The 49,012-nt window shown below is 72.1% G+C and carries 26 protein-coding genes and 2 pseudogenes; 12 read left to right on the plus strand and 16 right to left on the minus strand.

Translation table 11 applies throughout. The features are described 5' to 3' along the window. Positions 1–18: 18 nt before the first annotated feature. The 3 genes and pseudogenes from ACFXB5_RS24745 to ACFXB5_RS24755 form a co-directional block, all read left to right on the plus strand. Positions 19–13,902 (plus strand): annotated as a pseudogene (locus ACFXB5_RS24745) (SDR family NAD(P)-dependent oxidoreductase); the annotation flags it as partial. A 123-nt stretch (positions 13,903–14,025) separates the two neighbouring features. Then, positions 14,026–14,871, plus strand: a complete 846-nt coding sequence (locus tag ACFXB5_RS24750) for an SAM-dependent methyltransferase (protein WP_385211574.1) — start codon at positions 14,026–14,028, stop codon at positions 14,869–14,871. Between the two features lie 225 nt (positions 14,872–15,096). Continuing rightward, positions 15,097–15,939, plus strand: a complete 843-nt coding sequence (locus ACFXB5_RS24755) for an aldo/keto reductase (protein ID WP_385211576.1) — start codon at positions 15,097–15,099, stop codon at positions 15,937–15,939. An 86-nt stretch (positions 15,940–16,025) separates the two neighbouring features. Here the strand turns inward: ACFXB5_RS24755 and ACFXB5_RS24760 are convergent, their stop codons facing one another. Then, positions 16,026–17,129, minus strand: a complete 1,104-nt coding sequence (locus ACFXB5_RS24760; protein WP_385211578.1) for a hypothetical protein — start codon at positions 17,127–17,129, stop codon at positions 16,026–16,028. Positions 17,130–17,599: 470 nt separating this feature from the next. On the opposite strand from ACFXB5_RS24760, the gene ACFXB5_RS24765 reads away from it, so the two are divergent. Further along, positions 17,600–18,301, plus strand: coding sequence for an alpha/beta fold hydrolase (locus ACFXB5_RS24765; RefSeq protein WP_385211580.1), 702 nt, complete (start codon positions 17,600–17,602; stop codon positions 18,299–18,301). A 75-nt stretch (positions 18,302–18,376) separates the two neighbouring features. Here ACFXB5_RS24765 and ACFXB5_RS24770 read toward each other — a convergent pair whose 3' ends face one another. After that, positions 18,377–19,066 carry a hypothetical protein gene (locus ACFXB5_RS24770; RefSeq protein ID WP_385211581.1) on the minus strand — a complete coding sequence of 230 codons (690 nt, stop codon included), beginning with the start codon at positions 19,064–19,066 and terminating at the stop codon, positions 18,377–18,379. 455 nt (positions 19,067–19,521) lie between these two features. Here ACFXB5_RS24770 and ACFXB5_RS24775 point away from each other — a divergent pair. From ACFXB5_RS24775 to ACFXB5_RS24810, 8 genes and pseudogenes are all read left to right on the plus strand, one after another. Further along, a pseudogene (locus ACFXB5_RS24775) lies at positions 19,522–20,133 on the plus strand (ATP-binding cassette domain-containing protein); the annotation flags it as partial. A 219-nt stretch (positions 20,134–20,352) separates the two neighbouring features. After that, on the plus strand, positions 20,353–21,204 hold the full coding sequence (locus ACFXB5_RS24780; protein WP_385211620.1) for an ATP-binding cassette domain-containing protein: 852 nt from the start codon (positions 20,353–20,355) through the stop codon (positions 21,202–21,204). 453 nt (positions 21,205–21,657) lie between these two features. Next, positions 21,658–28,827 carry an SDR family NAD(P)-dependent oxidoreductase gene (locus ACFXB5_RS24785; RefSeq protein ID WP_385211583.1) on the plus strand — a complete coding sequence of 2,390 codons (7,170 nt, stop codon included), beginning with the start codon at positions 21,658–21,660 and terminating at the stop codon, positions 28,825–28,827. Beyond that, the gene (locus ACFXB5_RS24790) at positions 28,824–33,455 is read left to right on the plus strand and encodes a beta-ketoacyl synthase N-terminal-like domain-containing protein (protein WP_385211585.1); all 4,632 of its coding nucleotides are present in this window, start codon (positions 28,824–28,826) and stop codon (positions 33,453–33,455) included. Before ACFXB5_RS24785 ends, ACFXB5_RS24790 begins: the two co-directional genes overlap by 4 nt. Beyond that, positions 33,452–33,814, plus strand: coding sequence for an acyl carrier protein (locus ACFXB5_RS24795; RefSeq protein WP_385211587.1), 363 nt, complete (start codon positions 33,452–33,454; stop codon positions 33,812–33,814). The genes ACFXB5_RS24790 and ACFXB5_RS24795 overlap by 4 nt, the downstream gene beginning before the upstream one ends. Positions 33,815–33,817: 3 nt before the next feature. Then, complete coding sequence (locus tag ACFXB5_RS24800; protein ID WP_385211589.1) at positions 33,818–34,714, plus strand: alpha/beta fold hydrolase; 897 nt, start codon at positions 33,818–33,820, stop codon at positions 34,712–34,714. Next, entirely contained in the window at positions 34,711–36,102 is a 1,392-nt protein-coding gene (locus ACFXB5_RS24805; RefSeq protein ID WP_385211591.1) for a glycosyltransferase, read from the plus strand. The genes ACFXB5_RS24800 and ACFXB5_RS24805 overlap by 4 nt, the downstream gene beginning before the upstream one ends. Next, entirely contained in the window at positions 36,099–37,238 is a 1,140-nt protein-coding gene (locus ACFXB5_RS24810) for a methyltransferase domain-containing protein (RefSeq protein WP_385211593.1), read from the plus strand. Before ACFXB5_RS24805 ends, ACFXB5_RS24810 begins: the two co-directional genes overlap by 4 nt. 22 nt (positions 37,239–37,260) lie before the next feature. Here ACFXB5_RS24810 and ACFXB5_RS24815 read toward each other — a convergent pair whose 3' ends face one another. The 14 genes from ACFXB5_RS24815 to ACFXB5_RS24880 form a co-directional block, all read right to left on the minus strand. Continuing rightward, positions 37,261–37,458, minus strand: a complete 198-nt coding sequence (locus tag ACFXB5_RS24815) for a hypothetical protein (RefSeq protein ID WP_385211595.1) — start codon at positions 37,456–37,458, stop codon at positions 37,261–37,263. After that, on the minus strand, positions 37,458–38,546 hold the full coding sequence (locus ACFXB5_RS24820; protein WP_385211597.1) for a hypothetical protein: 1,089 nt from the start codon (positions 38,544–38,546) through the stop codon (positions 37,458–37,460). Before ACFXB5_RS24820 ends, ACFXB5_RS24815 begins: the two co-directional genes overlap by 1 nt. A gap of 6 nt (positions 38,547–38,552) precedes the next feature. Continuing rightward, positions 38,553–39,593, minus strand: coding sequence for a hypothetical protein (locus ACFXB5_RS24825; RefSeq protein WP_385211599.1), 1,041 nt, complete (start codon positions 39,591–39,593; stop codon positions 38,553–38,555). A gap of 85 nt (positions 39,594–39,678) precedes the next feature. Next, on the minus strand, positions 39,679–40,587 hold the full coding sequence (locus ACFXB5_RS24830; protein WP_385211601.1) for a phage distal tail protein: 909 nt from the start codon (positions 40,585–40,587) through the stop codon (positions 39,679–39,681). A gap of 1 nt (position 40,588) precedes the next feature. Beyond that, positions 40,589–41,746, minus strand: coding sequence for a hypothetical protein (locus ACFXB5_RS24835; protein ID WP_385211603.1), 1,158 nt, complete (start codon positions 41,744–41,746; stop codon positions 40,589–40,591). A 20-nt stretch (positions 41,747–41,766) separates the two neighbouring features. Next, positions 41,767–42,477, minus strand: a complete 711-nt coding sequence (locus ACFXB5_RS24840) for a hypothetical protein (RefSeq protein WP_385211605.1) — start codon at positions 42,475–42,477, stop codon at positions 41,767–41,769. Positions 42,478–42,495: 18 nt separating this feature from the next. Beyond that, positions 42,496–42,885, minus strand: coding sequence for a hypothetical protein (locus tag ACFXB5_RS24845; protein WP_385211606.1), 390 nt, complete (start codon positions 42,883–42,885; stop codon positions 42,496–42,498). A 14-nt stretch (positions 42,886–42,899) separates the two neighbouring features. Further along, positions 42,900–43,190, minus strand: a complete 291-nt coding sequence (locus ACFXB5_RS24850; RefSeq protein WP_385211608.1) for a hypothetical protein — start codon at positions 43,188–43,190, stop codon at positions 42,900–42,902. Between the two features lie 49 nt (positions 43,191–43,239). Then, complete coding sequence (locus ACFXB5_RS24855; protein ID WP_385211610.1) at positions 43,240–43,815, minus strand: phage tail protein; 576 nt, start codon at positions 43,813–43,815, stop codon at positions 43,240–43,242. A gap of 54 nt (positions 43,816–43,869) precedes the next feature. After that, complete coding sequence (locus ACFXB5_RS24860; protein ID WP_385211612.1) at positions 43,870–44,277, minus strand: hypothetical protein; 408 nt, start codon at positions 44,275–44,277, stop codon at positions 43,870–43,872. 164 nt (positions 44,278–44,441) lie between these two features. Further along, entirely contained in the window at positions 44,442–44,639 is a 198-nt protein-coding gene (locus tag ACFXB5_RS24865) for a helix-turn-helix domain-containing protein (protein WP_385211613.1), read from the minus strand. Then, positions 44,636–45,304: a hypothetical protein gene (locus ACFXB5_RS24870; protein ID WP_385211615.1), complete on the minus strand. Its 669-nt coding sequence runs from the start codon at positions 45,302–45,304 to the stop codon at positions 44,636–44,638. The genes ACFXB5_RS24865 and ACFXB5_RS24870 overlap by 4 nt, the downstream gene beginning before the upstream one ends. A gap of 160 nt (positions 45,305–45,464) precedes the next feature. Further along, entirely contained in the window at positions 45,465–46,259 is a 795-nt protein-coding gene (locus tag ACFXB5_RS24875) for an SDR family NAD(P)-dependent oxidoreductase (RefSeq protein WP_385211617.1), read from the minus strand. Positions 46,260–46,353: 94 nt separating this feature from the next. Continuing rightward, positions 46,354–48,879, minus strand: coding sequence for a beta-glucosidase (locus ACFXB5_RS24880; protein ID WP_385211619.1), 2,526 nt, complete (start codon positions 48,877–48,879; stop codon positions 46,354–46,356). Positions 48,880–49,012: the final 133 nt, after the last annotated feature.

Here is a 49,012-nt window from a genome sequence, read left to right on the forward strand (position 1 = left end):
GATGAGGTGTTCGCTGAGGTGGCGCTTGGGGAGGAGCAGCGGGCGGAGGCGGGCCGTTTCGGTCTGCACCCGGCACTCCTCGACGCCGCCCTGCACACCGCGGCATTGGGAGGGGACGACTCGGCACAGGACTCTTCCCGCCCGGGCCCCGGACTACCGTTCGTCTGGAGCGGTGTGTCCCTGTACGCGACGGGCGCGGACACCCTGCGCGTACGGCTCGCTCCCGCCGGACCGGACGCGGTTTCGCTCCTCCTCGCTGACACCACCGGGGCGCCGGTGGCCTCGGTGGCGTCGCTGGTGACCCGTACGGTGACCCCTGAGCAGCTCCGCGCCGCGCGGAATGTGACGCATGACGCGCTGTTCCACACCATATGGCGTGAGGTTCCCGCCCAGCATGGAGCCCCCGCGGCCACCGGCCGGTGGGCGTCGCTCGGGAGCGTGGCACCGCACCTTGACGCCTTGAGCGGCGCGGATGACACCACGTATCCGGAACTGACGGATCTGATCCAGGCCATGAACGACGGTATGGCTGCCCCCGACACCGTTCTGGTCTCCTTCACGGCCGATTCCGGAGCCCGCGCCGGCGACCCGGCCGAGGCACGGGGGATGGCCCATCGTGCTCTGGGCGTGGTGCAGGGGTGGTTGGGGGAGGAGCGGTTTGCCGGTTCGCGGTTGGTGGTGGTGACGCGGGGTGCGGTGGCGGCCGTGGCGGGTGAGGATGTGCCGGGTGTGGCGGCTGCCGCGGTGTGGGGTTTGGTGCGGTCGGCTCAGGCTGAGCATCCGGATCGGTTCGTTCTGGTGGATGTGGATGACGTGCCGGTGTCGGCCGGTGTGCTTCAGGAGGTGCTGTCGTGTGCGGAACCTCAGGTGGCGGTCCGTTCCGGGAAGGTCCTGGCGCCTCGGTTGTCGCGTGCCGTTGTTCCTGCGGTTTCTGCTGAGGGAGCTGGGCCGGGCTTTGGGTGGGATCCCGAGGGCACGGTTCTGTTGACCGGTGCCACGGGAACGTTGGGTGGTTTGGTGGCGCGGCATTTGGTGGCTGAGCGTGGGGTGCGGCATCTGGTGCTGGTCTCTCGGCGGGGCCGGGAGGCGGCTGGTGCGGTGGAGTTGGAGGCCGAGCTGGCCGGGCTTGGCGCCTCGGTGACCACGGCGGCCTGCGATGTCGCCGACCGTGAGGCGTTGGCGGGTGTGCTGGCGCGTATTCCGGTGGATCGTCCGTTGCGTGGTGTGGTGCACGCGGCCGGTGTGCTGGACGACGGTGTCATCGAGACGCTGACTCCCGAGCGTGTCGACACGGTGCTGCGCCCCAAGGTCGATGCCGCCTTCCACCTGCACGAGCTGACCCGGGAAATGGACCTGGCAGCGTTCGTGATGTTCTCCTCCGCGGCCGGCACGTTCGGCGGTGCCGGACAGGGCAACTACGCCGCGGCGAACGCTTACGTCGACGCCCTGGCGGCACACCGACGCGCGCTCGGCCTGCCCGCCGTCTCGCTGGCCTGGGGGTTCTGGGCCGAGCGCAGCGGAATGACGGGCCACCTGGCCGACGAGGACGTACGGCGCATGCGACGCGGCGGCATCGCCCCGCTGACGTCGGAAGAGGGCCTTGAACTGTTCGACGCTTCCGGGACCATGGCGCAGCCCGTCCTGCTGCCTGTACGCCTGGACCTCCCGGCCCTCCGCGCCCAGGCGGCGTCCGGCGCGGTGCCCACCCTGCTCGGCGATCTGCTGTCCGTTCCCACGCGTCGTACCGTGCGGCCGGCCGGCGGTGGCGCGGGCGAGTCGGAACTGTGGCGGCGGCTTGCGCCCCTGTCGGCGGACGAACAGGACGAAGTCCTGCTGAACCTGGTGTGCACCCACGTCGCTGAGGTGCTTGGCTACGCGGGGGCCGACTCCATCGAGGTGGGGCGTGCGTTCAAGGAGCTCGGGTTCGACTCGCTGACGGCCGTCGAACTGCGCAACCGGCTGAACACGGCCACTGGGCTGCGGCTGCCCGCCACCCTCGTCTTCGACTACCCCACGCCCGTGGTGATCGCGCGCCATCTGCGCTCCGAGCTGGTCGAGGCGTACCAGGGCGCCACCCAGTCGGTCTCTCCGTCCGGCGCCGCCGGTACGGGCACGCTCGCCGCCCATGACGAGCCCATCGCGATCGTGGCGATGAGCTGCCGCTTCCCCGGTGGGGTACGGACGCCGGAGCAGCTGTGGCAGCTCCTGGAGCGCGGCACGGATGCCGTCTCCGCCTTCCCGGAAGACCGTGGCTGGGATGTGGAGGGGCTGTACGATCCGGACCCGGACGCCGCGGGGAAGAGCTATGCCCGCGAGGGTGGCTTCCTGTACGACGCGGGTGATTTCGATCCTGCGTTCTTCGGGATCTCGCCGCGTGAGGCGTTGGCGATGGATCCGCAGCAGCGGCTACTGCTGGAGACGTCGTGGGAGGCGCTGGAGCGGGCCGGTATCGACCCGGCGACCCTGCGTGGCAGCCAGACCGGGGTCTTCGCCGGTGTGATGCATCACGACTACGGGCTGTTGCAGGGCCCGGGCGGTGGCCCTGGCGCCCCCAGCGCGGGCAGCATCGTCACGGGGCGGGTCTCCTACACCTTCGGCTTCGAGGGCCCGGCGGTCACGGTGGACACCGCGTGTTCCTCGTCGCTCGTGGCGTTGCACCTGGCGACGCAGGCGCTGCGGCGGGGCGAGTGCTCGCTCGCGCTCGCGGGTGGTGTGACGGTGATGTCGACACCGGGTCTGTTCGTGGAGTTCAGCTGGCAGCGCGGGCTGTCGGCGGACGGGCGGTGCAGGGCCTTCGCGGGCGCGGCGGACGGCACCGGGTTCGCCGAGGGCGCGGGGGTGCTGCTGCTGGAGCGGCTGTCGGACGCACGGCGTCATGGCCATCGGGTGCTGGCGGTGGTGCGTGGTTCCGCGGTGAATCAGGACGGTGCGAGCAATGGGCTGTCGGCGCCGAATGGTCCGTCGCAGCAGCGGGTGATCCGGGCGGCGTTGGAGAGCGCTCGGCTGTCGGCCGCTGAGGTGGACGCGGTAGAGGCACACGGTACGGGTACGAGGCTTGGTGACCCGATCGAGGCGCAGGCGTTGCTGGCGACGTACGGCCAGGAGCGGGCGGCCGGGGAGCGGCCGCTGTGGCTGGGTGCGATCAAGTCGAACATCGGCCATACGCAGGCGGCGGCCGGTGTGGTGGGTGTGATGAAGATGGTGCTGGCGATGCGGCACGGCGTGCTGCCGAAGACGTTGCATGTCGATGAGCCGTCGCCGCATGTGGATTGGTCGGCGGGTGCGGTGGAGTTGTTGACGGATGCGGTGGAGTGGCCGGAGACCGGCCGTCCCCGGCGTGCGGGTGTGTCGTCGTTCGGTATCAGTGGCACCAACGCACACGTCATCCTGGAGCAGGCGCCGACGGCGCCGTCCGACGCCGAATCCTCTGACGAGCCAAGGCCGTTGGCGCCTTCTGTGGTGCCGTGGGTGGTCTCGGGACGGTCCGAACCCGCGCTGCGAGCGCAGACGAGTCGGCTGGCGTCGTTCGCGGGGGAACGGTCGGAGCTGCCCATCGTGGATGTGGCGCTGTCGTTGGCGACGACGCGTAGCGCGTTTGAGCATCGGGCTGTGGTGCTGGCCGCTGATCGGGCTGGTCTTGTCGATGGCCTGGAGGCGCTGTCGATCGGTGATCCGGCGCCGGGTGTGGTTCAGGGTTCGGCGGTGCCGGGCAAGTTGGCGGTGTTGTTCTCGGGTCAGGGCAGTCAGCGGGTCGGGATGGGCCAGGGGTTGTACGAGGCGTTCCCGGTGTTCGCGGAGGCGTTCGATGAGGTGTGTGGGCACTTTGAGGGCGCGCTGGAGCGTTCGCTGCGGGAGGTGATCCGTGGGGACGCGGCGGGGCTGGATGAGACCACGTTCACGCAGTGTGGGTTGTTTGCGGTGGAGGTGGCGCTGTTCCGGTTGGTGGAGTCGTGGGGTGTGCGACCCGACTTCGTAGCAGGGCATTCGATCGGTGAGCTGGTGGCGGCGCATGTGGCGGGGGTGTTGTCACTGGAGGACGCGTGTGCCTTGGTGGTGGCACGTGGGCGGTTGATGCAGGCGCTGCCGTCGGGTGGGGTGATGGTGTCGGTGCGGGCGGCTGAGGCCGACGTACTGCCGCTCCTGGCCGGTCGTGAGGCTGAGGTGAGTGTGGCGGCGGTCAACGGTCCGCTCTCGACCGTGATCTCCGGTGCGGAAGAAGCGGTGATGGAGGTTGCCGGGCAGTTTGCGGCTCAGGGCGTCAAGACCAAGCGGCTGCGGGTCTCCCACGCCTTCCACTCGCCCCTGATGGAGCCGATGCTGGCCGAGTTCCGGCAGGTGGCCGAGGGGTTGTCGTACGCGCCTCCGCGTATCCCCGTCGTGTCGAACGTGACGGGCCTGGTGGCTGTCGTCGATGCGCTGTGCTCCGCCGAGTACTGGGTACGACACGTCCGTGAGACCGTGCGCTTCGCCGACGGCATGGCGGCTCTCGCGGAGGCGGGTGTGACGACCTCACTGGAGCTGGGCCCGGACGGGGTGCTCTCCGGCATGGGCCAGGAGTGCGCTCCCGACGCCATCTTCGCCCCGACCCTTCGCACCGGTCGTGACGAGGCCGCCTCGCTGCTCGAAGCGCTGGCTCACATCCATGTCCGGGGTCGCTTCGTGGACTGGGCGGCCTTGCTCGCACCGGCGCACCCCCGGACCGTCGAGCTGCCCACGTATGCCTTCCAGCGGGAGCGGTACTGGCTGGAGTCGGCCGCGGCCGCGGCGGATATGGCCTCGGCGGGGCTCGGTTCCGCGGAGCATCCGCTGCTTGGCGCCGCGGTGACGCTGCCCGACTCCGACGGATGCCTGTTCACCGGTCGGCTGTCCGCGCGTACCCACGCCTGGCTGGCCGACCATGAGGTGCTGGGGGCGGTGATGCTGCCTGGGACGGCGTTCGTCGAGCTGGCGCTGCACGCGGGCGACCGCGTCGGATGCCCCCGGCTGGAGGAGCTGACGCTCGAGGCACCGCTGGTCCTGCCCGAGCACGGTGGCGTACAGGTGCGGGTGACGGTCTCCGACGCCGATGACTCGGGGCGCCGGGTGCTGACCGTGCACTCACGCGAGGACGGCGGGGAAGGGCCGTGGCTTCGGCACGCGACGGGCGGTCTCGTGCCCGAGCCGTCCGCCTCCGATCGCGCCGCCCTCTCCGCCCTCTCCGTCTCCGTATGGCCGCCGCGGGACGCCGAACCCGTGGCGCTGGACGGGCACTACGAGCGGCTTGCCGAATCGGGGTTGCGGTACGGGCCGGCGTTCCAGGGGCTGCGTGGCGTGTGGCGGCGCGGGACCGAGGTGTTCGCCGAGGTCGCGCTGCCCGACGAGGCGGAGCAGGACCCGCGCCGCTTCGGCCTCCACCCGGCCTTGCTGGACGCCGCCCTGCACGCCGTGGGCGCCGCGGCCACCGGTACGTCGGAGGAGATCCGGCTGCCGTTCTCATGGAGCGGGGTGTCGGTGTACGCGGCGGGCGCTGCCATGCTGCGCGTACGCCTCACCCCCACCGGCCCCGATGGCATGGCGCTGTCGATGGAGGTGACGGACGGGACCGGTGCGCCGGTGGCCACAGTGGACTCGCTGGCGACGCGCCCCGTCTCCCCCGAGCAGGTCAACGCTGCGCGCGGTGCGGTGCACCAGTCCCTCTTCCAGCTGAACTGGAGCGTTCTGCCGGGCGCCGATACGCCGGTGGAGAGCGCCGTGGCCGAGGTGGCGCCGCTGGACGGCGTCGACTGGCACGACATAGCGGCATTCGGGGAGGCGATCGGCGCCGAAGGGGCAGTGCCTCCCGCGGTGGTGTGTGTGGTCCCGCCGGTGCGCGCCGCCGAGGCCGACGCGATACGGGACGTGATCCATCGGACGCTGGAGCTGGTGCGGGGATGGCTGGCCGAGGAACGGTTCGCCGGATCGCGCCTGGTGATCGCCACGCATGGCGCGGTGACCGTCGAGGACGATGAGAGCAGCCAGAACGACAACGCCGTGGTGGATCTCGCGGCCGCCGCCGCATGGGGCCTGGTACGGACCGCGCAGACCGAGCACCCGGATCGGTTCGTCCTGGTCGACCTGGACGGTGGGGATCGGGAACCGGAGCACGAGGCCGGGCGTCGGCCACTGACTCCCGGGGCCCTCTCCCTGCTGTCCGCCGCGGTGGCGAGTGGCGAACCCCAGGTGGCCGTGCGCGGCGGGCGGCTGCTAGCGCCCCGCCTGGGCCGAGTGCGGACCACCGGGACCGCCCCGGCTGCCGAGACCACCGGGGCCACCCCGACCGCCGAAGCCGTGACGCACTCGGCGGTGTCCTCGGCGGCGTGGGACGCGGAAGGCACGGTCCTGGTGACCGGCGCCACCGGCACACTGGGCAGGCTGGTCGCCCGCCACCTCGTGGCCGAGCGCGGCGTACGCCATCTGCTGCTGGTGAGCCGTCGCGGCGTGGACGCCCCCGGCGCCCGCGCGCTGGAGGCCGAGCTGGTGGCGGCGGGCGCCTCGGTCGGCTGGGCCGCCTGCGACGTGGCCGACCGGGACGCCCTGACCGCCGTCGTGAAGGGCGTCTCCGTAACGCATCCGCTGCGCGGAGTGGTCCACACGGCCGGGGTGCTCGACGACGGCGTCATCGCATCGCTGACATCGGAGCGCGTGGACGCGGTGCTGCGCCCGAAGATGGACGCGGCTCTGGCCCTGCATGAGCTGACCGAGGCGATGGACCTGTCGGCGTTCGTCGTGTTCTCCTCGGCCGCCGGGACCTTCGGCACGGCCGGACAGGCCAACTACGCGGCTGCCAACGCCTTCCTCGACGCGCTGATACGGCGCCGCCGGGCCTCGGGGCTGCCGGGCGTGTCCCTCGCCTGGGGTTTGTGGGACGAGCGCGACGGAATGGCCGGCGGGCTGGCCGAGGCGGATCTGCGTCGTATGGGCCGGGCCGGAGTGGACGGTCTGTCGCCGGAGGAGGGCCTGGCCCTGTTCGACGCGGGATGTGCCGGGGAACTGCCCGTGGTCATCCCGATGCGGCTGGACCCGGCCAAGGCACGTGGCGCCGACGGCGAAGTGCCCAACATCATGCGGGAGTTGGTACGGCCTATGGCGCGCCGGGCCGCGGCGGAGGGCACCGGTGCCGCGGGTGACCTTCGGGAACGGCTCGCCGCCGCGGCGTCGTCGGAGGACGGCGAACGCCTGGTGCTCGACCTGGTGCGGCGCTGCGTGGCTACGGTGCTCGGCCACGGTGGGGCGGCCGCCGTGGAGCCGGGCCGTGCCTTCAAGGACTTCGGCTTCGACTCGCTGACGGCGGTGGAGCTGCGCAACCGCCTGGGCACGGCCACCGGACTGCGCCTCACGGCCACGCTGGTGTTCGACTATCCGAACCCGATCGCCCTGGCCCGCCATCTCCACCAGGAGCTGACCGGCGGAGGTGACGGCGTACGTCCCGCTCACCCCTCCCTGCCCACCGGCAAGGCGGACACCGGCGAGGACCTCGTGGCGATCGTCGGCATGGCCTGCCGATTCCCCGGTGGCGCCCGGTCCCCGGAAGAGCTGTGGCGACTGCTCGCGGCGGGCGACGAGGCCATTTCCGGCTTCCCCGTCAACCGCGGCTGGGATGTGGCGGGGCTGTACGACCCCGACCCGGAGGCGGACGGCAAGAGCTATGCGCGGGAGGGCGGCTTCCTGCACACCGCCGGCGAGTTCGACCCGGCGTTCTTCGGCATCTCGCCACGTGAGGCCCTGGCGATGGACCCGCAGCAGCGGCTGCTGCTGGAGACGTCATGGGAAGCGTTCGAGCGGGCCGGAATCGACGCGACGACCCTTCGGGGCAGCGCGACCGGTGTCTTCGCGGGCCTGATGTACCACGACTACGGGTCCCAGCTCCGGAGCGTCCCCGAGGGCGCCGAGGGCTACCTCGCCACGGGTGGGTCCGGAAGCATCGCATCGGGGCGGGTCGCCTACACCTTCGGTCTCGAGGGTCCTGCCGTCACCATCGACACCGCATGTTCGTCGTCGCTGGTGGCGCTGCATTTGGCCGCGCAGGCACTGCGGCAGGGCGAGTGCTCGCTGGCGCTGGCGGGTGGTGTGGCGGTGATGTCCACCCCCGCCACCTTCGTGGAGTTCAGCCGTCAGCGCGGGCTGGCGCCGGATGGCCGGTGCAAGCCGTTCGCCGCGGCCGCGGACGGCACAGGCTGGGGCGAGGGCGTGGGCATGCTGCTGCTGGAGCGGCTGTCGGACGCGCGCCGCAACGGTCACCAGGTGCTGGCGGTCGTACGCGGCTCCGCCGTCAACCAGGACGGCGCGAGCAACGGCCTCACCGCGCCCAACGGACCGTCCCAGCAGCGGGTGATCCGGGCGGCGCTGGCGAACGCGCGGCTGTCGGCGGCCGAGGTGGACGCGGTGGAGGCGCACGGCACGGGTACGACGCTGGGCGATCCGATCGAGGCGCAGGCGCTGTTGGCCACATACGGCCGTGAACGCGCCGACGGGCAGCCCCTGTGGCTCGGCTCGATCAAGTCCAACATCGGGCACACCCAGGCCGCGGCCGGGGTCGCGGGCATCATGAAGATGGTGCTCGCGATGCGGCATGGTCTGCTGCCGCAGACGCTGGGCGTGGACGAACCGTCGTCGCACATCGACTGGACGGCGGGAGCCGTCGAACTGCTCACCGAGGCCAGGCCCTGGCCCGAGACCGGCCGCCCACGCCGGGCGGGGGTTTCCTCCTTCGGCCTGAGCGGCACCAACGCGCACATCATCCTCGAGCAGGCGACGGCTGCCGAGGGTCAAAGCTCCGAGGAGCCAGGGGAGTTGGCGCCCACCGTGGTGCCGTGGGTGCTGTCGGCGAAGTCCGATGCCGGTGTGCGTGAGCAGGGCGGGCGACTGCTCTCGCTCGTGGCCGGGGAGACCGGCCCGGCGGTGATGGACATCGGGCTGTCGCTGGTCACCACGCGCTCGGCGTTCGAGCGTCGGGCGGTGGTGCTGGGCGGTGACCGTACCGCGCTCGTCAGCGGCCTGACCGCACTGGCCGAGGGCCGTGAGGCGACAGGTGTGGTGCGGGGAGCCGTGGTCGGCTCCGACACCCGTGCGGCCTTTGTCTTCCCTGGTCAGGGGTCTCAGTGGGTGGGGATGGCGGCGGGGTTGTTGGAGTCTTCGCCGGTGTTCGCGGAGCGGTTGGGTGAGTGTGCCGCGGCGTTGGCGCCGTTCGTGGACTGGTCGCTGGGCGATGTGCTGGGTGATGCGGCGGCGCTGGAGCGGGTGGATGTCGTGCAGCCCGTGTTGTGGGCGGTGATGGTGTCGCTGGCTGAGCTGTGGCGTTCGTATGGTGTGGAGCCCGCGGCGGTCATCGGCCACTCGCAGGGTGAGATCGCGGCGGCGTGTGTGGCGGGTGCGTTGTCGTTGGAGGATGCGGCGCGGGTGGTGGCGTTGCGGAGCAAGGCGCTGCGGGCGTTGTCGGGGCTCGGTGGGATGGTGTCGGTGTCGCTGCCTGTGGAGGCCGTGCGGGAGCGGCTGGGCCGGTGGGGTGAGCGGTTGTCGGTGGCGGCGGTGAACGGGCCCTCGGCGGTCGTGGTGTCCGGTGACACGGACGCGTTGGACGAGCTGCTGGCGGCATGCGAGGCGGACGAGATCCGGGCGCGTCGCATCCCGGTGGATTACGCCTCGCACTGCGCCCATGTGGAGGAAATCGAGGGCGAGTTGCTGCGGGAGCTGGCGGGGATCGCTCCTCGCTCGTCGTCGGTGCCGTTCTACTCCACGGTCACCGCGGGTGTGCTGGACACCACGGGGCTGGACGCCGGGTACTGGTACCGGAATCTGCGCCAGACGGTCCGTTTCGATGAGACCGTACGCGCCCTGTTCGCCGACGGTTTCCAGGTGTTCATCGAGGCCAGCGCCCACCCGGTCCTCACCATGGGGGTGGAGCAGACGGCGGAGGACCATGGCACCCGCGTCACCTCCGTCGGTTCGCTGCGCCGCGACGAAGGCGGCCTGGAGCGTTTCATGACCTCTCTGGCCGAGGCTTACGTGGGCGGCGCGTCCGTCGACTGGGCGGGGACGTTCGCGGGGACGGGCGCGCGGCGCGTCGCTCTGCCGACGTATGCCTTCCAGCGCACCCACTTCTGGCTGGAGTCCGAGGCCATCGACGTCACTGGCGATGTTGCATCGGTGGGGCTGGATTCGGCGGGGCATCCGTTGTTGGGGGCCGCCGTGCCACTGCCCGACTCGGACGGTTTCCTGCTCACCGGTCGGCTCTCGCTCCGTACCCACCCTTGGCTCGCCGACCACGCGGTGGCGGATGTCACGCTGCTGCCTGGCACGGCCTTCGTGGAGTTGCTGATGCGGGCCGGTGACGCGGTCGGCTGCGAACGGGTGGACGAACTGACCCTGGGAGCACCGCTGGTGCTGCCAGAGCGGGGTACGGTCCGGCTACAGGTCGCCGTCGGCGGTCCTGACGAAGCGGGGCGGCGCTCGGTCGGTGTGTACGCACAGACGGAGGACGGCCCCTGGACACAGCACGCCACCGGTGTGCTCGGCAGCGGCGGCACCTCGGCGGCGGCTGCCGACCGCGCCACTGAGCCGGAGGCATGGCCCCCGGCCGGTGCTGAGGCGGTGGATGTCGGCGGGCTCTACGAACGGTTCGCACGGACCGGGCTGGGCTACGGGCCGTCGTTCCAGGGGCTGCGCGCCGTCTGGCGCAAGGGCGACGAGGTCTTCGCCGAGGTCCGTCTGGCGGAGGAGGCACGGCAGGACGCCGAGCGCTTCGGCCTCCACCCGGCCCTGCTGGACGCCGCGTTGCACGCGATGGCTTTCGGCGGCTTCGTCCGCCTCCCCGAGCCCGATGGCAACGTCCGCCGGGACGAGGGGTCCGGTACCGGACGGGTCCGGCTTCCGTTCGCGTGGAGCGGAGTGGCGTTGCATGCCACCGGCGCGTCCGCGTTGCGGGTGCGGCTGGCCCCGGCCGGGGCGGACGCGGTATCGCTGACCGCGCTCGACGAGTCGGGGCAGCCGGTGGCCTCGGTGGCTTCGCTCGTCACCCGTGCGGTCGCCCGCGACCAGCTCGGTGCGGCGCATGGTGCCTTCCACGAGTCGCTCTTCAGCCTGGAGTGGACGGCGCCCGCGGCCGTGTCCCCGTCGTCCGGCGCTCCCGGCCGTTGGGCCGTGCTCGCCGAAGGCGACCCGGAGCTGTCGGCGGCGCTCAAGTCGGCGGGCACGACCGGTGCCCTGGCCGAGACGCATGCGGATCTGTCCGCTCTGGGAGAGGCCATCGAGGCGGGGCGAACGGCGCCGGATCTGGTGTTCGCCTCCGTGTCCTCCCTCTCTCCGACCGCCGAGGCGGTGCGTGCCGTGGCACCGTCCGTGGAAGCGGTGCGTGCCGCGGCGCACCGGGCGCTCGCGCTGGTGCAGTCGTGGCCGGCCGATGAGCGGTTCGGACGGTCCCGGCTGGTGCTGGTCACCCGTGGGGCGGTCGGTGTCCGGCCCGGGGAGCCGCTCGCCGATCCGGCCTGCGCGGCGGTGTGGGGACTCGTGAGGTCGGCGCAGTCGGAGAATCCCGACCGGTTCCTGCTGCTCGACCTGGACGACCAGGAGGCGTCGTTCGCCGCCCTGCCGCAGGCCCTGTCGGGCGACGAGCCGCAGCTGGCGGTGCGTGGCGGCGCGGTGCTGGTGCCACGGCTCGCCCGGGTCCCGGCGGCCCGCGCGGCCACGTCCACGTCGGGCGGGGAGCGGGACGACGAGCCCGCGGCCACCCCGCTGTGGGACCCGGAGGGAACGGTCCTCATCACCGGCGCCACGGGGGTGCTGGGCTCCTTGGTGGCGCGTCACCTGGTGGCCGAGCATGGCGTACGCCATCTCCTGCTGACCAGCCGCCGGGGCCGCGAGGCCACGAGCGCCGCCGAGCTGGTGGACGAGCTGACCGCGTCGGGGGCTTCGGTGTCCCTGACCGCCTGCGACACGGCCGACCGCGCCGCGCTGGCGCGGCTGCTGGCCACCGTACCGGCCGAGCATCCGCTGACCGGGGTGGTGCACGCGGCCGGTGTGCTCGACGACGGGGTGATCGGGTCGCTGACCCCCGAGCGCGTCGACACGGTGCTGCGGCCCAAGGCCGATGCCGCCATCAACCTTCATGAGCTGACGGAAGACCTGCCGCTGTCCGCGTTCGTGTTGTTCTCCTCGGCGGCGGGTGTGTTCGGTGGCAGTGGCCAGGCCAACTACGCCGCGGCAAACGCGTTCCTGGACGCGCTCGCGCAGCGGCGCAGGGCGCGGGGGCTGCCGGCGGTCTCCCTGGCCTGGGGGCTGTGGGCCGAACGCAGCGCCATGACGGGGCACATGGACGACAGCGACGTTGAACGGCTCAACCGGGCGGGAGTGACCGCACTGTCGTCGGAGGAGGGCCTGGCGCTCTTCGACGCGGCGACGGCGCAGGTGCATGCCCGGGTCGCCCGGGCCGGGGACCCCGGCTCGGGCGAGGGCACCGATGCGAGCGGTGGCGGCCGGCCGGAAAGCGTCACCGACGTGCACCCGGGAAGCACCACCGATGCGAACCCGCTCCTGATACCCATGCGGCTCGACATCGCCGCCCTGCGCGTGCAGGCCGCCTCTCTCGGCGTCCCGCATCTGCTGCGCGGGCTGGTCCGGGTCCCGGCCCGGCGCGCCGCCCACAGCGCCGCCTCCGGCTCCGCCACCGGCGCCGGGGGAGTGGAGCCGATCGGGCAGCGCCTGCACGGGCTGTCGGCCAGGGAGCAGACCCGGGTCCTGACCGAGCTGGTGCGCACCCATGCCGCCACCGTGCTCGGCCATGACTCACCGGACCTGGTGGAGGACGACCACGCCTTCCTCGAGCTGGGCATCACCTCGCTCACCGCGGTGGAGATCCGCAACCGGCTCAACCTCACCACCGGTCTCAACCTGCCCGCCACACTGCTCTTCGACCACACCACACCCGCGGCGCTCGCCGCCCATCTGCGCATCCAACTGGCCCCCGGCGCTCCGGACTCCGCATCCCAGGGCGAAGCGTCGGCCACGGGAACCGCACACCGGGCCACCACCGCCGCTGTGGCCACGCCCCCCGGCGCGGCCAAGGCCGCCACCGGCTCGACGATCGAGGAGCTGTACCGGCAGGCCTGCGCCGATGAACAGTACGTGGCGGGCACCCAGTTGCTCATGGCGGCGGCCCGGCTGCGCCCGTCGTTCCGTACGGCGGCGGAGCTGACCACCCCGCCCAAGCTGGTGCGGCTCTCCAAGGGCAGTACGGCGCCGGGACTGGTGTGCTTCCCGTCGCTGGTCGCCATCTCCGGGCCGCGTGAGTACGCCCGCTTCGCGGCCGGGTTCCGGGGCCGCCGCGATGTCTCCGTGCTGCCCGAGCCCGGCTTCGGCAAGGGGGAGTTGCTTCCGGCGAGCGTCGACGCCGTCGTGGAGATGCAGGCGGAGGCGGCGCTGCGCTGTGCCGGGGAGAAGCCGTTCGTGCTCGTCGGACGCTCGTCCGGCGGCTGGATCGCCCAGGCGGTCGCCGGGCGGCTGGAGGCGCGTGGCAGCGCGCCCTCGGCGGTCGTTCTGCTGGACACCTATCTGCCGCGCAGTGAGGCGTTGCCGTGGATCCAGACGAATCTGTCCGGCAAGATGTTCGACCGGGAAAAGATGTTCGGTGTGGTGGACGAGGGCAGGCTGACCGCGATGGGCGGGTATCTGCGTCTCTTCTCCGACTGGGCGCCGACACCGATCGACGCGCCGATTCTCACGGTGAAAGCGGAAGAATCCTTTCCGGGATCCGGGGAGGGGAACGACGAGGAATCGGCTTGGGGCGCCACGCTCACCCGTATCGACGTTCCCGGCGACCACTTCACCATGATGGAGGATTTCGCCGGTGTGGCCGCCGAAGCGGTCCTCAACTGGCTTGCGGAGAACGTGTGATTCGCATTGCCTGACATCCTGATAGGCTCGCGCTCATTCGAAGCGCGGAAGAAAAAACGGGGAAGGCGCTCGCGGATTCCTGATGTCGCCGAAACCTTTTCCATTACTGCGGGAGGAAACATCATGACGTCCAATGTCAGCGCGGTCGGCGAGCGGGTCGGCGAGTTCTACGACCAGCTGGTGGGCATGTTCGACGCCTCGCTGTACGGCCCGAACATCCATGTCGGCTACTGGAACAGCCAGGAGGACAGCACCACCCTGGAGGACGCCGCCGACCGGCTCACCGACATGATGATCGCGCGGCTGCGCATCGGCGCCGGCTCCCGGGTCCTGGACATCGGCTGCGGCTTCGGCGGGCCCGCGATCAGGCTCGCGCAGAAGACGGGTGCCGAGGTGGTGGGCGTCAGCGTCAGCCGTAAGCAGGTCGAGAAGGCCAATGAGCTGGCCGAGGCCGCCGGGGTGAGCGGCAAGGTCACCTTCCAGTACGGCGACGCGATGGACCTGGCCTTCGATGACGGCTCCTTCGACGCCATCTGGATGCTGGAATCCGTGATGCAGATGCCCGACCGGGCGGCGGCGCTCGCGGAGGCCGCCCGCGTGCTGCGCCCCGGCGGGCGGCTCGCGCTCACCGACAACTACGAGCGCGAGGAGATATCCGAGGAGCGGCGGCCGATCATCGAGAACATTCTCCAGCGGTACCTCACCCAGCCGCCCGCGTCTTTCGAGACATACCCGGCGATGCTGCGCCAGGCCGGGCTGCGCTGTACGGAGCTGCTCGACGTCAGCGAAAGCACCACCAAGCAGTCGGTCCGGCGGCTCGGTGAGGCCATGGCCCAGAACATGGAGCAGCTGGCGTCCAAGGTCGACCCGGAGGTCTTCAACAAGTTGAAGCCCGCCGAGGGCGAGAACATGGAAATGCCCGAGCTGGGTTATCTGATCGCCACCGCGCGGCGCCCCGAAAGCGCGTAAGTTCTCGGCGCCGGAAATCCAGGTTCTCGGCGCCGGAATTTCCCGGTTCTCGTCAGGGAGCCATTCAGGGGCGGGTCGCCACATTACGGCCCGCCCCTCGGCGCGGAGGGGACCGCGACCGACCCCCGGGGCCACGCGGTGCGGGCGTCGCATGGCGCGTGGCGTCGCCTACCGTGGGAGGCAGCCGGACAACCAGGCAGCCGGACGACCAGGGAGGCGGGCAAGATGACCAGCGCACCGGACACCGTCCCGCTGCCCTCGGGGGAGCGGATCCCGCTGCTCGGCCAGGGCACCTGGCACATCGGTGACCACCCCCGGCGCCGCGCCGATGAGATCGCGGCGCTGCGGCGTGGACTCGACCTCGGCATGACCGTCGTGGACACGGCCGAGATGTACGGCAGCGGCGCCTCCGAGGAACTCGTCGGAGAGGCGATCGCCGGCCGCCGCGACGAGGTGTTCCTGGTCAGCAAGGTGCTGCCCGGCCATGCCGACCGCAGTGGCACCATCGCGGCCTGCGAGGACAGCCTGCGGCGGCTCGGCACGGACCGGCTGGATCTGTATCTGCTGCACTGGCGGGGGCGGATCCCGCTGGAGGAGACCCTCGAAGCCTTCACCGAACTCACCGAGAGCGGCAAGATCCGCCACTGGGGTGTGAGCAACTTCGATGCCTCTGACATGACGGATCTCGTCGCCATCCCCGGTGGCGACGGTGTCGCCGTCAACCAGGTGCTCTACAACCTCACCCGGCGCGGTGTGGAGTACGACCTCATGCCCTGGTGCCACCGGCGCGGCATCCCCCTGATGGCCTATTCGCCCATCGAGAAGGGACGCCTGCCGCGCACCGGCGCGCTGCGGGAGGTCGCACGGGCCCATGACGCGACGCCCGCGCAGGTGATGCTGGCATGGGTGCTCCGGCAGGGAGTGATGGCGATCCCCAAGGCCGGGCGGGTCGACCACGTCGAGGAGAACCGCGCCGCGCTGGATCTCGAGCTGACGTCGGAGGACCTGGCCGCGCTGGACCGTGCCTTCCCACCGCCCACGGAGCCCGTGCCCCTCGAGGTCCTTTGAGCCCGAGATCCTCGGATGCTTTGGGCGCACCGGCTTTACGTACGCGGGTCTCACGCGTCTGAGCCGTGATGCGGGCGCGGCGGACCTCACGTATACGGGTCGTGGTAGCGCAGCAGCACCCCGACCCCGCCCTGCAGCGACAGCTCCTCACGCGGCACCGTGATCAGCTCGGCGCCGGTGCCCACCAGGGCCCGTACCACCACGGCCCCGGCGGGCTCCTGCCGTCCGGTGTGCACGCCGAAGGTGTGGAGGTCCGGCTCCGTCAGTGTGACGTGGGTGGGCTCGGGCCCCGCCCACAGCGACTCCGGAAAGTTCACAGGGCGGGTGAGCAGCAGACAGTGGGCCTGGCCACGCTGTAGGGCGGTGATGGCGGCGGACAGCCCTTCGGAGGTGTCCGGGTGCCGGGCGCGCTGCGCCATGTAGCGGTGCGTCAAGGTCCGGTCCTGTTCGTTCACCGTGGCACGTAGCGTGTCGTTCAGTTCCGCCTCCAACAGGGCTCGGCCGGGTCCGGCCACCGGTCGTCCGCTGTCGGGCACGGTGACGACGCGCTGTTGGGTGGACTCGGGCAAATGGTTGACCAGCACGCCGCGCAACCACACGTCCTCCGCCGCGCACCGCAACACGATCGTCTCGGCATCGGTCCAGCGGCGCAGATTCTCCAGCTCGTGGGCGACCGCGAACGCGTTCGCCGGCCAGTCCCGGGCCGCGCCGATGTGGTTGTAGCGGGGCTCCGGTGCCACCCGGCTCATGGGCCACCGCCCGGCTTGGTAGTGCACCACCACATCCTCTTCCAGGTCGGTCTCCGCGAAGGCCCGGGAGAGGGCCACGGCCACATAGGGGATGTCCGGGGCGTGTCGCAGCACCAGGGGCAGCACATCGGGGATCGAGGTGAAGCGGGCCGAATCGGCCGTCGGCGGCTCGGGGAGCTCCTCGGCCAGTCCGAGCCGTCCATGGGCGGCGAACAGGGCCTGTCCGTGCCGTCCGGACACCTCCCGGTCGCTGCCCACGGCGGTGTGCAGGGCGGAGAGGGAGGCGTTGTCCACGCCCTGGCCGGACAGCGCGTCGCGCAGGTGCCGCCAGCGCAGCTCGATCGCTTTCTCCGGATCCTCGATGTCGCGGGAGGTGTCCAGGTAGACGGCGGCCCATGGGCCGGGCCGTGCGTAGAGCGGGTCGAGAAACGACAGCTTCATATGCGCTCCGTACCTTGTGGGGCGACCTGGCGGGGCGGCCCGACACGAGCGGGTTTCCCTCTCAGGTCGGATGAAACCGCTCGAATCGCTGGTTCCGGTCAGTGGCGGGGCGGGGGGCGATCTGCCCCGCGACGGGCGACTGGGCGACGCACGCGTCCGGCAGGTCCCTCCCCTGCGGCCACGCCATTCCCCTCCGCTATCGCCGCGGGCCTGCTCATCGGCGCGGCACCGCTGCGCGCTCCGCGTGCCAGACGAACGGTGGCCGCCCTGATCGGATGTCGGGCGCGCGGCAGTGGGCCTGACCCGCGTCCACCTCGGTGTACACCTGTTCAGCGACGTCATCGGCGGATGGCTCTTCGCGCCCGGCTCGTCCTGTGCCACTGTCTGTACCGGTGGCTGAGGCCGGGCACACCGCCGGGAGAAGAGTGATCCGGCGGTCCATTGTCGGACCTCCGCGCTACCTTGCCGCCATGACGGAATTCGTACTGGTGGCGGGTGCGTGGCTGGGGTCGTGGGCATGGGACGGGGTGGTGCCGGAGCTACGGGCGGCCGGACACGGCGCCCATGCCCTCACGCTGTCCGGACTCGCCGATAAGCAGGGTGTGCCGGCCGGACAGCAGGCCCACGTCCAGGACATCGTCGGCGAGGTCGAGCGCCTCCAGCCGCGCGATGTGGTCCTGGTGGGGCACAGCTATGCGGGCATCCCGGTCGGTCAGGCCGCCGAGCGCATCGGCGACCGGCTGGCCCATGTGGTGTTCGTGGACTCCAACGTCCCGGTGGACGGCGAGTCGTTCCTGTCGGCCTGGCCGAGCGGCCGGGCCATGGTGGAGGCGTCGATGGCCGCGAACGACGGCTTCTGGGCGCCCCTGACCGAGACCGACTACGAGGGCCAGGGGCTCACCGACGAGCAGATCGCGCGGATCGTCGCCGGTTCCACACCGCATCCGGGCGCCACACTGTCCGAGCCTGCCGTGCTGGCGCGCCCGCTCGACGGGCTTCCGGCCACGTACATCAAGTGTCTGCTCGACGGCGATGAGCCGATGGGCGATGTGGCCCAGCTGCTGAAGAGCGAGCACTGGCGGCTGGTCGAGATGGACACCGGCCACTGGCCGATGTTCTCCCAGCCGCGTGAGCTGGCCCGGATACTGCTCGGGTGCGCTGGGGCATCGTGACGCCGCACCTGACGGGCGGGGGGGGGGGGCGCGCGGGGCGGGGCCGGGGGCCCCCCCCCCCCCTCGCCGGTGCGGTCACTCGCAGCCGTACCGCCAGTTCCACCCCACGAAGGTGTGCCGCAGCTCCACATCGAAGCGGCAGCTCGCCGTCCCGTCCGCCTTCAACTGGACGTACGAGTGGTGGGTGTTGTCGTACCAGTCGCCGGTCGGGTCGAAGACCCCCTGGTACGCGAAGTCGGCGTGCGCCTCGGAGTTGACCTCGGCGCAGTCCGTGACGCAGTCGTCCTTCGCGTTCTGCGAGGTGAGCGACCAACCGGCGTCCCACGGCTCGCGGTTCCACTCCTGGGTGGCCGTGCTGCCGCCCGTGGTGATGCGGCCGTTCGCCGTGTCCCATGAGGAGGCGGAGTACAGGCCCGTCATCCGGATGTTGCAGCAGTCGTACATCTCGTTCCAGCCACGCAACTGATGGCCGACGGCGGTGGCGGCCGTGGTGGCGCTCCCGGCAGCGGTCGCGGTGCGGGCCGAGCGGGCCGACGCCGGGCCGTGCTGGACGGAGACCCGCTCCGGCCGGCAGTCGGCGCCAATGGTGATCTGCCCCGAAACGGCCTGGCCGGGCGCGGGAGCGGGGAGCTCGCCGGTCAGCCGGACACCGTCACAGGACTTCGGCGCCGGGTCGGACTCCCGCGCCGTCGCCACCGTCGTACCGCCCAGGAGCGCCACCAGGGAGACGGCCGACACGGCCGCGATGCTTAACCGGCTGTTCACTTCTCACGCCCCTTGATCCGATGATCCATGCGATCCGAAACGGGCGGCGCGCCTCGGTGCGGATGCGCCGCCAGGTCACGCGGATCGTAACGGCGGCCGTAGGCGACAGCGGGGGAGCGGGAAAGGTTGGCAGGAAGGTGGCAGCGCGGCCCCCGCCCGGCCGCGTCCACGACACGACACACCACGGCTGGGGTAAGCTGCCCGGGTCCTGTTGTCTCCGATAGAGGTGGACGTTGCGTATCTGAGGTTCGCGATCATCGCGCGGTACGGCACAAGCCGTAGCCCGTCACGCCGTAGTCGGCCTTCTTGCCGCCCGTGACCCGCGTGGATGCGACCTCGGTGCATACGCCGTCCCTCACCCTTCGGAGGACCGCACCCCATTCCCCGGCTTGGTCGCCGCGTGGTGCTCGCATACGTAGCCCCTTGTTCACAGCGCTTACGAATGCGAGAACACCATGGCAGCATCCCCCACCCCCAGCGCCTCTGTGACCTGCTCGGCCGTGTCCTTCCAGTGGGCGGACGGCACGTCCGTCTTCGACGGGCTCTCGCTCGGCATCGGACGGGGCCGCACCGGCCTCGTGGGCACCAACGGCAGTGGCAAGTCCACCCTGCTGCGGCTGATCGCCGGTCGGTTGCGTCCCACCGAGGGGTCGGTGACCGTCGGCGGCGGCCTCGCCTACCTTCCGCAGAACATCACCCTCGACACCACCCTCCGCGTGGACCAGGCCCTGGGCATCGCCGAGCGGCGCGCCGCGCTACGGGCCATCGAGGCCGGAGACGTCGACGAGGCCCACTTCGAGACGATCGGCGACGACTGGGACGTCGAGGAGCGGGCTCTGGCGACACTAGGCTCGCTCGGGCTCGGCGATGTCGAACTGGACCGCACCGTCGGCCATCTGTCCGGCGGGGAGACCGTACTGCTGCGCCTGGCCGCCCTGCTCCTGGAGCGCCCCGACGTCCTGCTGCTCGACGAACCCACCAACAACCTCGACCTGTTCGCGCGGCGTCGGCTCTACGACGCCGTCGACTCCTGGCGCTCCGGTGTGCTGGTCGTGGTCAGCCACGACCGTGAGCTGCTGGAGCGGGTGGACCGCATCGCCGAACTGCGGGCCGGGTCGGTGACCTGGTACGGCGGCGGCTGGTCCGCCTACCAGGAGGCGCTGGCCGCTCAGCAGGAGGCGGCAGCGCGCATGCTGCGGGCCGCCGATGCGGATGTGCGGCGGCAAAAGCGCGAACTGGAGGAGACCCACATCAAACTGGCACGCCGTCAGCGACACAGCAAGAAGATGGACATCGAGCGGCGGGCCCCGAGGATCGTCGCCGGTGGCCGCAAGCGGGCCGCGCAGGAGTCGGCGGGCAAGCTCCGCGATCTGCACGAGGACCGCCTCCACGAGGCGCGCGAGCGGCGCGAGGAGGCCGCGGACGCGGTCCGCGACGACGCCGAGATCCGGGTGAGCCTGCCGCACACCGCCGTGCCCGCCGGGCGTACCGTGCTCAGCCTGAGTGAACTGCGCCCCCAGTACGGCGCGTTGCGCGATGCCGGCCTCCATGTGCACGGGCCCGAACGCATCGCGCTGGTCGGGCGCAACGGAGCCGGTAAGACGACACTGCTGCGCACCCTCACCGGCGAACTCGCCCCGGTGTCCGGGGAGGCCAGGACGTACGTACCGCTGCGGTTCCTCCCCCAGCGGCTGGATGTCCTGGACGACGAGCTGAGCGTGGCGGCCAACGTGGCGAGCCGGGCGCCCGGCGTCACCGACAACCACATCCGCGCCCAGCTCGCGCGCTTCCTCTTCAAGGGCGCGCGTGCGGAGCAGCCGGCGGGCACCCTCTCCGGTGGCGAACGCTTCCGGGCCGCACTCGCGGCCACCATGCTCGCCGCGCCGGCCCCGCAGCTGCTGATGCTCGACGAGCCGACCAACAACCTCGACCTGGCCAGTGTGCGACAGCTGACGAGCGCGCTCGACTCCTACCAGGGCGCGCTCGTGGTCGCCAGCCACGATCTGCCGTTCCTGGAGTCGATCGGCATCACCCGGTGGCTGCTGGTCGGCGAGGAGTTGCGGGACATCGCCGCCGATGAGGTCCGGGAGGTGCTCGAGACGACATCCGCGGCAGGGGGAGTGACGGAAGCGGGCTGAGGCCGGGCTCCGCTGGGACCGGCTGAGACCGAGCTCCTCGGCCTTCTCCACGAGGGCGGGGCGCACCCGCTTGGCCCCCGGGCCGGGCCGCCCCGCCGCTCCGTTCCGCATCCGAAATTCGCGACAGCGAAATGAGGATCCGGTGTCCGCGCAGGTTAAGGCGCATTCAAGGTTGACTTATGCGCCTCGGCCTACCTTCGAAAACGATCTCGTTCACACGAGATATATGAATATTTAACAGGGGGAGAGAAGGTGGCGGCGCGGCCGATGTGCTCGCGTCTGGCGAGATTCAGCCCGTTGTGGCGAGAGCGAGAACGACTGCTTGTTGACTCTTCAGTAATAACGTGGCTAATTTCAGTCGGCGCCGTTTCGCGGGATTGCCATGCCATACGTTCGACATGCCTTGCCCGAATTATCTCCATTTCCTGCCGCGCTAGCGATTTTGGAGAAAACATGTCAGCCGCCGTGGACGCAGGCGATCTTGTCATCGGCATCACTCCGTTCGGGGAACCGGACGCCAGACTCGCCGCGGCGGTCAGCCGCGCGGGCGGACTCGGAATCCTCGACCTGGGAACAACGGGCCGTGCGGCCCTCCGGGCATGGGAGGACATCGGCGAGTGGGCGGCCGACGGCCGGTACGGCATACGGGTCGCGGCGGGCTGCCGCCTCACCCCCGTGGACCTCCTGGACGCCGCTCCCGCCGGCGGCTCACACGGCGGTGCGTTCGGCCCTCATACGGTGGTGCTCGGCGTGGACTCGCCCTGGCCGGTGGAGGCCGTTGCCGGCCACTGCCGTGTGCTGGCCGAGGTCACCGACCTGGACGAGGCCCTCGAGGCTATCCGCGCCGGTGCGCATGGGCTGATCGCCCGGGGGAGCGAGAGCGGCGGCCGGATCGGTCCGCTGGGCACCTTCGTCCTGCTCCAGCGGCTCCTCGCCGACCCCCGGGTGTCCTTACCGGTGTGGGCCTGCGGCGGCATCGGCCCGAGCACCGCCGCCGCCTCCGTGCTCGGCGGCGCGGCAGGGGTCGTCCTCGACACCCAGCTGGCCCTGCTCGCCGAATCCGGGCTCCCGGAGGACCGCGCCGCCGCCATCCGCTCCATGGACGGCTCCGAGACCACCGTCCTCGACGGACACCGGATCCTGCGGCGCCGGGGGCGCGGTCCGCACCCCGGACCCGATCTGACGGTAGGTCAGGATGGCTTTCTGGCCGCGCGGTTGGCCGACCGGTGGCGGGATGTCGGCCGCACGGTCCGGGGCATCGCGGACGCCGTCCGGGAGACCGCGCACGAGGCCGTACGGAACGGCTCCGCGGTCGTCTCGGGGCTGCGCCCCGGCGCTCCGCTGAGCACCCGCCTCGGCACCCGGCTGCCCCTTGCCCAGGGCCCGATGACCCGGGTCAGCGACCAGGGCGCGTTCGCCTCCGCCGTCGCCGCCGGGGGAGCGCTGCCATTCATCGCGCTCGCCCTGGCCGGACGCGCGCAGGCGCGCACCATGCTGGAGGAGGCCGCGGCCGCGCTGGACGGACGCCCCTGGGGCGTCGGTGTCCTCGGCTTCGCACCCGAGGAGATCAGAAACGCCCAGCTCGAGGCCGTCCGGGAGATCCGCCCCAGCCACGCGATCATCGCGGGCGGACGGCCGTCCCAGGCCAAGGCGCTGGAGCGGGACGGCATCGCCACCTTTCTGCATGTGCCCTCGCCGGGGCTGCTGCGCCAGTACCTCCAGGCCGGGGCGCGGCGGTTCGTCTTCGAGGGCTCCGAATGCGGCGGCCATGTGGGGCCGCGCAACAGCTTCCCGCTGTGGGAGGCCCAGATCGCCGTCATCGGGGACTTCCTCGACGAGGCCGCACACGACCCGCGTCACACGCCGGGCACGGACGGCGCCGACGCGGCCGATGGCACCGACGGCGCGGGTATCGAGATCTTCTTCGCCGGGGGAGTGCACGACGAACGCTCCGCCGCGATGGTGGCCGCGCTCGCCGCCCCGCTCACCCGGCGCGGCGTCGCCGTCGGATCGCTGATGGGCACCGCGTATCTGTTCACCGAGGAGGCGGTGGCCCACGGCGCCGTACAGCCGCTCTTCCAGCGCCAGGTGGTGGCCGCCGAGCACACCGTGCTGCTGGAGACCGCCCCCGGCCACGCCACCCGCTGCGTGCCCAGCCCCTTCACCGAGAGCTTCGACACCGTGAAGGAGCGGCTGCGGAACGAGGGCCTGCCGGACCGGGAGGTCTGGGAGCGGCTGGAGCGGCTCAATGTGGGACGGCTGAGGATCGCCAGCAAGGGCATGGACCGCGGGCCCGACGGCGCGTTGGCCCCGGTGGACGAGGACGGCCAGCTCAGCGGCGGGATGTTCATGGCCGGGCAGGTGGCCGTGATGCGCTCGGCCACCACCACGATCGCCGCATTGCACCATGCGGTGGGCCCCGGCGCCGCCGACTTCCTCACCGCACGTGCGGAGGCGGTGTGTGAGCGCCTGGGCGTGGCCACGGCCCCGGCGGCGGCCGAGGCGCCCGCGCCGCTGGACGTGGCCGTCGTCGGCATGGCGTGCATGTTTCCGCAGGCACCCGACCTCGCCTCGTTCTGGGCCAATGTGGTGGGCGGTGTGGACGCCGTCACCGAGGTGCCCGCCGAGCGCTGGGACCCCGCCGTCCACTACACGGGCGACAAGGACGGCGCCTCCGCCTCCCAATGGGGCGGATTTCTGCCACCCATCCCCTTCGACCCGCTGCGCTACGGCATCCCCCCGGCCTCGCTCGGCAGCATCGAACCCGTACAACTGCTGGCCCTGGAGGCCGCCCGCCGGGCCCTGGACGACGCCGGATACGGCGACCCCGGTGACGGCGGCCGGGCCTTCGAGCGGTCCCGCACCTCCGTGGTGTTCGGCGCCGAGGCGGGCAGCGATCTGTCCAACGCCCAGACGCTGCGCGCCGTCCTGCCGTCCTACGTCCACGAGGTGCCGCAAGCCCTGGCGGACCAGCTGCCCCGGCTCACCGAGGACTCCTTCCCCGGCATGCTCGCCAACGTCATCTCCGGGCGGATCGCCAACCGGCTCGACCTCGGCGGCGCCAACTACACCGTGGACGCGGCCTGCGCGTCATCGCTGGCCGCCGTGGACGTGGCCTGCAAGGAGCTGACCGCCGGTACCAGCGACCTCGTGCTGTGCGGCGGCGCCGATCTGCACAACGGCATCAACGACTATGTGCTGTTCTCCTCCGTGCACGCCCTCTCCCCGACGGGCCACTCCCGGACCTTCGACAGCTCGGCCGACGGGATCGCGCTCGGCGAGGGTGTGGCATGTGTCGTCCTCAAACGGCTGGCGGACGCCGAACGGGATGGCGATCGTGTCTACGCCGTCATCAAGGGCGTCGGCTCCTCCAGCGACGGCCGCTCGCTCGGGCTGACCGCCCCGCGCCCCGAAGGACAGCGGGCCGCGCTGGAGCGCGCCTATGCCAACGCCCGCGTCTCGCCCGCCGACGTCGGCCTGATCGAGGCGCACGGCACCGGTACGGTCGTCGGCGACCGCACCGAACTCACCGTCCTGGGCGAGGTGTTCACCGAGTCGGGGGCCGCACCCGGGGCCTGTGCGCTGGGCTCGGTGAAGTCCCAGATCGGCCACACCAAATGCGCCGCGGGCCTCGCCGGGCTGGTGAAGGCCGCGATGGCCCTGCACACGGGCATCACACCACCGACCCTGCATCTGACCCGGCCCAACGAGGCATGGGACGCGGACCGCAGCCCCTTCGCCTTCCACACCCGGGCCCGGCCATGGGCCGCCGCGCCCGCCGAACGGGTGGCCGGGGTCAGCGCGTTCGGCTTCGGCGGGACCAACTTCCATGTGGTGCTCTCGGCACACGGCCGCGGAGCGCCACCCGCACAGGGGCTGGACGACTGGCCCGCCGAGCTGTTCCTCTTCCGCGGGGCCGACCGGGCGGCGGCGCTGCGGCTGGTCCGGGAGACACTCGACCAGCTCATGGCCAATGACACGGCGGGTCGGGCGTGGCGGCTGCGCGACCTCGCGCTGACCGCCTCCCGGCGGGCCGACGCCGGCCGGGAACCGGTCCGGGTGGCCGTGGTGGCCTCGGACCTGGACGACCTGGCCGCACGATTACGGCAGGTGCTCGCGGGCGATCCGCCGGGCCAGGGGCCGCGCGGAGCGGACGGGCTGTACATGGCCCCGGAGGCGCCCGAGAAGACCGAGAAGGCCGAAGAGAACGGGGAGAACGGGGACAGCGGGGAGGCCGAGGGCGAACCGGGGCGCGGCAAGGTCGCGTTTCTCTTCCCCGGGCAGGGCAGCCAGCGGCCCGGGATGTTCGCCGACGCCTTCGTCACCTTCCCCGAGCTCCAGCGCCATCTGCGCCACGGACGCGGCTACGCCGACGCGCTGTATCCCCCCGCCGCCTTCGACAAGGCCGGGGAGTCGGCACAGCGCACCGCGATCACCGACACCCGGGTGGCCCAGCCCGCGCTGGGCATCGTCGGGCTCGCCGCGTACACCCTGCTGACCTCGGCCGGGGTACGGCCCGACATGGCGGCCGGACACAGCTACGGCGAGCTGGTCGCCCTGTGCGCCGCGGGCGCGCTCGACCCCCGTACGCTGCCGCGGCTGAGTGCCGAGCGGGCGGCCGCCATCCTCGGCGCCGCCGAGGCCGACTGGGAGGAGCCCGGCACCATGGCGGCCGTGACCGCGGCCCCCGACGAGGTCGGGCCGGTGCTGCGCGCGGCCGGGCTCGACGGGCGCGTGGTGGCCGCCAATCACAACGCACCACGGCAGACCGTGATCTCCGGGCCCCAGCGGGACATCGAGGAGGCGGTGCGGCTGCTGCGGGAGGCCGGGCACTCGGCCAAGCGGATCCCGGTGGCCTGCGCCTTCCACAGCCCGCTGGTGGCCGGGGCCGGTGCGCGGTTCGCCGAGGCGCTGGCCCGCCATCCGGTGCGCGAGGCGGAGTTCCCCGTCTGGGCGAACCGCACCGCTGCCCCGCACGGCGCGGAGCCGGATGCCATCCGCGCCGAACTCGTCGCCCAGATCGGCGCGCCGGTCCGCTTCGTGGCGCAGATCGAGGCCATGTACGAGGCGGGCGCACGGATCTTCGTGGAGGCCGGTCCGGGGACGGTGCTCACCCGGCTGGTGGGGGAGATCCTCGACGGCCGCCCGCATCTCGCCCTCGCGTGCGAGGGACGACGGTCCGGCGCCGCCGGGCCGCGGGGGTTTCTGGACACCCTCGCCCGGCTCGCCGTCGCGGGCGTTCCGGTGCGTACTGCCTGGCTGTTCCACGGTCGGGACGCGGTGGCGGCGGGATCCGCCCCGCCACCGAAGCGCCCCGGCTGGACGGTCGACGGACACCTCGTCCGCACCGCGAACGGTGAGCTCCTGCCCGGTGCGCTGGCACCGGCCCGACGTGTCATGGAGGCTACGGTGAGCCAGTCGGATCGGACGGGTGACGGCGAGTACGGCGACAGAGACGCCCTGATCTCGGAGTTCCTGAGAACCAGCCGAGAGATGATCGCCGCCCAGCGCGATGTACTCCTCACCTACTTCGGCAGCGCTCCGGGCGAACGGCGCGTGGCGCCACCGTCCCCGGTCGCCCCGGCCACCACGTCCCTGCCCGCCGGGCTCGCCCCGGTGGCCGCCGCCTCGGAGGTCCCGGCCCCGGTCGCCGACGTGGCTCCTGCCCCGCCCGCACCCGCCACCGGGCCCGATGTGCTGCGCGCGGTCTCCGAAATCATCAGCGAACGCACCGGCTATCCGGTCGACATGATCGAACCGGATCTCGATCTCGAGGCCGATCTCAGCATCGACTCCATCAAACGCGCCGAGATCGCGGGTGAGTTGGCGCGGCGACTCGGTGTCGCGGGCGCGGACACCGCCGGCCTGGGCGATGAGGAGCTGGAGGAGCTGGCCAAGGCGCGTACCACCGCCGCCGTCACCGATTGGCTCACCGCCCGTCTCGCGCCCGCGACCACCGCGCCCCCTGCGACTACCGCGACCCCCGCACCGGCCGATGAACCGGAGCCGGTGGCCGTGCAGATGGCCCAGCAGATGGCCGTGGACGGCGTGGCGCCCAAGCGGATGCGGCTGGTGCCCGTGCCCCTCGGCGCACCGGACGACGGCGCCGCCGCGCCGCCCGATCTGACCGGCAGGCGTTTCGCCCTGCTCGGCGGGGACGCCGACGGGGTGGCCGAGGCGGTGGCCGCCCGCCTCGGCGAGCGCGGTGCCGAGGCCGTCATCCTCGCCGCCGGCCATCAGCTCACCGAGGACGACGGCCGGGTGGACGGTGTGCTGCTGCTCGATCCGCTGGCCGCCTCCGGCGCACCGGTGCTGCCCGAGGCGTTCACGGTCCTCCAGTCCGCCCTGCGGCGCGCCCCGCGGTGGCTGCTGGCGCTCCGCCGCACCGACCCGCTCGCCGCGCGCACGGCCGGGCTGCGCGGGGTGTTCCGTACGGTGGCCAGGGAGCACCCGGACACGATCACCAGGCTGGTGGAGTTCCCCGCCGATGCGACCGGACTCGCTGATGCGGCCGGGTCTGCCGATGGGGCCGGGTCTGCCGACGCGGTCAGGCCCGTCGTCGCGGCCGGATCCGCCCGCGCGCCCGGGTCCGCTCACGCCGTGGCCGACGGGCTGATCGAGGAGTTGCTCGCCCCGGACCGTACGCCCGTCGTTGTGCGCACCGCGGAAGGGCGGCGCCACCGGCTGGACCTCGTGGAGGCCCCGCTGGGCGCGCTCGCCGGTTCTGGCGCCGGGCCCGCCGGGGACGGCGCGGCGGAGGCCGCCGCGCTCGGCCTGGACCGGGACGCGGTGGTGGTCCTGGTCGGCGGGGCGCGGGGCATCACCGCGCGGTTCGCGGCCACCCTCGCGTCCGCCGCCCGCTGCCGGATCGAGCTGCTCGGCCGTACGCCGGAGCCCGCGGGCCCCGAGGACCCGGCCACCGCCGGGGCCCGCGACGAGACGGCCCTGCGCGCGGCGCTCGCGGCGCGTGGCGGGCTCGGGCCCGCCGAGATCCAGCGGGAGGCCGCACGGATCGTGGCGCGGCGCGAAGTGGCCGCCAGCGTCAAGGAGTTGACCGCGCTCGGCGCCCGGGTCCGCTATCGCTCGGTGGATGTCCGCGACGCCGAAGCGGTGCTCCAGGCGGTGAAGCAGATCCACGCCGACCACGGACGGCTGGACGGTGTGGTCTACGGAGCCGGTGTGATCGAGGACCGGCTGATCGCGGAGAAGTCCGCCGAGTCCTTCCAGCGGGTGTACGGCACCAAGGTGGAGGGAGCCCGGACGCTGCTGGACGCGCTGGCCGAACTGCCCGAACCCCCGGCGTTCGCCGTGTTGTTCGGCAGCATCGCCGCCGTGCTCGGCAACCGCGGCCAGGTGGACTACGCGGCGGCCAACGACGCGATGGAGACCCTCGGCGCGCGGTGGCGGGACCGCACCGGCCGCCGGGCGCTGACCGTGCACTGGGGCCCCTGGGCACCGGCCGGAGCCCACGGCGGAATGGTGACACCGGAGCTCGGCCGCGAGTACGCCCGGCGCGGCATCTCGCTCATCGACCCCGAGGAGGGCACGCTGGCGCTGCTGCGCGAGCTGGCCTGGGGCGAGGAGTCCACGGGGTCCGTCGTCTACACCGCCTCGGGCTGGTGAGCGTGACGGACGAGCAGTCGCACCGGCAGCCGTCGGTGGCCATCGTCGGGATGTCCGTGCTGCTGCCCGGCTCGCCGGACCTGGACACGTACTGGCGCAACCTGTCCGGTGGCGTGGACGCGATCAGCGATGTCCCCGACGGGCGGTGGGACGCCGGTTTCTACGCCCCGGACGGCGATGGTGACACGCAGACGGCACCCGACCGGGTGTACTGCCGACGGGGCGGATTCGTCGATGAGTTCGCCCGGGTCGAGGCCGCCCGGTTCGGGATCATGCCGAACTCGGTGTCCGGCACCGAACCCGATCAGCTGATCGCCCTGGGCGTCGCGGCGGCGGCCATCGCCGACGCGGGCGGTGAGGACCGGCTGCCCGACCGGCAGCGGGTGGGCGTGGTGCTGGGCCGGGGCGGCTATCTCACTCCCGGGCTGGTCCGGCTCGACCAGCGGGTGCGCACCGCCCACCAGCTCGTGCGGACCCTCGGCGAGCTGCTGCCCGACCTCGGCCCCGGCCAACTCGACCGCGTACGGGCGGCGTTCACCGAGCGGCTGGGCCCGGACCGGCCCGAGGCGGCCATCGGCCTGGTGCCCAACCTCGCCGCCTCGCGCATCGCCAACCGGCTCGATCTGCGCGGCCCCGCGTACACCGTGGACGCCGCCTGCGCCTCCTCGCTCGTCGCCGTCGACCAGGCCGTGGGGGAGCTGGCCTCGGGGCGGTGCGATGTGATGCTCGCGGGCGGGGTGCACCACTGCCACGACATCACGCTGTGGAGCGTCTTCTCCCAGCTGCGCGCGCTGTCGCCGAGCCAGCGGATCCGGCCCTTCCACCGTGCCGCCGACGGCCTGCTGATCGGTGAGGGCACCGGTGTGGTCGTCCTGAAACGGCTCGCCGACGCACTGCGCGACGGCGACCGCGTCTACGCGGTGATCCGCGGCACCGGCGTGGCCTCCGACGGCCGTGCCACCGGTCTGGTCAACCCGGACCCGGGCGGTCAGACCCGTGCCGTACGGCAGGCGTGGCGGGCCGCGGGCCTCGATCCGCGCGAGCCGGGCGCCATCGGGCTGCTGGAGGCGCACGGCACTGCCACGCCCGCCGGGGATGCGGCCGAACTGGCCACGCTGGCCGAGGTGTTCGGACCCGGTGGCACGCCGGGGGAGACGGCCGTCATCGGTTCGGTGAAGTCGATGATCGGACACACCATGCCCGCCGCCGGTGTCGCGGGCCTGGTGAAGGCCGCCCTCGCGGTCCACCACGGCCGGTTGCTGCCCACCCTGCACTGCGACGACCCCCATCCGGCGCTCGCGGCCACCCGGTTCTCCGTGCTCGACGCGGCCAGGCCCTGGGACGCGCCCGTACGGCGCGCCGCCGTCAACGCCTTCGGCTTCGGCGGGATCAACGCCCATGTGGTGCTGGAGCAGCCGCCGCAGGTGCCGGAGCCGCGCCGCGCCTCGACCCACGTCATCGAACCGGAGCGAGTGCTGGCGCTGGCCGCCGACACCCCGGAGCGGCTGGCCGAACTGCTGGCGGCGGACGACACGACCGTACGGACGACGGTGACGGGGCGGGACGCCCGTACCCGCCTGGGCATCGTCGAGCCCACCGCGAAACGGCTGGCGCTCGCCCGGCGCATGGTGGCCAAGGGCCGACCGTGGCGGGGCCGTAACGACATCTGGTTCACGCCCGAGCCACTGCTCGGCGCGGGCCCGGCGCCGAGGGGGAAGCTCGCCTTCGTCTTCCCCGGTCTCGAAGCCGAGTTCGTCCCCCGTGTCGACGGTGTCGCGGAATACTTCGGGCTCTCCCGCCCCGCCGGGGACCGCTTCGGCGAGGCGGCGCGCGTGGGCGACATCGGCCGCCATGGCGTCGGCGTCTTCGGCGTCGGGCAGCTGCTGGAGGCGGCACTGCGGCGGATGGGGGTCGTACCGGACGCGGTGGCCGGGCACAGCGTGGGGGAGTGGACCGCGCTGGTCGTGGGCGGCCTCTACGCGGGCGAGGAGGTCGATGCCTTCCTGGACTCCTTCGACCCGGACGCGCTGCGAGTGCCCGGTCTGGCCTTCGCCGTCCTCGGCGCGGGTGCGCGGCGAGTGTCCGACGCGCTCACCGAGCGGGCGGACGGCCGGATCGTGCTCTCGCACGACAACGCGCCCAGCCAGTCGATGGTGTGCGGGCCGCGCGACGATGTCGAGGAGTTCGTCCGGGCCATGCGCGCCGAGGGTGTGATCGCGCAGGTCCTGCCCTTCCAGTCCGGCTTCCACACCCCGATGCTGGCGCCCTACCTCGACCCCATTCGGGCCGTGACGGAACGCTTCGAGCTGCTCCTGCCGCCCAGGACCCCCGTCTGGTCCGGGACGACCGCCGCACCATATCCGGCGACGGAAGCGGAGGTGCGCGAGCTGTTTCTCCGGCATCTGCTGGAGCCGGTGCGCTTCCGGCTGCTGACGGAAGCGTTGTACGAGGCGGGGTTCCGTGCGTTCGTCCAGGTCGGCACGGGGCAGTTGGGGTCGCTCATCGGGGACACGTTGCACGGCCGTGATCACTTGGTGGTGGCCGCCAACTCGCCCCACCGGGACGGGGTGTCCCAACTTCGGCGCGTGGCCACGGCGCTGTGGGCGGAGGGGGCGGAGGTGGATCCCGCGTTGCCACGTGAGGCCTCGCGCGCGAGATCGGCGCTTCCCGCGGTGCGGCTGGACCTGAACGGTTCGCTGATCTCGCTCACCGAGCCACGCCTGAAGGAGTTGCGCGGTGAGCTATCGCGGGCGGTGTCCTGGGGAGCGGGGCCGCACCGTGGTACTTGGCCGCCGTCGCCGGGTGCGGGTCGGGTGGTGCCCACCCGTTCCGCCCAGGGGGCACCTCCCGGCGGTAGCCGGGGGAGGAACGATTGCCCACCACCTGGCTGGGCAGTCGAACTCGACGCCCTGCTCAGTGAGACCGCCGCCACCGCGACAGCGGTCATCGCGGCAAGCCGCCCACCGACCCCCCACACCCACGGTTTGCGGGTCTCCACCGAGACCATGCCCTACCTCCGTGACCACTGCTTCTTCCCCCAACGCCCAGGCTGGCCCGATGAGTCGGACCGCTGGCCCGTGGTTCCGGCCACCACGATCGTCCAGCACCTCATGGACACGGCGGAACGCACGGCGGGCGACAACCTCGTGGCCTTCGCCGTGCACGGAGCCCGCTTCGACCAGTGGGTGACCGCGTCACCCCCCACCACCGTCCAGGTCACCGCGACCCCCACCACGGCGGCCCACTACACCGTCACCTTCGGCCGTAGCGCCCGCGCCACCGTGGAAGTGGCCGCCCGCCACCCCGATACCCGTCCCGCGCCCTGGAGTTTCGCCCCCGCCACCGAGCGCACACCCGACCACACCGCTCAACTCATCTACGCCGAGCGCTGGATGTTCCACGGCCCCGCCTTCCAGGGGCTCACCGAACTCACCGCGATCGGCGCATCGCACATTCGCGGCACGATCACCACACCCCCCGCGCCCGGAGCGCTGCTGGACAACGTCGGACAGCTCCTCGGCTACTGGATCATGGCGACCCGCACCGAACGGACCGTGGTCTTCCCGATCGGCATGCGTCTGATGCGCTTCTTCGGACCGCATCCGGCCCCCGGCACCCCGGTGGAGTGCCTGATCAGGATCACCTCGCTGACCGATAGCGCACTCGAGGCCGATGCGCAGTTGCTGATCGGCGGCGAGGTGTGGGCGGAGCTGTCCGGCTGGCAGGACCGCCGGTTCGACAACCACCCCGAAACCCGGCCGGTGGAGCGCTTCCCACAGCGCAACACGCTGTCCCGGCCCCAGCCGGGTGGCTGGGTGCTGCTCCATGAGCGCTGGCCCGACCTTGCCTCCCGCGACCTGATCATGCGTAACCACCTGGGCAGTGACGAGCGCACCGCCTATGAACACCAGCCGCCACGCGGCCGCAGACAGTGGCTGCTGGGCAGGATCGCGGCCAAGGACGCCGTACGGCGGTGGCTCTGGGACCATGGCGAAGGCCCGGTCTTCCCCGCCGAGATCGGGATCCGCGAGGACGCCCAGGGGCGCCCGTACGCCATCGGCGTGCACGGCCGGACCCTGCCCGAACTGGCGGTCTCGCTGGCACACCGGGCCGAGACCGGGGTCGCCCTCGTGGTGCCGCGCCACGCGCACGGCGCCGCGGGCCCCGGTATCGCCCTCGAAGAGGTCATCGACCACGATGACGTGGCCGTCGCCCTCGCCCGGCCGGAGCGGGAACTCCTCTCGGCCGTGACGGCCCGGACCGGTGGATCACCCGGCCGCTGGGCCACCGCCTTTCGGGCCGCGAAGGAGGCGGTCGCCACGGCGGAGGGCGCCGGACTCCGCGATCGGCCACGGGACCTGACCATCGCCGGGGTACGGCCGCCCGGTGCGGGCCACCCCGACGCGCCACCGGCCCGGCTCATCGTCGAAGTGGCGACCACCACGCCCGGACAGCCCCCGCGCCGCTACGAAGTCCACGCCATCACCATCGCCAACCCACCCGGACTGCCGGACCGGGACTACGCCGTGGCCTGGACGACCGGCCCGGACCACAAGGAACCGGACCACAAGGAACCGGACCACAAGGAACAGGACCACAAGGAACAGGACGAGGAGAGCGATCAGTGACCACCGTCAATCAGACCGCCCCGTCACCCGCCGCCGAGGCACCGGTCAGCACACCGGTCGGCGCACCAGCCGACGCACCGGCCGTGCTCGCGGAGATATCCGGGATGCTCCGGACGATGCTCGACGAATACGGCCTCGACGATATCGAGGTCACCATGGAGACCCGCTTCACCGAGGATCTGGAGCTGGAGAGCATCGACCTGGTGGCACTGGCCGGCAGCCTGGAGGCCCGGTACGGCAGACAGGTCAACTTCGCCGAGTTCGTGGCCGGCCTCGAGCTCGACGAGATCATCGACCTCACCGTGGGACAGCTCGTCGAGTATGTCGTCCGGTGCCTCAGAGCCGCCCGGGAGCGCTGACCGATGGCGATGATCGACACCGACCACGCCGCCGGCCACGACGGCCCGCATACCGGGACGGACGGCGTCCGACTGCATGTCCAGCGGCTGTCCCCGCCCGACGGCCGTCCACCCACCGCCACCGCCGTGCTCATCCACGGTCTGCTCACCGACTCCCTCGCCAGCTGGTACTTCACGGTGGCCCCGGACCTCGCCGCCGCCGGACTGGAGGTGGTGATGTACGACCAGCGGGGACACGGCCGCAGCGAGCGCCCCGGCTCCGGCTACCGGCTGGACACCTTCGTCACCGATCTGGAGCGGCTGCTCGACCGGCTGTACATCACCGGTCCGGTCCACCTCGTGGGCAACTGCTTCGGTGGAACGGTGGCGTTCGCCTACGCCATGCGCCATCCGGAGCGGGTGGCCGGTATCGCGGTGATCGAGGCGAAGCCCGCCACCGAGAGCTGGCTGACCGAGATCAGCGGGATCCTCCGGCGGGTCGAGGAGGAACTGGTCGTCCATGAGGCCGAGTCGCTGGCCTGGGTCAGCGCCAACCGGGGCGCCCACACCGCACGGCTGGCCAAGTCGGCCGCCCGCCTGGTCCGTACGACCAGCATCGCCGAGGATGTACCCGCGAGCCGGGTGGTGAGCGAGGAGCAGGTCCGCGCGGTGCGCTGCCCGGTGCTGGCCGTTTACGGCGCCGATTCCGAACTCGCCGGACAGGAGCGGTGGTTGGAGTCGGTCCTGCCCGGCACCCGGACCGTTGTCCTGCCGGGGCAGGGCCACTCGGTCCTCGCCGAGGCGCCCACGCGCATCCGCGAACTGCTGCTGTCCTGGATCGACGAGCGTGATCCCGAAGGTGAACACGAGCGCCATACGGCCACCGGCGCGGCGGCGGCCCTGGAGACCGATGCCTCATGAGCGAACCGAGCAGAGACCCGGAGACCTCACCCCGCACGTCCCGCCGCTTTCTCTTCGTCGTGCCGCCACTCGTCGGCCACGTCAATCCCACCGTCGGTGTCGCGGCCGAACTGACCGCACGGGGACACCAGGTGGCCTGGGCCGGGATGTCCGAGGTCGTCGAGCGGCTGACCGGGCGGGGGACGACGGTCTACCGCTGCGCCGGGCCGGTGCTGGGCGAGGGCGGGGCGGGCCGGCCACCGGACGTGCGCGGTCCCGCGGCGCTGAAGTTCCTGTGGGAGCGGTTCCTGGTGCCGCTCGCCGAGGCCATGGCTCCGGGCGTGGCCAAGGCCGTCGAGGAGTTCCGCCCCGATGTGGTGATCGCCGACCAGCAGACCGTGGCGGGCGCGCTGGTGGCCGAACGGCTGGGGCTGCGCTGGGCCACATCCGCCACCACTTCGGCGGAGTTCACGGGCGCGCTGGACGGGATGCCCAAGATCGACGCATGGCTGGACGGGCTGCTGCACGAGGTGCGGGGCCGGATCGGCGACCCGGAGGGCACGGCCGATCCCCGGTTCTCGCCGGATCTCGTCCTCGCCTTCACCACCGAGGAGCTGGCCGGACGACCGGCCCGGGCGGGTGACCGCATCCACTACGTGGGCCCGTCGATCGCCGAGCGACCGGCCACGGCGGACTTCCCCTGGGAGTGGCTGGATCCCACGCGCCCCGCCGTCCTCATCACGCTCGGCACCGCGAACACCGACGCCGGGGCGCGCTTTCTCACCGAGTGCCTGGAGGCCGTACGGGCGCGGGCCGGTCGTTTCCAGACGGTCATCGTCGACCCCGACGATGTACTCACCCGGGCCACCCGGGACATCGAGAACATGCCCGCCACCCCGGACGACAACGACGTCCTGGTGCGCCGCTATGTCCCCCAACTCGCCCTACTGCAAAGGGTGAACGCGGTCGTGTGCCACGCGGGCCACAACACCGTCTGCGAAGCCCTCTGGCACGGCGTACCGCTCGTCGTGGCGCCCATCCGGGACGACCAGCCGGTGGTGGCCGCCCAGGTGGTGGACGCGGGCGCGGGCATCCGGGTGCGCTTCGGCAGGGCGCGGGCCGTGGCCATCGGCGAGGCGCTCGACGCCGTGCTGGACGAGCCGCGCTACCGCGCCGCGGCCGAGCGCGTGGGCGCGTCCTTCCGCGCGGCGGGCGGCGCCACCGCGGCCGCCACCCATCTGGAGCGGCTGGCCACCTCGGGTGCGACCCACGCCACCTCGGGTGCGACCCACGCCACATCGAGTGCCACCCACGCCACATCGAGTGTCGCCGACGCCACCTCGAATGCCCTCCACGCCACCTCGAGCACCGCCGGCCACGCCACCGTGAACCCGGAAGGGGATCGATGAGCAGCGAGAGTGTCATGCCCAGCGCACCGGAGAAGCCGTCCCGCGCCGAGACCGTCGCCGCGCTGCGCCCCCGCTACCAGGCCGATCTGGCGCGGGGGACCGAGCGGTTCTTCGAACCCCGCCGCACCGACTGCCCGTGGTGCGGCTCCACGCGGCTGGTGCGGCGGCTGCGCACCAAGGACCGGTACCAGAGCAAACCCGGCCGCTTCCGGCTCGACAGATGCCGGGACTGCCGCCATGTCTTCCAGAATCCACGGCTGAACGACGACGGCCTGGAGTTCTACTACCGCGACTTCTACGACGGGATGGGGGAGATCGAACTCGGCAACGTCTTCTCCGGCCGCGACAAGGCGTACCGGCGGCGCGCGATGTTCCAGGAACCCTCCGCCGAGCCCCCGAAGACCTGGCTCGACGTCGGCACGGGACACGGCCACTTCCCCGAGGTGGCCCGTACCGTCTTCCCCGGCACCCGCTTCGACGGACTCGACTTCACCGCCGGTGTCGAACTGGCCGAGCGGACGGGCCGCGTCGACCGGGCCATCCGCGGCAGCTTCCCCGAGTTGGCCGAGGAGCGGCTGGCCGGGAGCTACGACGTGGTGAGCATGTTCCACTATCTGGAGCACAGCACGGACCCCCGCGTCGAACTCCGCGCCGCCCGCCGTGCCCTGCGACCCGGCGGCCATCTGCTGATCGAGGTGCCCGATCCGGAGTGCTGGTTCGGTCGCCTCTTCGGCCGGTTCTGGCTCCCCTGGCTCCAGCCCCAGCATCTGCACTTCGTTCCGGTGGCCAACCTCCGCGAGGAGCTGACCGCGCTGGGCTTCACCGTGATCGACGAACAGCACCGCGGGCCCTCGGACACCGTCGATCTGCTCGGCGCCGTCTGGCTGGCGCTCAACGCGATCGCCCCACCCGATGACGCCCCCTCCCTGGCCAAGCCGCCCGGCCGGGCCCGCTGGCTGCTGCGCTGCGCGATCCTCCTGGCCGGCGTGCCCGCCCTCGTGGTCGCGACCACCCTCGACCGCCTGCTGCTCAAACCGCTGGCGGGGCTCGGCAGGATGTCCAATGCCTATCGGGTGGTGGCCCGGTGTGATGCCTCCGCCCGTTCCGGCCCCCGTCAGGGCCCCGGCGGCCGTTGAGCCACCCCGCCGATACCGGACGTCAGGGGCCCGTAGCCGTGTCGCCGGGCCGCGGTGGCTCCTCCCCGGAGGTCTCCTGGGCCTGCGCCGGTGGCGGCTCGGTGGCGGCCAGGGCCGTCGGCGTCCCGCCGGGCTTGCTGTTGACGTAGGTGGTGAGCCGGTGCACCTGACGTTCCAGGGCCCTGATCCGGTCCACGATGTCCTCGGGCAGGTTCGCCATCAGTCTGCCTCCTCCAGATACAGATCGGCGGTCTCCGGACGTCCCCGCTCCGGGGCGGTGACCTTGATGCCGACGACGCGGTAGCGGGCGTCCAGCCCCTCGGAGAACCACACGTCCTTGATGCGCAGCCGCACGGTCGCGCCGAGCAGCGCGGGCGTGGTACCCGAGCCGAGGCGGATCCGTACCGAGGGAATGACCACCGTGCCGCGCAGAGCGGCGAGTTCGGACCGGGCGAACGCGTCGAGCGTCGCCTTGTCGGTGACATTGCTGTGGTCGGACGAGGTGTCCAGGCGGGGGAACCCGGCCGCGAGGAGATCCTCGGCCACCTGTTCCCCGGACATCACCGGGCCGCCCGCCCCGCCCTCCGGAGTGCCGCCCCTGGCCCGCGCGGTCGTCCCGCCGCGCGTGGCGTCCCGAGGGAAGGAGTACGACAGCACATCGCCCGGCGAATCCAGCATCACCGGCTGGCTGCCCACCCGGATCGTCGGAGAGCCCAGCTGGAGCAGCTTCACCCGCCGTCCGGTCGCCGGATCCCGGTACACCGCGATCCGGTGCTCGAAACCCGGCTCCATCGCCGCGAGTTGACCGATCGCCTCCTCCACCAGGGTCTCGTCACCGTCGCTGTAGGCCACCGTACGGGCCGCGGTGGCGGCCGTCGGCTCGTACTCCACGCCGATGTGGCCGCCCTCGGACCCCTGCATGTAGTCCCACAGCCGGCGGACGATCTCCAGATGGTCGAGCGCGGTGAAGCTCAGATTCGCGCGGATGTAGCGACGGCCCGCGTAGGAGTCGAAGGTGGCCGCCTGCAGCCCGACCGTGGTGAGACCCCGGTCGTCCGTGGCCGGGGTCAGCGTCCAGACGATGCCACCCCAGCAGACCTCGTCACCCCGCTCCAGATAGACGGCGGTGCGCCCCTCCACCAGCTCCCGCACCCGCCGGGCCATCCGGGCATCGGGCACCGGAAGGGTCGCGGTCAGGGATCCCGGCTTGCCGAGGTAGTCGTCGTACTCCACCTCCCGCAGGGGCAGTACATCGATGGCCTGGTCGGTGCGCAGATCGGTGAAGACGGCGCGATAGCGGGCGTCCACGGCGCCTCACGCCACCGGATCCACGCGGACGAAGCGGTTGTCGAAGTGCACACGCGTCCCCGCGATCGAGGAACGGTACGCGGCGGTCGCCGAGTAGACGGCGCCCGGGGTGAGGTTCCCCACCGGGAAACAGGTGGAGATCGAGGCCCGCCCGGCACCGTCGAGGATCGCCGCCCGGTCGTCGGACGGGGCGAGTACCTCGGTGCCGCTCTGCGTCCTGAGCCGGAACGAGATGTACGCGGTGGCGTTCCCGTCGGCGGCCGTGAAGGCGCCGAAGGTGAGGGACACCCAGCGTGAGTACGGCGCGGTGAAGGTGGCGGTGAGCGTGGCGACGGTGTCGGTGAGCATTTCCTGATAGGTGGCGGCGGTGGTGGCACCCCAGTCCGCGGTGTGCCGGAGTATGGTGTCCGGAATGTACTTCGCCCACTGGGTGCCGTCCCAGCGCTCCAGCCGGCCGCCCGCGTCGCGGTACTGCCCGGCATATGCCCCGTTGTGCGGCGCGCCGCCCGCGGCGGGGACGATGCCGCCGAGCGCCGCGGTGTAGCGGCGGCGGTCGGTGATGGCGGAGGCCCAGGTGATGCCCTTGGCCGCGGACGCCCCGGCGGGGACGGCGATCTCGTAGAGAAGCTCCGCGTTCTTTGGCACGGCCGGGGCGGTGGGGGAGCCGGCCGGGGTGCCCTGGAGGAGTTCCAGAGCGGCCTCGTACTTGCCGGAGCCGTCGTAGTCGTTGTCGTAGACCCGTACGGCCAGCCCGTCCACACGGGGCAGGCTGGCGTGCCCATCGGCGACGGTCAGCAGGGTGTCGGAGTCGACGGTGACCGGATAGCCGCCCTGCGATCCGGTGGAGGTTCCCGGGATCCACACCTGGCCCGGGGAGAGCTTGGCCTGCATACCGGTGGCGGTGGTGCCGGTGAGCTGCAGCCCGCCGAACACGCATCCCGCCCGGGTCAGCAGCGGACCGGCGGACGCCATGCCGAGGCTGACGGCCAGCCGGGTGTCCTCACGGGTCTGGCCGGTGGGCGGATGCCAGGCGGAACGGACGGTCATAAGACGGCTCCCACGGTCATCAGAGAACTCCTTGTGGTCGTACGGGCGTTAAGGATCGGGGCGGATGATGGGGCGGCGCGGCGCCTCACCACTCGGCGCGGCGCCAGGTGATCGTGGCGGTGGCTCCCTCCCCGCCCGACGCCGCGCGGAAGGACAGCTGCGAGGTCCCGGACGGCAGGGTGAACGACTCCTCCGGGGCGCTGCCCGGTGTGGCGGTGTGGCGGCGTGACGCGGTGCCGTTGAACATCACGGTTCCCTCGGCGGTGTCGACGACCAGTTCGTCGTCCGGGGCGAGGGTGATCGCGTACTCCAGCCAGTCGCCGCTGGTCCGATTGGCCAGCCGCGGCCGGGTGCACGGCCCGGTGAAGGCGATCACCGGATGGGCGGGTGCGCTGCCGTCGTTCTCCGCCGCGAGATCGCCGGTGGAACCGGGCGCGCCCCAGGCCAGCGGCCAGCTGAGCGGCCAGGTCAGCCCCGCCTCCGGCTGGGGGAGCCCGGCGGTGTCCCGCCGCCCCACCGCCTCGTAACGGCGTGGATCGCTCGCCTTCCACTGGAGCGTCATCTTCGCCAGGCGGCTCGCGGCGAACTGCCGGTCGGTGGGGACCACGCGCTGGGTGACCCGGGCCCGTACGGCCAGCGTCTCGCCGTGCAGACGTACGGCCAGCCACTCCTCCTCGTCGCGTACGGCGGTGGCGGCGCGCAGCGCGCGCAGAGCGTCCCGCACCGCCTCCGGTCCGGCGTCCGGATCGGGGGCGAACCACACCTGCGCGGTGACCGTACGGGCCTGCGCCCACTGTGACCCCGGCCAGCCGCCGTGCCCCACCGGGCGGTCGGCGTCGGAGGTGTCCAGCGCGGGCAACTCCTCCCAGCCGGTGAGCCCTTCGGCGGCGATCCAGTAGTCGGTGCCGGGACCCATGAGCAGCCCGGCCCACTGCACCTGCCCATCGGTGGTGATGAGCGGCCCCGGCTCGGTGGCGGTGGTCTCGTCCGCCATGTCACCCCCTCGCCTTCATCAGGAACATCAGATCCTCGGCGGTCTGCCGGGCGCTGCCGCCCGGGGCTTCGTGGTAGTGCTCGATGACGAATCCGCCGCCCGCCCTGCCGGATCCCGCCAGGGCGGGCGCGGGCCCGGTGCGGGCGAGCAGCGTGCTCAGCCGGTTCAGCGGCAGCACCGCCTCGGCCTGCCCGCCCTCGGCGAGCAGCGCGAGCGTGCCACCGGGGCGCGGCAGCACGATGCCGCCCTGGGCGAGCGTGGGGATGGTGGGGATGTTCACCCCGAACGACTGGCCACCGATCCCCGGCACCCAGGAAGGCACCGAGACCTTGACCCGGTTCAGCGCGCCGATCGCCCGGTTGACCAGCCCGATCACCCCGTTGAGCGGCCCGCGCACGGCCCCGAGCACCGCGCTGAACGCACCCCTGACGATGCCCGCCAGCCCGCTGAAGGCGCGCTGGATGCCGTTACGGGCGGAGCGGAAGGCGCCCGGGATCCGCTCCGAGAAGAAGGACAGCAGGGGCCGGACCACGGCCATGATGGCGTGGATGACCGTGGTGATGATGGTCTTGTAGATGTTGAAGTACGTCTTCACGACGGTCCAGATGACCTTGAGTACGACCGTGAACGCCGTCTTGATGCCGTTCCAGGTCGTCTGGACCACTTGTTTCGCCACGCGCATCGTGGTGCCGATGACCTGGCCGATGATTTTGAAGGCGGCCTGGACGATGCGCTGGACCGTCTTGGACTGCATGGCCATGTCGACGAGCTTCATGATCAGTGGCATCAGCAGCGCCATGATGGCCCCGAACACGTTTGACTTCATGGCGGTGTTCAGGCCCTTCTGGGCCGTGGTCACCCCCTGGAGCCCCGTCTTCATCCGCCCCATCAGCCCACCCCCGGTCGCCGCGCTGCGGCCGGCCGTGCTCATGGACTTCCCGCTCTTGGCCACGTTGCGCTCGGCGGCGTTGGCTTCCCGCTGCAGGGTGCGCATGGAGTTGGCCGACTTGTCGATGTCGCCCTTGACCCGGCCCACGGCGCCGGATGCTCCGGTGACGGAGCCGCGCAATCTGGCGACGGTGGTATCGGCCTGGCGAGCCGAGGTCGTGAAGTTCCGCAGGGCGCCGACGGACGACCGCAGCGCGGCCACGAGCGACATAGCATCCTCCTCGATGTAGGTCAGGAGCCGAGCTCACGCCGGAGGCTCGCTGCCCGCGTTTCCAGCGTCCGCATTCCCTGGTCCAGGGCGTTCATATGGTTGACGGTCTCCCGGCGCGTGTTTCTCGCCTCCTGCTCGGCCTGAGCGATGCGCTGCGCTGCCGACACGACTCGCTGTCGGCTGCCTTCGACCCTCCCCCGGGCCTGCTGGGCGCGGCGCTCGGCTCCCTCCAGCGCGCGCAACTCCCGGCTCAGCGCCTCCTCGCGGAAGCGTTGCTCGCCGTACAGCGCGCGACTGTCGCCGCCGGGCTGGGCGCGGCGCTGCCGGGTCTCCTCCAGATCGCGGCGGCGTTGTTCGACACGCTCCAACTGCTCCTGGAAGCGGTTCACGGCGCCTTGCAGACGGTCGGTGCGTTGTTCCAGCTTCCGCTCGGCGACCTGCAACCGCTCATCGGGTGTGCGCATATGGCGCCAGGTCACGACCTGGCGGCCGGCCACGAACACCCCGGTCTCATCGACCTTCAGCAGGGAGAACCCGATGCTCGCCGCGGCCACGGCCCCCAGGACGCCGGCCAGATCGGACTTGCCGAGACCCGGCTCGATCTTCGGCTTGTAGGTCTGTATGAAGTTGTCCTGCTCCTTCTGCATTCGCGCGAGCGTGGCGTTGGTGGCCGTCATGCGGCGCTTCAGCTGGACAATGGCCGTCTCGGTGCGCTCTTGGAAATCGCTCACGTACCCTCCTGCGCGGGGTCACCCGAAGAACCGCGCCAACTCCGCCCCCGTCGGCGCGTGGCCGTCGGCGGCGTGGCCGTCGGGCGGGCCGTCGGACGTATCGGCGGCCCCCGGCCTCGGCACCGGGGCCGGTGCCTCCGGCGGGTCCGCGTATTCGTCGCGGTTGGCCGACGCGAACATCCAGTTGGCGATCGCCAAGTGGTCCACGACCGCCGCCAGCAGATGGTCCGTCAGCCCCCATTCCGCGGCCTCGCCCTCCCGCGCCCGTACGAACGCCGAGTCCGGCGGAAGGTGGCGGACCAGGACCGCCAGGCGCCGTGAGGACAGCGCCTCGCGGTGCCAGTCGAGCAGGTCGACGCCGTAGTACCGCAGCAGATCGGCCTCCAGCGCCTCGGCGTGCTCCTCCACGAGCGCGCCGAGGCTCAGCCTTCCCCCACGCCGAGCCCGGTGTCCTGGCCGTACGCCTCGAGGATCGCGGCGATGTCCTGCACGCTCACTTCGTGTGCGCACAGCCGCTGGTAGCTCTCCTCGCCCATGAGGAGGGCGAGCAGCCCGTCCAGGTCGTTGTCCTTCAGCTCGGCCAGCGCGTGCGCCGAGCGGCGGGGGATCTCGGTGGGCAGGGAGAACGTCTCCCCGTCCACCTCGAAGTCCCAGGTCAGGCCCAGCGCTTCCAGGCGCTGGGCGCGGGCGGCGTTGACGTTGAACGCAGGCATGGGGGCGGTTCCTTCGCGATCGACGTGGCGGGGAGTGGCGGGGAGGGGGTCAGGATGCGGCGAATGCCGGGTCGTTCATCAGCCAGGTGGCCAGCGGGGTGTCGTTGTCCACGGCCAGTGCCGTGAAGGTGACCCCGAGCCGGACCGCGGCCGTGCGGGTGAGCTGGAGCTCCTCGGTCTCGGTGACCTGGCCGCGGCGGAGGATGAACCGGTACTTGATGACATCGCCGTCCGCGAACTCCACGCCCAGCATCCGCTCGTCCTGCTTCGGCTCGGCGGCGAGTTCGTAGCGGTACACCTTCGAACCGGCCTCCGTCTCCGCCACCACAGCGCCGCCGAAGAAGAACGGCAGGGTGTCCTCGTTGAGCTGGAGCAGCTGGAACTTCACGGTGAGGTCGCGGTCGGAGTAGACGAAGCGGGCCGGGCTGACCGACTGCCAGGTGTCGACCGGGTCGATTTTGTCCTTCTTGTTGAACTTGATGCCGTCGGTGGTGGTGTACCCGAGGTCCTTCCAGCCCGCCGCCCACGCGGTGGAGACATCGGCCGGGACGGTGGTGCCGAGCGGGGCGGTGAGGATGCGGCCGGTGCCCGCGACGCGGATCTCATTGGGGTTCATTCCGGGCATGCGATTGCTCCTTGTGGCGTGGTGATGAGGGCGAACGGTCGGCGGGTACGTGGCCTACGCCGGGCGGATGGAGAGCCGGGCCGTGGACAGATAGCGGCTGGCCGCGGCGTGCAGGTAGTCGGGCAGCCACCGGGGGCCGTCCACCTCGGAGACATCGGTGACAAAGGCGGTGCCGAACGTGGTGCCGCGCACCGTGAACAGCGCCGTACGGGCGGCCGTGGCGACGGTGTGGGCCGTGGGTTTGTCCGGGCCGTACACCTCGAGGTCGACCAGCGGCTGGTCCAGATGGATGTCCTCGACCCAGACGCCACCCGCCCGGGAGACCAGCACGGCCTTCTGGGTTCCGTCGAAGTCCGGCGGGGTCCGGTTGTCCACGAGTACCCCGGCCAGTTCGGGGCGGTTCTTCAGATGCTCGACGACGAGGCGTTCGACGTCGGGAAAGATCACCAAGGGCTCGGTCATGCGCGCACTCCTTGCTGTGGTCAGGGGCTGCGCACAGCGAAAAGCGGCGGGGCCGTGGCCCCCAGGGGGCACAGCTCCGCCGCTGGCACCAAGTGTGATGCACCGGATGCCCATTGACAACCACTTGTCGTCACTTATGCCGTGATGACCATGAGCCCCGCAGGTCACGTACGTCGTCGGGTGGCCCGCTCGGCCGCGAACACATCCTCCAGCCGATAGAGGAACGCCTTGCCCTGACGCCCCGCGGGCCGCAGATGCTTCAGCTGCACCCACTTGCGGATGGTGGCCGGGGCGACGCCCACCTCCGCGGCGGCCACGGCGGCGGTCAGCAAGGGATACTCGGGCGCCTGCATGGTCCTCATCGGCTCACCGCCACGACGGTGGAACCTCCGTCCAGGGCGGCGGTGATCTCCTCCAGGGCGAGCGCGCCGCCGGCCGCCAGCTCCGCCCACTCGCCCTCCGGCCAGGAGTGCCGGTGTGACCGGTCCGCGTGGCAGCCGCACCCGGTGTGCGGGCAGCGGCAGCCGGGGTTGATGCACAGCACCGCCCGGCGCAGCGGAAAGGCCCGCAGCGAGACCGAGGCGCACAGCGGGCACCGGCCGCGCAGCCGGACCACGGGCTCGGCGTCCCCGAGCACACCTGAGCAGCGCCGCGCCAGCCCGCTGACCTCGTCCAGCAGATGGCGCATCAGCACCGGGTCGGCCTCGACCCGTTCCAGGAGCCCCGCGAGACGGGCCAGTCTGACCTCAACCGTTCCCCTGCCCGCGGGTGGCAGCCCGAGCCGGTCGTGCACGGCCTCCTCCAGCTCCACGACGCCGTCGGTGATGTCGCGTACGGTGTCGGAGACCCGCAGGCGCAACGGCTCCGAGGGCCCGTGACGGTCGGTGCCTCCCCGCTGCCTGCCGAGGCCGGGCCGGTGCGGGGAGGGCGTCAACTCCGCCTGGAGCTCGGGGAATTGCCGTCTCAGAACGGTGATCCAGTGGCTCGCTCTGATGCGGTCAGGATGCGCAAGTGCGTCATTGCTCAACAGAACCCCCCAGGTTGTCTGCTCCTTCGTTCCTTAGGGACCCCCGGTCCACGCGGAACGGTTCCCACCGGAAGGGCGCGCGGAAGCAGGGGTCAGGGGGTGCCGAAGCAAGTGTCAGGGAGGCGCCGTGGCGGACGTCAGGAAGGCGCCGCGGTGAGTGTCAGGGGAGGATCGAGTCGACGTAGCCGCCGTCCACGCGCACGGCCCCGCCGGTGGTGGCCGAGGCGAATGTGGAGCTCAGGTAGACCGCCATGTTGGCGATCTCCTCGGGCTCGATCAGCCGCTGGATCAGCGACTGCGGCCGGTACTTGGCCATGAACTCCCGCTGCGCCTCGTCCCAGGTCAGCTCCGGGTCCACCAGCTCGTACACGAAGTCCTCGACCCCGCCGGTGTGGGTCGGCCCGGCGATCAGCGAGTTGACCGTGACCCCGGTACCGGCCGCGTCCTTGGCGAAGCCGCGGGTGACGGCGAGCAGCGCGGTCTTCGACATCCCGTAGTGGATCATCTCGGCGGGGATGACGACGGCGGAGTCACTGGCCACGTTCATGATCCGGCCCCAGGAGCGGTCCTTCATCCCGGGCAGGAAGCTCCGGATCATCCGGACGGAGGCCAGGACGTTCACCTCGAAATAGCGCCGCCACTCATCGTCGCTGATCTCCAGCGCCGGAGTGGCCCCGAAGATGCCGAGGTTGTTGACCAGGACATCGGTGTCCGGCACCGCATCGATCACCTGGCGGGCGCCGTCATCGGTGGTGATGTCGCCGGGGGCGGAGATGAACGAGCCGCCCTCGGTGTCCTCTTCCAGCTTCTGGATGGCGGCCTCGACGGACTCCTGTCGGCGCCCGTTGACGGCGACACGGGCACCCGCCCGCGCCAGCCCGGCGGCGATGGCGAATCCGATGCCCTGCGTGGAGCCGGTGACCAGGGCGGTCCTACCGGAAAGGTCGATCTGCACGGCGCTCCTTCGTCGATGCCTTATTGCTTGCGTGCGCCTTTAGTTGCACACGCGCCATACTAGCGTAGCCCGAGGCGACGACGGCCGTGGCCGCTCAGGACCCATGGCGGACCTCGATATGCCCCCGCAGCCTCGGATCGCGCGAGGAGGAGCCCACTTCCACGGTCCGGCGCCCGGTGCCCAGCACCCATCCATGGCGTTCGGAGTCCCAGGAGGACAGCGCCCGGGCGGCCATCCGCACCGTCACCTTCCGCGCCTGGCCGGGCCGCAGATGGACGCGCCGGAATCCCGCCAGGGACCGCTCGGCCTGGTCCAGCGGCAGATCGGGCGAGGGCCCCACATACACCTGGGCCACCTCCGCCCCGGCCCGCCGCCCGGTGTTGCGCACGGTGAAGACCGCCTCCAGACCGCTTCCGCGCCGCCGCAGCCGCAGCCCCGCATAGGCGAAGGTGGTGTACGACAGGCCGTGGCCGAAGGGGAAAAGGGGCCGCACCCCCTCGGCGTCGTACCAGCGATAGCCGACATGAACACCTTCGGAGTACTCCTCGCGGCCGTTCACCCCGGGGTAGCGCCGGGAGTCTCCGGCCATCGGATGGCGGTCGTCGGACACGGGGAAGGACTGGGTGAGCCTGCCGCCGGGGTTGGCGTCGCCGAAGAGCAGGGCGGTGGTGGCGGCGGCGCCCTCCTGGCCCGGGTAGTACATCTGGAGTACGGCGCCGGTGTGCTTCAGCCAGGGCATCGAGGTGCACGACGAGGTGTTGAGGACGACGGTCGTGCGCGGATTGGCCCTGGCGACGGCGTCGATCAGCGCGTTCTGGTGGCCGGGGAGGGCGATGGTGGTGCGGTCCCTGCCCTCGGTGGCGTCCTCGTAGCCGAAGAGCACCACGCTGTGCGCGGCACCGGCGGCGCGCACCGCCTCGGCCACGTCGGCCGCGCGCGTGGCGGAGGTGGTGCGGCGCAGCCGGAAGGTCAGTCCCTTCCCGCCGCTCTTGGCGGTGACCTTCAGCCGGTGTTTTCCCGCCGTCAGCCTGACGGCCGCCCGGCGCACGGCGAGGCCGTCCGGGGCGGCGCTGACGAGGCCACCGGTGAAGTACTCGGCCAAGCCGGGCCGGAACGGGAACAGCTCCTCGCCGTCCAGCAGCACCTTCGGGCGGCCGGTGGGCGGACCGCTGAAGTGCAGGACGAACGTCCACTCATCGGCCTCGGCCACGGTGAGGGTGCCGTCGTACGTCCAGCTCTTGCCCGCCGCCACCTTCCGCTTCTCCAGCCCGGTGGCCGGGGAGAGCGCGGAGCCGGGGATCTTCTTGCCGAACACGTCCTCGCCCAGGGCGTAGTCCACCCGGGCCCCCTTTCCGGCACGCTCCCGGATCGTCTCCAGCGGGCTCGCGGCGTGGTCGGGGACCACATGGGCGCTGCCGCCGCCACTGACGAAGGGGATGGAGCCGGTGGGCCCGACCACGGCGATCGACCGGGCGGCGGGCCCGGTCAGCGGCAGTGTGCCGCGCTCGTTGCGCAGCAGGACGCCGCCCGCCGTGGCGACCTTCAGCGCGGTGCGCGCCCCGGCCCCGGGGTCCCGGCCGGGCCGCGGCGGGGCGCCGCCGTCCAGCAGGCCGAAGCGGTCCATGACGGTCAGGACGCGGCCGACCGCGCGGTCCACCTCGGCCTCCGGTACGGTCCCGTTGGCCACCGCCTTCCGCAGGGCGTCGCCGAAGTACTTTCCGTCCGGCATCTCCATGTCGAGCCCGGCGCCGAGGGCCGCCGCGGTGCTGTGGGCGGCGTGCCAGTCGGTCATCACCCACCCGTCGAAGCCCCAGTCCTCGCGCAGCACCCCGGTCAGCAGCGGCTCGCTCTCACAGGCGAAGGCCCCGTTGACCTTGTTGTAGGCGCCCATGACCGCCCCCGCGCCCGCCCGTACGGCCGCCTCGAAGCCGGGCAGCTCCATCTCCCGCATCGTCCGCTCGCCGACGATGACATCGATCGACTCCCGCTCGTGCTCCTGGTTGTTCATGGCGAAGTGCTTGACGGTGGCGATCAGGCCCTCGCCCTGGATACCGCGCACCTCCTCGGCCACCAGCTCGGAGGCGAGCAGCGGGTCCTCGCCGAAGGTCTCGAAGTTGCGCCCGGCGTACGGGGTGCGGATGAGGTTGACCATGGGGGAGAGCAGTACGTCCTGGCCCAGCGCACGGGCTTCGCGCCCGATGGTGCGCCCGTACTCCCGCGCCAGGGCCGGATCGAAGGCGGAGGCGAGCAGCACCGGCGCGGGCAGCGCGGTGGCATGCCGGGTGACCCGTACGCCGGCGGGCCCGTCCGCGAGCCGGAGTGGCGGAATGCCGAGCCGGGGGACACCGGGGGTGTACCCCGCCTGCCCGAGGCCGTGGGGATCCTTCGCGCCGTGCAGCAGCGCGAGCTTCTCCTCGAGCGTCATCCGGCCGATGAGGGAGTCCACCCGGGAGCCGGGACCTGGGGCGTGCCCAGTGGCGGGACCGGGGCCGGAGGCGGGCGCGGCGGCGGCCGCGGGCCATCCGCCGCCACCGGTTGCGACGGCCCCACCGGTTGCGGCGACGGCCATCGCCCCGCCCAGGAAGGACAGGGCGGAACGGCGTGACAGGGCGCCCGGCATGGCGTCACTCCATCTCTCGCGGCTCGAAGACGTGTGTGTACGCAGGCGTGCTGACGTGGCTCGGTGTCCGTCGGGTGAGAGCCTGTGTCATATCCCCGGCCAGGCGTCGCACGCCCGGCCGGGGATATGACAC

The organism is Streptomyces sp. NPDC059455 (assembly GCF_042750115.1).
Taxonomy (GTDB): Bacteria; Actinomycetota; Actinomycetes; order Streptomycetales; family Streptomycetaceae; genus Streptomyces; species Streptomyces endocoffeicus.

Coding starts and splice junctions, on each gene's coding strand:
- ACFXB5_RS24750 (WP_385211574.1), top strand. CDS start 14,026: ATGACGTCCAATGTCAGCGCGGTCGGCGAGCGGGTCGGCGAGTTCTAC.
- ACFXB5_RS24755 (WP_385211576.1), top strand. CDS start 15,097: ATGACCAGCGCACCGGACACCGTCCCGCTGCCCTCGGGGGAGCGGATC.
- ACFXB5_RS24760 (WP_385211578.1), bottom strand. CDS start 17,129: ATGAAGCTGTCGTTTCTCGACCCGCTCTACGCACGGCCCGGCCCATGG.
- ACFXB5_RS24765 (WP_385211580.1), top strand. CDS start 17,600: ATGACGGAATTCGTACTGGTGGCGGGTGCGTGGCTGGGGTCGTGGGCA.
- ACFXB5_RS24780 (WP_385211620.1), top strand. CDS start 20,353: ATGGACATCGAGCGGCGGGCCCCGAGGATCGTCGCCGGTGGCCGCAAG.
- ACFXB5_RS24785 (WP_385211583.1), top strand. CDS start 21,658: ATGTCAGCCGCCGTGGACGCAGGCGATCTTGTCATCGGCATCACTCCG.
- ACFXB5_RS24800 (WP_385211589.1), top strand. CDS start 33,818: ATGGCGATGATCGACACCGACCACGCCGCCGGCCACGACGGCCCGCAT.
- ACFXB5_RS24805 (WP_385211591.1), top strand. CDS start 34,711: ATGAGCGAACCGAGCAGAGACCCGGAGACCTCACCCCGCACGTCCCGC.
- ACFXB5_RS24810 (WP_385211593.1), top strand. CDS start 36,099: ATGAGCAGCGAGAGTGTCATGCCCAGCGCACCGGAGAAGCCGTCCCGC.
- ACFXB5_RS24815 (WP_385211595.1), bottom strand. CDS start 37,458: ATGGCGAACCTGCCCGAGGACATCGTGGACCGGATCAGGGCCCTGGAA.
- ACFXB5_RS24825 (WP_385211599.1), bottom strand. CDS start 39,593: ATGACCGTCCGTTCCGCCTGGCATCCGCCCACCGGCCAGACCCGTGAG.
- ACFXB5_RS24830 (WP_385211601.1), bottom strand. CDS start 40,587: ATGGCGGACGAGACCACCGCCACCGAGCCGGGGCCGCTCATCACCACC.
- ACFXB5_RS24835 (WP_385211603.1), bottom strand. CDS start 41,746: ATGTCGCTCGTGGCCGCGCTGCGGTCGTCCGTCGGCGCCCTGCGGAAC.
- ACFXB5_RS24850 (WP_385211608.1), bottom strand. CDS start 43,190: ATGCCTGCGTTCAACGTCAACGCCGCCCGCGCCCAGCGCCTGGAAGCG.
- ACFXB5_RS24855 (WP_385211610.1), bottom strand. CDS start 43,815: ATGCCCGGAATGAACCCCAATGAGATCCGCGTCGCGGGCACCGGCCGC.
- ACFXB5_RS24860 (WP_385211612.1), bottom strand. CDS start 44,277: ATGACCGAGCCCTTGGTGATCTTTCCCGACGTCGAACGCCTCGTCGTC.
- ACFXB5_RS24865 (WP_385211613.1), bottom strand. CDS start 44,639: ATGAGGACCATGCAGGCGCCCGAGTATCCCTTGCTGACCGCCGCCGTG.
- ACFXB5_RS24880 (WP_385211619.1), bottom strand. CDS start 48,879: ATGCCGGGCGCCCTGTCACGCCGTTCCGCCCTGTCCTTCCTGGGCGGG.